Source organism: Mesorhizobium sp. WSM4849 (assembly GCF_055811385.1).
This window is the reverse complement of record NZ_JBVVPW010000016.1, coordinates 115,343-161,229: the sequence shown is the minus strand read 5'-3', so window position 1 is coordinate 161,229 and position 45,887 is coordinate 115,343. Positions and strand designations below refer to the sequence as shown.

The 45,887-nt window shown below is 58.7% G+C and carries 34 protein-coding genes and 6 pseudogenes (1 of these 40 cut by a window edge); 20 read left to right on the top strand and 20 right to left on the bottom strand.

Annotated elements, in window-relative coordinates; translation table 11 throughout:
* On the top strand, positions 1-778 hold a 778-nt coding region (locus AC0L3L_RS19860), incomplete at its 5' end, for a group II intron maturase-specific domain-containing protein (protein ID WP_473638823.1).
* A gap of 134 nt (positions 779-912) precedes the next feature.
* Positions 913-1,038: a hypothetical protein gene (locus tag AC0L3L_RS19855; RefSeq protein ID WP_473638822.1), complete on the top strand. Its 126-nt coding sequence runs from the start codon at positions 913-915 to the stop codon at positions 1,036-1,038.
* 111 nt (positions 1,039-1,149) lie between these two features.
* On the opposite strand, the gene AC0L3L_RS19850 is transcribed toward AC0L3L_RS19855, so the two are convergent.
* Complete coding sequence (locus AC0L3L_RS19850; protein WP_473638821.1) at positions 1,150-1,809, bottom strand: 4'-phosphopantetheinyl transferase family protein; 660 nt, start codon at positions 1,807-1,809, stop codon at positions 1,150-1,152.
* Positions 1,810-2,250: 441 nt separating this feature from the next.
* Here AC0L3L_RS19850 and AC0L3L_RS19845 point away from each other — a divergent pair, with 441 nt between their 5' ends.
* Together AC0L3L_RS19845 and AC0L3L_RS19840 are read left to right on the top strand one after the other, a co-directional pair.
* Complete coding sequence (locus AC0L3L_RS19845; RefSeq protein WP_473638820.1) at positions 2,251-9,315, top strand: hybrid non-ribosomal peptide synthetase/type I polyketide synthase; 7,065 nt, start codon at positions 2,251-2,253, stop codon at positions 9,313-9,315.
* Positions 9,316-9,696: 381 nt separating this feature from the next.
* Positions 9,697-10,719, top strand: coding sequence for an IS110 family RNA-guided transposase (locus AC0L3L_RS19840; protein WP_473638819.1), 1,023 nt, complete (start codon positions 9,697-9,699; stop codon positions 10,717-10,719).
* A gap of 270 nt (positions 10,720-10,989) precedes the next feature.
* Here AC0L3L_RS19840 and AC0L3L_RS19835 read toward each other — a convergent pair.
* Positions 10,990-11,751: pseudogene (locus tag AC0L3L_RS19835) on the bottom strand (IS3 family transposase); the annotation flags it as partial.
* Between AC0L3L_RS19835 and AC0L3L_RS19830 the strand changes: the two are divergent.
* Positions 11,751-12,578 (top strand): annotated as a pseudogene (locus tag AC0L3L_RS19830) (IS3 family transposase); the annotation flags it as partial. The pseudogenes AC0L3L_RS19835 and AC0L3L_RS19830 overlap by 1 nt on opposite strands.
* Before the next feature lie 155 nt (positions 12,579-12,733).
* Here AC0L3L_RS19830 and AC0L3L_RS19825 read toward each other — a convergent pair.
* Entirely contained in the window at positions 12,734-13,576 is an 843-nt protein-coding gene (locus AC0L3L_RS19825; RefSeq protein ID WP_473638818.1) for a 2OG-Fe(II)-dependent halogenase WelO5 family protein, read from the bottom strand.
* On the bottom strand, positions 13,566-14,825 hold the full coding sequence (gene ectB, locus AC0L3L_RS19820) for a diaminobutyrate--2-oxoglutarate transaminase (protein WP_473638817.1): 1,260 nt from the start codon (positions 14,823-14,825) through the stop codon (positions 13,566-13,568). The genes AC0L3L_RS19825 and ectB overlap by 11 nt, the downstream gene beginning before the upstream one ends.
* A 998-nt stretch (positions 14,826-15,823) precedes the next feature.
* Here ectB and AC0L3L_RS19815 point away from each other — a divergent pair.
* The 10 genes from AC0L3L_RS19815 (at position 15,824) to AC0L3L_RS19770 (ending at position 22,059) form a co-directional block, all read left to right on the top strand.
* Positions 15,824-16,144: a HesB/IscA family protein gene (locus AC0L3L_RS19815; RefSeq protein WP_473638816.1), complete on the top strand. Its 321-nt coding sequence runs from the start codon at positions 15,824-15,826 to the stop codon at positions 16,142-16,144.
* 26 nt (positions 16,145-16,170) lie between these two features.
* On the top strand, positions 16,171-16,308 hold the full coding sequence (locus AC0L3L_RS19810) for a hypothetical protein (protein WP_473638815.1): 138 nt from the start codon (positions 16,171-16,173) through the stop codon (positions 16,306-16,308).
* A 2-nt stretch (positions 16,309-16,310) separates the two neighbouring features.
* Complete coding sequence (locus AC0L3L_RS19805) at positions 16,311-16,640, top strand: iron-sulfur cluster assembly scaffold protein (RefSeq protein WP_473638834.1); 330 nt, start codon at positions 16,311-16,313, stop codon at positions 16,638-16,640.
* Between the two features lie 227 nt (positions 16,641-16,867).
* The gene (queE, locus tag AC0L3L_RS19800) at positions 16,868-17,503 is read left to right on the top strand and encodes a 7-carboxy-7-deazaguanine synthase (RefSeq protein ID WP_473638814.1); all 636 of its coding nucleotides are present in this window, start codon (positions 16,868-16,870) and stop codon (positions 17,501-17,503) included.
* On the top strand, positions 17,500-17,853 hold the full coding sequence (queD, locus tag AC0L3L_RS19795; RefSeq protein WP_473638813.1) for a 6-carboxytetrahydropterin synthase QueD: 354 nt from the start codon (positions 17,500-17,502) through the stop codon (positions 17,851-17,853). Before queE ends, queD begins: the two co-directional genes overlap by 4 nt.
* A 4-nt stretch (positions 17,854-17,857) precedes the next feature.
* A complete protein-coding gene (gene queC, locus AC0L3L_RS19790) occupies positions 17,858-18,595 on the top strand; it encodes a 7-cyano-7-deazaguanine synthase QueC (protein ID WP_473638812.1) in 738 nt (245 codons plus the stop codon).
* Positions 18,596-18,892: 297 nt separating this feature from the next.
* Positions 18,893-19,255 carry a hypothetical protein gene (locus AC0L3L_RS19785; protein WP_473638811.1) on the top strand — a complete coding sequence of 121 codons (363 nt, stop codon included), beginning with the start codon at positions 18,893-18,895 and terminating at the stop codon, positions 19,253-19,255.
* Between the two features lie 612 nt (positions 19,256-19,867).
* A complete protein-coding gene (locus tag AC0L3L_RS19780; protein WP_473638810.1) occupies positions 19,868-20,056 on the top strand; it encodes a hypothetical protein in 189 nt (62 codons plus the stop codon).
* A complete protein-coding gene (locus tag AC0L3L_RS19775; RefSeq protein WP_473638809.1) occupies positions 20,053-20,286 on the top strand; it encodes a hypothetical protein in 234 nt (77 codons plus the stop codon). The genes AC0L3L_RS19780 and AC0L3L_RS19775 overlap by 4 nt, the downstream gene beginning before the upstream one ends.
* A gap of 1,545 nt (positions 20,287-21,831) precedes the next feature.
* Complete coding sequence (locus tag AC0L3L_RS19770; protein WP_473638835.1) at positions 21,832-22,059, top strand: hypothetical protein; 228 nt, start codon at positions 21,832-21,834, stop codon at positions 22,057-22,059.
* An 892-nt stretch (positions 22,060-22,951) separates the two neighbouring features.
* Here AC0L3L_RS19770 and AC0L3L_RS19765 read toward each other — a convergent pair.
* The 6 genes from AC0L3L_RS19765 to AC0L3L_RS19740 all read right to left on the bottom strand — a co-directional run bounded on the left by AC0L3L_RS19765 (position 22,952) and on the right by AC0L3L_RS19740 (position 27,097).
* Entirely contained in the window at positions 22,952-23,965 is a 1,014-nt protein-coding gene (locus AC0L3L_RS19765; RefSeq protein ID WP_473638808.1) for a 1-aminocyclopropane-1-carboxylate deaminase, read from the bottom strand.
* Positions 23,966-24,292: 327 nt separating this feature from the next.
* A complete protein-coding gene (locus tag AC0L3L_RS19760; RefSeq protein ID WP_473638807.1) occupies positions 24,293-24,616 on the bottom strand; it encodes an exopolysaccharide production repressor protein in 324 nt (107 codons plus the stop codon).
* 38 nt (positions 24,617-24,654) lie between these two features.
* Positions 24,655-24,972, bottom strand: a complete 318-nt coding sequence (gene fdxB, locus AC0L3L_RS19755) for a ferredoxin III, nif-specific (protein ID WP_473638806.1) — start codon at positions 24,970-24,972, stop codon at positions 24,655-24,657.
* Entirely contained in the window at positions 24,969-25,172 is a 204-nt protein-coding gene (locus tag AC0L3L_RS19750; protein WP_473638805.1) for a CCE_0567 family metalloprotein, read from the bottom strand. Before AC0L3L_RS19750 ends, fdxB begins: the two co-directional genes overlap by 4 nt.
* Positions 25,173-25,196: 24 nt before the next feature.
* On the bottom strand, positions 25,197-25,514 hold the full coding sequence (locus AC0L3L_RS19745) for a DUF269 domain-containing protein (protein ID WP_473638804.1): 318 nt from the start codon (positions 25,512-25,514) through the stop codon (positions 25,197-25,199).
* A 1,046-nt stretch (positions 25,515-26,560) separates the two neighbouring features.
* Positions 26,561-27,097, bottom strand: coding sequence for a class I tRNA ligase family protein (locus AC0L3L_RS19740; protein ID WP_473638803.1), 537 nt, complete (start codon positions 27,095-27,097; stop codon positions 26,561-26,563).
* 785 nt (positions 27,098-27,882) lie between these two features.
* Between AC0L3L_RS19740 and AC0L3L_RS19735 the strand changes: the two genes are divergently transcribed.
* A protein-coding gene (locus AC0L3L_RS19735) for an IS5 family transposase (RefSeq protein WP_473638802.1) occupies positions 27,883-28,652 on the top strand; the annotation gives its coding sequence in 2 pieces (ribosomal slippage) (positions 27,883-28,203 and positions 28,206-28,652; 768 coding nt in all).
* A 6-nt stretch (positions 28,653-28,658) separates the two neighbouring features.
* On the opposite strand, the gene AC0L3L_RS19730 is transcribed toward AC0L3L_RS19735, so the two are convergent.
* The 3 genes from AC0L3L_RS19730 to AC0L3L_RS19720 form a co-directional block, all read right to left on the bottom strand.
* Positions 28,659-28,859, bottom strand: coding sequence for a hypothetical protein (locus AC0L3L_RS19730; RefSeq protein ID WP_473638833.1), 201 nt, complete (start codon positions 28,857-28,859; stop codon positions 28,659-28,661).
* A gap of 57 nt (positions 28,860-28,916) precedes the next feature.
* On the bottom strand, positions 28,917-29,213 hold the full coding sequence (locus AC0L3L_RS19725) for a hypothetical protein (RefSeq protein WP_473638801.1): 297 nt from the start codon (positions 29,211-29,213) through the stop codon (positions 28,917-28,919).
* A 211-nt stretch (positions 29,214-29,424) separates the two neighbouring features.
* Positions 29,425-30,732, bottom strand: a complete 1,308-nt coding sequence (locus AC0L3L_RS19720; protein WP_473638800.1) for a lysine N(6)-hydroxylase/L-ornithine N(5)-oxygenase family protein — start codon at positions 30,730-30,732, stop codon at positions 29,425-29,427.
* Positions 30,733-31,568: 836 nt separating this feature from the next.
* Here AC0L3L_RS19720 and AC0L3L_RS19715 point away from each other — a divergent pair.
* Positions 31,569-31,871 carry a GDP-mannose 4,6-dehydratase gene (locus AC0L3L_RS19715; RefSeq protein ID WP_473638799.1) on the top strand — a complete coding sequence of 101 codons (303 nt, stop codon included), beginning with the start codon at positions 31,569-31,571 and terminating at the stop codon, positions 31,869-31,871.
* Positions 31,872-31,936: 65 nt separating this feature from the next.
* Here the strand turns inward: AC0L3L_RS19715 and AC0L3L_RS19710 are convergent, their stop codons facing one another.
* Positions 31,937-32,803: a radical SAM/SPASM domain-containing protein gene (locus AC0L3L_RS19710; RefSeq protein ID WP_473638798.1), complete on the bottom strand. Its 867-nt coding sequence runs from the start codon at positions 32,801-32,803 to the stop codon at positions 31,937-31,939.
* 557 nt (positions 32,804-33,360) lie between these two features.
* Here AC0L3L_RS19710 and AC0L3L_RS19705 point away from each other — a divergent pair.
* Positions 33,361-33,653 (top strand): annotated as a pseudogene (locus tag AC0L3L_RS19705) (transposase); the annotation flags it as partial.
* Between the two features lie 396 nt (positions 33,654-34,049).
* On the opposite strand, the gene AC0L3L_RS19700 reads toward AC0L3L_RS19705, so the two are convergent.
* A complete protein-coding gene (locus AC0L3L_RS19700; RefSeq protein WP_473638797.1) occupies positions 34,050-36,374 on the bottom strand; it encodes a S9 family peptidase in 2,325 nt (774 codons plus the stop codon).
* Between the two features lie 3,106 nt (positions 36,375-39,480).
* Between AC0L3L_RS19700 and AC0L3L_RS19695 the strand changes: the two are divergent.
* Positions 39,481-39,864 (top strand): annotated as a pseudogene (locus AC0L3L_RS19695) (LysR family transcriptional regulator); the annotation flags it as partial.
* 696 nt (positions 39,865-40,560) lie between these two features.
* Here the strand turns inward: AC0L3L_RS19695 and AC0L3L_RS19690 are convergent.
* Together AC0L3L_RS19690 and AC0L3L_RS19685 are read right to left on the bottom strand one after the other, a co-directional pair.
* Positions 40,561-40,875 carry an SMC-Scp complex subunit ScpB gene (locus AC0L3L_RS19690; protein WP_348626653.1) on the bottom strand — a complete coding sequence of 105 codons (315 nt, stop codon included), beginning with the start codon at positions 40,873-40,875 and terminating at the stop codon, positions 40,561-40,563.
* A 293-nt stretch (positions 40,876-41,168) separates the two neighbouring features.
* Positions 41,169-41,528 (bottom strand): hypothetical protein, encoded by a 360-nt coding sequence (locus AC0L3L_RS19685; RefSeq protein WP_156768484.1) that lies wholly within the window; start codon positions 41,526-41,528, stop codon positions 41,169-41,171.
* A gap of 186 nt (positions 41,529-41,714) precedes the next feature.
* On the opposite strand from AC0L3L_RS19685, the gene AC0L3L_RS19680 reads away from it, so the two are divergent.
* Complete coding sequence (locus AC0L3L_RS19680) at positions 41,715-43,502, top strand: acetolactate synthase 3 large subunit (RefSeq protein ID WP_473480568.1); 1,788 nt, start codon at positions 41,715-41,717, stop codon at positions 43,500-43,502.
* Positions 43,503-43,904: 402 nt separating this feature from the next.
* On the opposite strand, the gene AC0L3L_RS19675 is transcribed toward AC0L3L_RS19680, so the two are convergent.
* The 3 genes and pseudogenes from AC0L3L_RS19675 to AC0L3L_RS19665 all read right to left on the bottom strand — a co-directional run.
* A complete protein-coding gene (locus tag AC0L3L_RS19675) occupies positions 43,905-45,071 on the bottom strand; it encodes an NAD(P)/FAD-dependent oxidoreductase (RefSeq protein ID WP_473480571.1) in 1,167 nt (388 codons plus the stop codon).
* Positions 45,072-45,132: 61 nt separating this feature from the next.
* Positions 45,133-45,312 (bottom strand): annotated as a pseudogene (locus AC0L3L_RS19670) (ATP-binding protein); the annotation flags it as partial.
* A gap of 443 nt (positions 45,313-45,755) precedes the next feature.
* A pseudogene (locus tag AC0L3L_RS19665) lies at positions 45,756-45,887 on the bottom strand (NAD(P)-binding domain-containing protein); it runs 855 nt beyond the window's last position.

Sequence of the window (45,887 nt, the reverse complement as noted above, 5' to 3'; positions counted from 1 at the left end):
AGGCCGGACGCTGCGAAACCCCGGCCATCTCCGCGCCCGGCCTCCTTCGCCCCAAGCCGGGATCAAAATGGATGAGGCAACGCTCGAATCTCGGGGAGCATCGTTACATGAGGCAATACGCCGTCTCATCCTGATCGCCGCGCCGCATCTCCGCTTCTGCCGCTACGCCGACGACTGCAACATCTATGTTCGCAGCCGCCGCGCCGGCGAACGGGTCATGGCTTCCCTAAGCCGCCTCCTGACCAAGAAGCTGCGGCTGAAGGTCAACGAGGCGAAGAGCGCGGTGGCGCGGCCGGAGGAGCGGAAGTTCCTGGGATTCAGCATCGCGAATGACGGGAGCGAGCGGCGCATCGCGCCGAGGGCCCTCGCCAAATTCAAGGCGCTGATCCGGGATATGACACGCCGGACCCGGGGCATAAGTCTGCCGCAGCTGGTCAAGAAGCTGAAGCGATACCTCATCGGATGGCGCGGCTACTTCGGTTTCTGCCAGACCCCGCGGGTGCTTACGAATTTGGAAGCGTGGACCCGCCAAAGACTACGCATGTATCTTTGGCGGCAATGGGGGAACGGGCACAACCGCTACAAGGAGCTGCGCGGTCGTGGCGTGCCAAAGCTCCGGGCCGCGGTTGCGGCCGGTTCACCGACGGGATTCTGGCGCATGTCAGGACACCCCGGCGGTCCAACAGGCCCTGCGCAACCATCACTTCGAGTCGCTCGGTCTTCCCCGTCTCTATGTCTCTGTCTAAGCGTAATCCGGTCGGACCGCCGTGGTACGTGATCCGTATGCCCGGTGGTGTGGGAGGGGCGGCGCCGCGAGGCGTCCCCCTATCCCGATCACTCGTGAATCCCTGAAGTCGCGACACGCTTCAGGAGCTTGTGGCGTTCCACCGTGGTGGGGGCAAGCCCGCTCTCATGCGTGAGATAAGCCGCGAACACATCAACAATGGCCGCTCGATAAAGTTCGGCAGTCGGCATAAACCTGCAAGCTCCAACGACGTCAGCCCCAACGCCTATATCGCCGAACAGGGCATCGGCTGAGCGCCCACGTGGGGGAAGCGGCTGTTTGCGAGATCCGGCTTTGCGATCGCAGGAGGAAACCGCCAGTGTGTGGCAGCCCAAATAGGGTGCCGGGCGGCTTTGCAGAAACGGTTAGCCTAGAATGGCAGCCGCAGGACGGCACATCGGCCAAGCGTCCAATTGTGATGGCAGGCTGCGCAGAATGATCTGTTGGGGATCATGCGAAGCTAGGTGCCCTATCAACTGCCCGCAGACTGGGAGCGGATTGAGGTAATATTGCACGCCGCCAAATTGCACGGCCGGCTCATCCCAGCCCGTATGAAGACCTCGAGGATCCTGGTGGAGACCGAAGCCTACACATTTCAGCACGGCCTCCTTCCTAGTCCACAGATCAAGTAACTTTCGCTCACATAGGGGGCGCGGAGTTGCTTCAAAGGCCCTTACCTCTTGGTCGGTCATAATACGGCAAGCCAACTGGCGGCAATTTGCCATAGGGCGCCAATGCTCAATATCTATCCCAACCAAGCCCGTTGCCGACACGGCGACAGCGGACCAATCGTGGCTATGAGACTGACTCACCTCAATCTCGTGCGCTGGCAGTCGAGGCTTGCCGAAACGTGAAACGGTCAACTGCAGATCACATGGCGAAACATGCAAGTGCGCAGCAAGAATGGTTCGAAAAGCGAATTTTGCCTGAAGATATGAAAGACGGAGGTCTAAGTATCGGATTTTTTCGGCCCGTTCCAACTCAGCCGGGCTCAGCACCTCACGCAAGCGCGATGTTGGGATCATCAGCTGGGAATGCCGGAAAATCCAAACGTCGATTGTTCCCGTCTGCCTGTTCGAATGCATGCGTCACGGCGTGTGAATCGCTCCACCACGCGCCCTTGCCTGATCAGCGCAACGGACGAGTCGCTGATGCTTTGCCCGTTTACACCCTGCAGCTGCCCTAGACGGGGAGCACTTCTACACCGCCGACGGGTCGCGATGTGTAAAGATGTTCGAAACCCACTTCAACGATCGTGAAATGACTTCATGCTCCTTTAGTCTTTTGTTGTAGTCTTCCTTTCACAATTCATATGAAGTATTCATCTGCAATTCAAATTCTAATAAAATATGTATTTCGGAAGAATGAACCTTCATCGGGAAGTCAGAATAAGTTCTTAGAATATTTAACCGATTTCCAAGAAAAATTGAGTAGCTTGCTCCGCATAACAAGTGGCGGAGAAAGCAATGGATTATGTCACGCGTCCGCTATCGCATGGCCAAATGGGCCTTTGGTTGCATCATCAAAAAAGACCAACCGGTAGCGAATACAATCTCCCAGTCGAGCTGCGGATAAAGGCACCGTTCGACATTGATGCCTTGCGGCGCGCGCTCCAGTCATTGATCGACCGCCATGAAATGCTGCGCACGACCTTTCACCAGGAGGGCGAGCACGTCGTTCAACGCATTCCTGAGACAGCCTCCCTCAGTTTTCATATCGTTCGGCTGCCAGGCGCCGACGAAGCAGACTTCCATCAAGCAATCGCGGTGGAGGCTCGCTCGCCTTTCGATCTGGAACATGGGCCGGTGTTTCGCGCGCACCTGTTCATCCGCAGCGCCACGGAAGAGATTCTCCTCCTTAGTTTCCATCACATCATTTCCGACGCATACAGCATTCGCACCTTCCTGCACGAATTCGGCAGGCTCTACCAGGCGTGCTGTGGCAACACGGATATGCCAGGTCTGACCACGGCAGCTTCTTACGAGGACTTCATAGCCTGGCAGGAGCGCCTCCTTGCCGGCGACGACGGACAGCGCATGTGGGCCTATTGGCGCAGCCAGTTTGTCGATCATGAGCCCGACCTGGCCGTTCCGACCGACAGACCACGAGCTGCGCTTGCCACGCATACTGGGTCAGTTTTCTCCCTAAGTATTGGGAAGCCGCTGGTCGCGCGCTTGGAGCGGCTGGCGCACAAGGAAAAGGTAACGCTCGCTACAGTGCTGCTTGCTGCCTATTACGTCCTGCTGCATCGTTATGGCGACCAGGACGACGTCACCCTCTACGTGCCACGTCTCGGTCGTCCTGCGGGAAATTTTTCGGGGACCTTCGGCTACTTTGTGACTATGGGGGCCCTACGGCAGGATCTTTCCGGAAATCCCATTTTCCTCGACCATTTGCAGCGGGTGCGTCAGCTCATGCGCGGCGCGCGCAGCCACGAGTATTTTCCTCTTCCCCTGTTGCTGGAGAAACTCAAGCTCCCCCCTGCACCTGATCGAAATCCACTCGCGCAAGCAGTTTTCAACTTCACTCCGGAGGCGGTGAGTTCTCTTGGCTTCACGCCATGCGAAGTCGACCTCTCCGGCTTGCGTTCGCAAATCCGATTTTGCGAGACCGATATCTGGAATGATCTTGATTTTCGAATCCTGGCCGGCAAAGAAAGTGTCCGCCTCGACGTGTTATACAATGCGGACTTGTGGGACAGCAGCACCATCGAGCGGCTGGCGAAGCACTATTGTTTGTTGCTTGAGGCGATTGCAGATGCGCCAGCGAGACGGATAGGCGACTATAGTTTTCTGACGCCAGATGAAGAGCACCAGCTCGTGCACGGTTTTAACGAGACAGCTGCACGTTTTCCGTCCGACATTTGCCTGCACAACCTGATCGAAGCGCAGGCTGCCACTTACCCGGACAATATCGCTGTCAGCTGCCCATTCGAGACTCTCAGCTATGCCGTGCTTGAGCAACGGACAAACAGGCTTGCCCGTCATCTGATTTCAAAGGGTATCCGCCTCGGAGACGTGGTCGGCGTTCTCGTTGAGCGTTCGTGCGATCTCATCGTCGGCTTTCTAGCGGTCTTGAAGGCGGGGGCCGTCTATCTTCCTCTGGATCCACGACTCCCACCCCAGCGCCTGCGCTTCATGGTTCGGGACGCTGGCGCCACTGCGATCATCAGCAATGCGGAGCTTAATGAACAGGCGTTCGGGAAAGTCCTGTCAGGACTAAACATTGAAGGTGCTGATGGATGCGCGGTGGTTCTCCTAGACAAGGACCGCACCGAAATTGCTCTGCATGAAGTCACGCCTCCGCACTGCCCCGCCGGCCCGTCCGATTTGGCTTACGTGATCTATACGTCCGGTTCCACGGGTCGGCCGAAAGGCGTGATGATTGAACATCGCAGCGCCTGCAACATGGCGGAGGATATAAGACGCACCTATCAGTTGGGGCCGGATAGCCGGGTGTTGCAGTTCGCTGCCTGCGGATTTGATGCATCGCTGTTTGATTTTATGCTGGCCTTATCTTCTGGTGGTCAATTGTGCTTGGCACCCCCATCAGCATCGCTGCCTGGAGCAGAGCTGGTCGAGTTCATGCGCCGGGAGCGCATTACCGCTGCCGGTCTTACGCCGACAGCGTGGACCTCCTTGCCGTCGACTGATCTTCCTGATCTAACCGTGATCAAGTCAGGTGGAGAGCCCTTGCGGTTGAGCCTCATTCAACGATGGGGTGAGAAACGCCGCATCTTAAATTCCTATGGGCCCACCGAAACGACCGTCTACTGCATAAGGACCGAGGTGAAAGCCGGGGGGCAAAAGCCGCCCATTGGGCGCCCGGCCATCAATACCAAGGCTTATATCCTCGATCGCTATGGCAATCCGGCACCGCTTGGCGCAATTGGCGAGCTCTACATCGGGGGCGTCGGCCTGGCTCGGGGTTACATCAATAACGATGAACTCACGCGCGAGGTTTTCCGGCCAAACCCGTTCGATGATGATCCGCAGTCCAGGCTCTACAGAACTGGAGATCGGGCCCGGTATCGGTCAGATGGCGCGATCGAGTTCATGGGCCGGAAGGACGGACAGATCAAGATCCGCGGCATGCGGGTTGAGCTCGCCGAAATCGAGCAGTGCCTGATGGAGCACGAAAACATCAAAGCATGCTGTGTCACGCTGACGGACCGTCTCGATGAAAATGCGAGCCTGATTGCCTATGTGGTGAGACGGCGGGAGAGTTCGGAGGATGCCGATGAACTTCAGTCTGTTCTGCGCGCCGCGCTGCCTGGCCACATGGTTCCCTCACAGTTCGTGTTCCTCCCTCAGCTACCGACCAATCGTAGCGGCAAGATCGATCGGCGCGCTCTTCCCGAGCCGAGAAACGCCTCGAAATTAAAGGCCGCAACTTTACCAACCGGTGGATTGCAGACGGAACTGGCTGAGATATGGAAGGACGTGCTGAAGCTGGACACCGTCAGCGTCGAAGACAATTTCTTCGATGTTGGCGGTCATTCCCTAGCCATCGTCCAGGTTCAGGCGCGCATCCACGATCGATTGGACATTGATTGCAAGATTCTGGATCTGTTCGAGCATCCCACCATAAGAACGCTTGCTACGCACTTGGCTGCAATTCCAGCCGTTCCTCGCCCCGCTCAGGATTTAACGAAAACAATTGGCTTGGCTGCAAGCGAAAACGAGCCCAAACACGACCGCAATGCCGTTGCGATCATCGGGATGGCGGGCAGGTTCCCGGGGGCCGAGAACGTAGATCAATTCTGGAGCAATCTGGTCGATGGCATAGAGTCTATCGCAGATCTGGATGAACAGACATTGCGAGAAGCTAGCGTCGATCCCGACACTTTGCGCACGCCCAATTATGTAAGGCGCGAAGCCGTTATCAGCGGAGTTGATCTGTTCGACGCGGCGTTTTTCGGCATCTCGCCTAAGGAAGCAGCGTGGATGGACCCGCAACAGCGGATCCTGCTGGAAACGGCGTATCAGGCGGTCGACCATGCGGGATACGGATCGCGCGAGACGGCAGGAAGCCGTGTCGGGGTCTTTGCTGGCGTGGGGGCCAACCACTATCTCGCTGACCGCGAAATAGGCCGCGACCTGCTGGATTCAGAGAAGTTGCAGATCCGCATCCTTAATGGCAGCGATTTCACGGCTACGCGCATCGCCTATAAGCTCAACTTGACCGGCCCCTGCGTGTCAGTTCAGACAGCCTGCTCCACTTCGCTAGTTGCTGTCCACTTTGCTTGCCAGAGCCTGCGCAGCAATGAGTGCGATATGGCACTAGCAGGCGGTGCATCGATATTCCTGCCTCACGGAAAAGGCTATCTCCATCAGCAAGGCCATATTTTGTCTCCTGACGGCCACTGCCGTGCGTTCGATGCTAAAGCACAAGGAACAGTGCGAGGCAGTGGAGCTGCGGTCGTCGTTCTCAAGCGGCTGAGCGATGCCTGTAGGGACGGCGACTATATCTGGGCAGTCATAAAGGGGACTGCCATTAACAATGATGGCGCTGGCAAGGTAGGCTTCACCGCCCCCAGCGTCGACGGACAGGCTGCGGTGATTCAAGCTGCCCTCACCAATGCTGACGTCTCTGCGAACACAATTGGTTATGTGGAGGCGCATGGTACGGGAACCTATCTTGGAGACCCCATCGAAATCTCCGGCCTGACCAAGGCCTTCCGTTCCCACACCGCGAGGAAACAATTCTGCGCAATAGGTTCGGTGAAAACCAATGTCGGCCATCTCGACGCCGCAGCAGGTGTAACGGGATTGATCAAGCTTGCCACAATGCTGAACACGGGCGTCATTCCCGCTAGTCTGCATTTCGACAAGCCCAACCCAAACATCGACTTTCAGGAGAGCCCGGTGTTCGTGAACAAGACCTGCACCGCTTGGCCCAAGGGTGGTGAGCCACGGCGCGGCGGTGTCAGCTCATTTGGCATTGGTGGCACGAATGCACACACGATTCTCGAGGAGGCTCCGCCGCGAAGCAGTGAGCAAGGTGGTCGCAGGCTGCACTTCTTTCCAGTATCGGGAGCGAGCAGGCCGGCACTGACCGAAATGCTCCGGCAACTGGCCGGCTTTATGCGCCGATGCGAGGTTCAGCACAGTGCAGCAAACATCGCGTACACCTTGCAAAAGGGGCGAGCCGCTCTCAAATATCGCGCAAGTTTTGTGGGAACCGATCTGGCGGAACTAGCCGATCAACTCGATCAGGCGGCACTGCAGGCGGGCGCGTCGCGAGAGGTATCAAGCAGTGAACACCGCATCGCGTTCATGTTCTCCGGCCAAGGCGGACAGCAAATTGGAATTGGTCGAGAGCTATATGAAGAGGAGCCGGTATACCGAAGCGCCGTTGACGAATGCGCAAAGTGGATTAACGAGTTCGCAAATACTGACTTCCGCCCCCTGCTCTACAGAGAAGGCAAAGCCGACGGCGAGCTTGAGCCTCAACTAGAAGCCGTCATACAGCCCGTCATCTTCGCTACGCAATATGCAATGGCGAAGCTCTTTATCTCGTGGGGCATTTTTCCTGCAGCTGTGGTCGGCCACAGCATCGGCGAATATGCAGCCGCTCATATCGCTGGCATCATCTCGCTACCTGACGCCATTCGCCTGACACTGAAAAGGGGACAGTTAACGTCCCGCGTACCTGCTGGCGGCACTGTCGCAGTCGGCTTGTCGCCCGAAGAGCTCCGGCCATATTGGAACGAAAACCTTTCATTGGCGGCAATAAACGGGCCGCGTCAGTGCGTCGTTTCGGGGGCGGCATCCGAGATCGCAGCATTTCATGAGCAATTGCAGGCGAAATCCATTGCGAGCAAACAAATACGAGCAAGCCATGCCGTGCATTCATCCCTGCTCGATCCAATCCTGTCGGAGTTCAGGATTCACGCCAAACCAATTGGGTTGCATGCGCCGCAAGTACCTTTCATGTCAACGGTGCTCGGTGACTGGCTGGAGGCGGACGTGCCGCTTGATAATAGCTACTGGGTCCGAAATCTCCGAGAGACGGTGCAGTTCCATCGGGCTTTCGATCGGCTGGTGCAATCGGGCCACGAGTTATTCATAGAGATAGGGCCTGGCGCAGCCCTGACCAGTCATTCCAGGCAGTTCAAGTCAAAGAGCAGGCGCAGCCCCGTCGCCTTTGCAGCCTTGCCAGGAGGCGATCATGGGCAAGGGGATCACCTGAGACTGTTACAGACACTGGGCAAGCTTTGGACCTTCGGCCTTCGCATTGATTGGTCTGGCCTGCACGATCATAAGCCTCCGCAGCGTACCCCCCTCCCGCCTTATCCTTTCGATCGCAAGCGCTACTGGCTCGATGCGGTCGCCACCAAGGAGCAGGGACAAAAAAAAGCGGATTTGAATCAACCTGACACTGCGACCACATCCGTGGATGCCCCGACTGGAAACGAAGAACCACGCAGCCCGATTGTGGTTCCTGGTGAGCCAGCTTTGGACCGCCAAATTGCAGCGATCTATCAGGACATTTTGGGCTTGGATGACGTTGCCCTTACCGACAGCTTCTTTGATCTTGGTGGCGATTCATTGAGCGCCTTGAGCGCAATCAATCGCATCGAGCAGCTTACGGGAGAAAGATTGGCCGTCTCTCGGCTGCTGGAACACCAGACACCAAGAGGGCTCGCGAGAGCCCTGTCGAAGACCCATGGAAGCGCGCGTCCGAGCACATTGGTGCCGATACAGACTGGCGGTTCGCGGGCGCCATTGTTTTGCCCCCACCCTTTTGGCGGACATGTGCTCTTCTATACGCCTCTTGCCAAAGCATTGGGCGCAGAGCAACCGCTCTTCGGCCTGCAGGCACGCGGTCTGAACGGTGAGGCAAGACCTCACCTGAGCATTGCGGAGATGGCACAGGATTATGTTGAGGCTATCAAGAGCGTACAGCCACGCGGGCCTTACCAGCTCGTTGGCTTGTCGATGGGCGGCAGCATTGCTTGGGAAATGGCCTGCCAATTGCGCGATGCTGGTGACGAGATAGCTATACTTGGGCTGCTCGATGCCAAAGCGCTTCACAAGTCTGAAGAATGCACAAGGGGCCGGTATCATCGCTTGCTCGGCAACAGTCCCATTCCTGACTGGCTGAGCGAGCAAGTGGTCATATTGACCGTCCTTTTTCCTGCGCTGAAGCAACATTGGCGAAGGCTGAAATCCATCAAACGTGAGTGCCAGGTCACGGCCTTGCTCGATTTCGGAACGCAAGCAGGTAATGTCCCTACCATGAGTGAAACACAGCTCAATAATATCCTGACAGTTGCCGAGGCAAATAGAATTGCGCTGCGTGATTACACGCCTCGGCCCAACGACAGCAGGTCCGTTCTTTTTGCAGCCAAGAAGGGGCTGCGCACGTCCACGAATGAATCCAATGGCGATCTCGGGTGGAAGCAATTCGCGCGAGGCCGCCTGGAAATTCATGAGGTGCCAGGTGACCATTACACGATGGTCGCTCCGCCGCATGTGAGCGTACTGGCAAAGAAGCTTAGTAACTATCTCAGTCGAAACGACTAAGCGACGGCACGGGCACTTGCATGAAGCATCTAACAACCCGGCTCCGCTCGACTGCTGAGCGCTAGCGGTCACGACGCCTACGCCAGGTATCGTCATCAATCGCGGGCAGGCGCTGGAGCTTTTGGGCCACGACGATAAGATCGCTGCCTCCGAGCGAGCTTGGCCTTAACCTCTCTCAGCTGCTCGACGAGATAGCGCAGCGCATGCCGTGCCACGGACGGAATGCGCATCTCCGTCTCATCTTCGATCGGAGCTGTCAGCAGGACGATATTGTGCGCCCGGTTCGGACCAACGTGACCTGATGAGGTGGACGGCCTCCGCTCTCGGCATCGCAATGTGCCAAAGTGTGGCTGTCGAAAGTCACATGAGGGAGAGCCGTCCATGGAGAAGGTTAGCACAATCGGTCTGGATGTCGCCAAGCACGTGTTTCAGGTGCACGGCGTTGACGCGCAGGGCGCAGTGGTTGTCCGCCGGAAGTTGCGTCGCGACGATGTAGTCGCATTCTTTACGTCCTTGCCGGCGTGCTTGATCGGCATCGAAGCCTGCGCAACGAGCCATCACTGGGCTCGTGTCCTCACGGCTCTGGGGCATGAGGTTCGCCTGATGCCTGCGTCATACGTCAAGCCATACGTGAAGCGGCAGAAGAATGATGCTTCGGATGCCGAGGCAATCTGCGAGGCGGTCACGCGACCGACGATGCGCTTTGTTCCGACAAAGAGCGAGGAGCAGCAGAGCGTGTTGATGCTGCATCGCGTCCGCGAGCTTTTGATCCGGCAGCGGACAATGCTGGTGAACGCCTTGCGCGGCCACTTGGCGGAGTTGGGCATCATCACTCGTCAGGGTGCTACAGGGCTGAGCATGCTCGTCACGTTGGTTGAGGACGAGGGGCACGACCTCATTCCCCCGCTTGCCCGATCGGCCCTCTTTCTTTTGGTACAGCAATTGCGTGAGGTGCACGAGAAGGTCGGTGAGCTGGACCGACAGATTCACATCTGGCATCGTTCGCACGAGTCGAGCCGTTGCCTCGAAACGATCCCCGGCATCGGTCCGATCACCGCCAGCGCAATCGTTGCGACCGTGACAGATGCTTCCCTGTTCAAATCCGGCCGGCAACTCGCGGCTTGGCTTGGCCTGGTGCCGCGACAGAACTCATCCGGAGGAAAGGATCGGCTTGGGCGGATCAGCAAGCAAGGCGATCCCTACATCCGTCGCCTTCTTGTTGTGGGAGCCCATGCCGTGCTTCGCTTCTGTCGTAAGGGCAAAGCGGCACCCACTCGCTGGGCTGCCGAGCTTCTGGCGAAAAAGCCGTACAACGTCGTTGCGGTGGCCTTGGCAAACAAGATGGCCCGGATCGTCTGGGCGCTGATGACTACGGGCAAGCGCTTCGCGGATTCACCGGCGTAGTGACGTAGTCGCAGAGGATGCACAGAGGTTGGTGAGGTGCTGATGGTGTGATGACGGACGGTCAAAACCGGGATCGGAAAAACCCGCTCAGTGGGTGCCGCTCAAAAAGCGCGTTGACCTGTCTGGGATCAGATCCGCGGACTTCATCAAGGCCAGCGGCATGAACAGGCCGCACTCAAAGGCCGAATACATGCCTGCACCCGACCAACCTGTCATCAATGTCAGAAAGCCCTTGCCACGCGGAGGCCGTCCATACATGCCACTGAACTGTCATCCGGCTGCAGTTAGAGCCTCGGCGAGTTTTACGCCGTATGGCGCGGGTTGAGCAACGGGTGATTGGCGGAGCTGGTCGGGGTTGCGCAGCCGATCGTCCGTTGCGGTGAGATTGGCGGCATAGGCCGCAGGCGTGATGTATCCGAGCGCCGAATGTGGGCGCGATCGGTTGTAGTCGTCTGCCCATTCGGCGATGGTTGTTCGGGCATGGTCGAGGCCGAGGAACAGGGTTTCGTTCAGCAACTCGTCCCGCATCCGCCCGTTGAAGCTTTCGCAGAAGCCGTTCTGCATCGGCTTGCCCGGCGCGATGAAGTGCCATTCCACCTGATGATCCTTCGACCAGGCGAGGATCGCGTTCGAGGTGAACTCGGTGCCGTGGTCAGAGACGATCATGCCCGGCTTGCCGCGCCGGGCGATCAGTTCCGTCAGTTCACGCGCCACCCGGCGGCCGGAGATCGAGGTGTCCGGGATCGCAGCCAAACATTCGCGCGTCACGTCGTCGACGATGTTGAGGACGCGGAAGCGCCGGCCGCAGCCGAACTGGTCATGGACGAAATCCAGCGACCAGCGCGCGTTCCGCTTCGCCTGAACCAGGATCGGTGCCCGCGTGCCGACGGCTCGTCGTCGCGCCCGTCGCTTGCGCACGGCCAATCCCTCCTCGCGGTATAGCCGGTAGATGCGGTTGATACCCGATGCCTCGCCTTCGCGCCTGAGCAGAATGAACAGCCGCCGATAGCCGAAGCGCCGGCGCTCGTTGGCCTGGTCGCAAACGCGAGCTGGTGGCGGAGACGTGCTGATTGGAACGTGTCGATCCGGCGGGCATACGGGTTCTGGAGTTCGACACCTCGACCTATCACTACAAGTCCCGCCGCCGCGATCAGGCCGGCATCGAGGCTCGGATCAAGGACATCTGCGCGAGGCGGGTCCGCTACGGATACCGGCGCGTGCACGTGATGCTCAAGCGCGAGGGCTGGGACGTCAACATGAAGCGAACCTACCGGATCTACAGGGATTTGGGCCTTCAGCTGAGAAACAAGACGCCGAAGCGTCGGGTGAAGGCGAAGCTGCGGGAGGACCGCTGTGAAGCCACGCAGCCGAACGAGACCTGGGCGATGGACTTCGTTCATGATCAGTTGGCGACGGGCAAGAAGATCCGCGTGCTGACGGTCGTCGACACCTTCTCGCGCTACGTGCCGGTGCTCGATCCGCGGTTCAGCTATCGCGCCGAAGATGTAGTCAGGACGTTGGAACACGTCTGCCCAGGATCGGCTATCCCAAGACTCCGCGTCGACCAGGGCTCCGAGTTCGTCTCTCGCGACCTCGACCTATGGGCTTACACCAGAGGCGTCTCGCTTGACTTCAGCCGGCCGGGAAAGCCGACCGACAATGCCTACATCGAAGCGTTCAACGGCCGTTTCCGGGCGGAGTGTCTGAACGCCCACTGGTTCCTCACGCTTGCAGACGCGGCTGAAAAGATGGAGGATTGGCGCAGATACTACAACGAAGAGCGCCCGCATGGGGCGATCGGGCACAAGATCCCGATCTCGTTGCTCAATCCCGATGGCGCCACCAGCCCGCCATCGTGAAAAAGCCGGGAAACTCCATCTTCCGGCGGTCCAAACAATGGGTTCAGAGCAAATCGAGGCAGACTCTAATCTCAGATGGAGGAAATTACCGTGGCAGATCAGATGTTGACGCTTGACTGGCGGCAGAACCTGGTCAGTTGCTGCGACATCCAACTTCAGGTCCACCAGAGAACTAGATCCGGCCGCGCAAACCCGAAAAAGCTGTTCAGCAGCACGCGACGCTTTCCGTTGCCTAATTGTCCGGTGACCCCATGAACGAAACCGCCGTCAAGTAAGGCGATATCCCCGGCCTTGAGCTGGATGTCGCGACAAGGGACGGGCTCGAGATAAGCTGCCGAATAGGGATATCCCGTGGTCTCCACCCCCTGCGACTTTCGGTCGTCAACTGTCGGCTTGTGGCTCCAGAGCCGCAGATTGCCACCTTCCTCGGACATGCTGGGGTAGAAATTGAGCGCGGCGACGGTATTGTGCGCCACCGCAGAGAGCTCGTAATCGTTCCCGGCACATAACACTTGAGCGACATCGTCGTGAGGGTCCAAGGAAAATGTGCCGCTGCCAGACCAACTGAGAGCGCGACAGACGTTAGCCTGACCATGTTCTGAACGGGCCAGCCGCAGTTCAACGCCCTGTTTGTGAAGCTCGCGCTTCAACGCGTCGAATAGGGCTCGGACTGGATCAACTAAATTGCCAAAAAGGGCGTCTACGTGCGGCCGCGCATTTTCCGCCTGCTTGAAGTAGGTGGCTGCAGCCTTACGATAGTGGGATGCGCCGACATATTGTCCGGGGACGCCATCTTTGCGCTCGTTGAGACTAGGACTGCCAAAAAAATTCGTGGTGATCTCCTCGGCTACTTCGGTGCTGAAAGCTTGCCTGATGTGCAGAGCGGTGATCTCACCTTTCAACACTGCGATAATCTCCGCTGTGCTGATTGATCCGGTTCGTTCTTTGATGTTAAGCGGCGAGATGGCCGGCGTTTGAGGTTCTTGGTTAGTCGCCATTGGTTTTCTCCTGTAGTGCCTGATCGAGGATGGCAATGCCGTGATCGAGCTCGTCATCTGAGATGGTTATCGGCGGTAGTAATTTGATGACGTCGCGATTTGGCCCTGAAGACTCGATCAGCAGGCCATTTTCGAACGCGACATCGTGCACACGACCAACAAGGGCCTGTGACCGGCACTTGAGGCCGGCCATCAGACCACGGCCGCGCTTTTGTTCGATGCACTTGGGGAATTTCGCAACGAGGCGATCAAGGTGCTCTTGCAGTTTGACGGCCGTCCCCTCGACGGCTTTAGTAAACCGCCTATCGGACCACATTTTGCACATGGCCGCGGAAGTCACAAAGGCGAGATTATTGCCTCTAAAAGTCCCGCTGTGTTCTCCCGGTTTCCATATGTCCATGTCGGGGCGAATCAGAACTATGGACAACGGATTACCTGAACCGCTTAGCGATTTCGAAAGACACACGATGTCGGGCTCGATTTTCGCAAACTCAAATGAGAAGAACTCGCCCGTTCGTCCCGAACCTGCCTGAATGTCATCGACGATGAAAACAACGTCGTGCTTACGGCAAATGCGCTGAATTTCTGCGAGCCATGGTGCGGATGCGGTGTTCATGCCGCCTTCTGCCTGGATGGGCTCCAGGATGATCGCGGCCGGCTTTTCTATGCCGCTGCCTGGATCGCCCAACACGTGATCAATGTAACTCGCGGAATCGAAAGTTTGGTTCGGATAGTTCTCGTAAGGGACACGGATCACATCGTGGCGAGCAACGCCGCCAAGCTGTCTGGTTGAAGCTGAACCCGACACCGCCAAGGAGCCGAGCGACATGCCATGGTACGAATTTGTGAAGGCCATGACACTCGAGCGGCCGGTATATTTTCGCGCCAGCGCCAACGCCGCTTCGTTAGCGTTTGTCCCGGTGGGCCCAGGAAACTGTATCTTGTAAAAAAGGCCCCGAGGCTTCAGGATCGACTCGACAAACACTTCGATGAAATCACGCTTTGCGGCTGTATACATATCAAGCGATAAGACGATATTTTTATCGGCGAGATATTGAATTGCCGGCGCAATAATATCCGGGTTGTTATGACCGTAGTTGAGCGCACCGGAGCCTACAAGGAAATCAATATATGGTTTGCCGGACTCGTCCCATATTGTCGCCCCAAGTGACTTTTTAAAGACTGTTGGAAACGATCGTCCATAGCGACGAACGTTAGACTCGTAAGCTTCGAAAATGTCGATATCCATTAAAGGGCCTCTCCGTATGCGGCTCGCGATCAACGCTGCAGGTTCTATGTTCACGCACTCCAAACCATTGATTTCGACGATTAGCTACGGCCAATCTCGGACTTAAAGCGAACGTATCATGGCCAGCGACTTGCATTCACAAAGAGTCTGTAAACTTGTTTGACGAATCTGTTGCAACGCTTTGGGTAGCGATAGCGTGGCAGTCAGTACCCGCCTTGCGGCAACGCTATCGGTGGCGTTGTTGGCGAGGGCGACTGACATAACGGCATCGGTTTTTCCAGCATGACTGCGACCATGCTTTGTATTTCTCTACGTTGGCCGTGACGGGGTCCTTGCCGACGAGTAGCTGTTGCAGATAGCGATTTCTCTCCTTCGATGTGACGGCGAGACCGGTGCTCGCTCGAGTTTCGTTTTGGGACACGGACGAGCCAGACCGCGATTGGCGACAGAACTGGAATCGCGAGGCCTCTAATCGTGGCCGTGGCCGCCGTGGCGGTGATTGCGCTGTTTCCCTGGGCGGCGCGTTGGCCCGCCTCCTGGCTTGACGGCATTTACAATGCCTCAGTCGGCCTCTCGCGAGGTGACGGCCGCATTGCAGGCCACGGGCCGAGCACGCGAGTGGTGTTCGGAACCCACGAGCTGACGCAGACGGCGCCTGCTTCGAGAAGGCGCGATCGACGCGGTTATCAACAACCCGGTGTTCGCCACCGCAGGTGTGGTGACGATGGCGCGACTTTTGGAGCGCAGCACGACTAGGAGTTCCCACCCTTACACCCGGTCCACATTCATATGATCGAAAACGCTGGCTCAGGCGACGACACTGGCGATGTGTGCGATGCCGCTTTTTGTACGCAAGGTTTCATTCTGTCCGACATCCGACAATTGTTGGATGTGAGACAAGGCGCCAAATCCACTAACCACTTGTTTTAATCGAATTTTCCTCTCTGGCACGTTCTGTGCAGCGTGGCTTGCAAACGCATCAGCGAAAAAATAGTCCCATGATCACACTCACTGAAAACGCCGTCGCCGCCGTCAAGGCCGCGCTTTCCCGCGCCGACGAACCGGCGGAAGGCTTTCGCATAATGGTCGAGGCGGGCGGCTGCGCCGGCCTCAAATACCTGATGGGTCTGGAAAGCGTCTCGCGCGAGGGCGATGCCATCATGGAGACGGACGGGGTCAAGGTGTTCGTCGACGCAAACTCCCAGCTCCATCTTGCCGGCATGACCGTTGACTTTGTCATGGACCTGGAGTCCTCGGGCTTTGTTTTCGACAATCCCAATGCGCGGGACAAATGCGCCTGCGGCAAGTCCTTTGGCTAGCCGCCATAACGACAAGGATCGGAGCCATGCGGGGTGACACCGACAACGTCTACCTCATCAGCGACAAGGTCTATTTCATCAACCCGAGCAATGTCGGTGCTTCGGATGCCCCAATGCGGCCGGCGAGGTCGGCGCCGTCGCCTGTGGCGGTGGGCTTAAATTGACGATGGGTTTCGACCGTAAGACGCAAACGATCACCGCCGCAACGTTCCAGACCTTCGGCCGCGGCTCGGCCATAACCGCTTCCTCGACGTTTACCGAATTCATCGTCGGCAAAACCATCGATGAAGCCCTTCAGATCACCAATCAGGACATAGCGGGTTTTTTCGGCGCCCTGCCGCCGCACATGACATACTCATCGCTCGACCGCCTCATCCTGGAGCGCGGCTTGCAGCTGATGAGCGAGTTCTTCCATGCTGTGAGGCAGGCTTTCGAGGAGACACCAGGATTCTCACGCCTCGTCCTCGTCAAGGCGTCATCGCCATGTGCGACGTGATCGAACCATTTCTCGTGATGATAGGCCTCGAGGAGCCAGAGACCCTTCCCCGCAGCCTCCACCCGCTGAAACCTAATTCTGCGTGGAGTTCGGGCGAGTGGGTTTTCGACAACGAGCCTCGACTGGCGAACGAGCTGCAAAACGTGCCGCATGGCCTTCCTCACCTTTTGCCGCGTCTCGTAATCCTGCAGAGATGCTCCCTTGCTCAGTCGAAGGCCGCGTAAGCAATGCCATATGCGGTCAAGGAAATTTTTTACACCCTTCAAGGTGAAGGACGAAATGCCGGGCGGGCTGCCGTATTTTGTCGTTTCGCCGGCTGTAACCTTTGGTCGGGGCGTGAAGGCGACCGGGAAAGAGCATTCTGCGGATTCTGCGACACCGATTTCGTTGGGGTAGATGGCCCCGGTGGCGGACGTTTTGACACCGCACGGGAGCTTGCGTTGGCGATCGAACAAGCCTGGCGCGGGTCGGGAACTGGGCAGCGTCTTGTCGTGCTCACCGGAGGGGAACCCCTCCTCCAGATCGATGAAGAACTCCTGGAAGCGCTGCATTCCTTGGCGTTTGAAATTGCCGTGGAAACCAACGGTACCATTCCCACACTCGCCGGCATCGACTGGCTGTGCGTCAGTCCGAAATGCAATCCACGCCTCGTTGTCATGGCAGGGGACGAGCTAAAGCTTGTATATCCTCAGATTGGCGCGGAGCCCGAACATTTCGAAGTTCTCGCGTTTGAGCACCTTTTGCTTCAGCCAATGGATGGGCCCGAGCGCGATGCGAATACAGCCGCCGCAGTGGCCTATTGTCTTGCCAACCCACGTTGGCGCTTGAGCCTGCAAACCCACAAGTTTCTCGGGATCCCATGAAAATTACGCAAGCTTTCACCTTCGAGGCAGCGCACCGTCTTCCGCGCGTGCCAGAGACCCACCGCTGTCACCGCATGCATGGCCACTCATACCGTGTGGAACTGCGTCTGGAAGGGCCCGTCGATCCAGACACGGGCTTTGTCATCGATTTCTTCGATGTCGAGGCTGTGTTCGGACCGCTTCTGCAACGTCTCGACCATCAGTATCTGAATGAGGTTGAGGGTCTCGACAATCCGACAGCGGAAAACATTGCGATCTGGATCTGGAACCAAACCAAGCCGCTTCTTGGCCAAATGTGCTCGGTAACAGTCTATGAGACACCGCTGTGCTGGGCTGAATACGAGGGTTGACCCGATGCAACGAGATCCGGGAACCGCACTCGTCCTTTTCTCCGGCGGCCAGGATTCGACAACCTGCCTGGCCTGGGCGCTGGAGAACTTCGAGCGCGTCGAGACAATCGGCTTCGACTATGGGCAGCGGCATCGGATCGAGCTCGATGTGCGGCCCTACCTGCTCGGGCGCATTCGAACAGACTTTCCGGCCTGGCGTGGGCGACTAGGCGAGGACCACATGATTGACATGGCCGTGCTCGGCCAAATCAGTGATCCCGCGCTCACGCGCGACGTCGAGATCGCACTGAACGCGAACGGTCTAACAAATACCTTCGTGCCTGGCCGCAACCTTCTGTTCCTCGGATTTGCGGCCGCGATAGCTTACCGGGTGGGCGCGAAACACCTCGTGATCGGCGTGTCCGAGACGGATCGTTTCAGCTACCCGGATTGTCGAGATGACGCAGTTAAAGCGATGCAACTTGCCCTGAACCTTGGAATGGAGACGCGTTTCGTCATTCACACACCCCTCATGCGGCTCGACAAGGCGCAGACCTGGGCGCTGGCGGATTGGCTGGGCGGCGAGGCGCTAGTGAAGCTCATCTGCGAAGGAAGCCACACCTGCTATAGCGGAGACCGCGAGCATAGACATAGCTGGGGTTTCGGTTGCGGGACCTGCGTCGAGTGTAATCTTCGAGCAGCAGGATGGGAGCAATTCCGATCCTGCAAAGAGGCACCCGTGGCCGCCCATGAAACGACGTGAGCGCCCAGATTTAGGCCGACGGTGGCAATCTGTTCCATAGATCGCTTCCTTCTCTTTGTGGTGTTCAGCACGACCAGGGTCAATGCCGTTTCGAAGGGGCTGTTCTATACCATCGACCTTGATGGTCTTCGCCGTTCGCGTGGTGCTGCTTTGTCAGCACCATGGCGAGCAGGCTACGGTTGTTATCCTTGATCCCGGTCGGATTGATCGTGGAGTGTACTGCCAAGAAAAAGGAGAGGTTGTGGTTTCGACGAGAGGCGGTTGATGCCCGAGCCTGCCCTTATGTGGAGATCGACCATGCACGTCCATAACCAGCATGGCCGCACCATCGCATCATTGAAGCGACGAATGACGACCTCATCTGCGATCGATGCCGGCGCCTGCGTAAGGCGGCACGGCGCAGGCGCCTGCGGCGAAGCGATGTTGCGGATATCCTCCCCTGGCCTGCCTCGGCCCAATCAAAGGATTCCTGATAAGCGCCTTCGATCTGGGAATGCTCGTGCGTCCAGTGAATGCCCGCGCCGCCTTGATGGCGATCGTCACAGCCTCAGTGTCGATGTTGACGAAATGGATCTGCTCGACCGCCGGAAGACAATCGAGCAGGTAATTCAGCAAGGTCGATCATGTGCCGTCGAATTGAAAAGGCGGCTGCCGTCATGAAGGATAGGCGGGACCGCATCAAGGGCCGGGGCAAAGCCATCGCTGTGAATCAGAAGGCGAAAGTGTTGTTGAGGTCCAGAAAGCACTGTCGTTGACGTCAGCGAGATTGGCGCCTTCGCGTTGCAGCGCGCCGCGCGGCTTGGGATCGCACCGCCGCAGCGCGCGTGGTGCCATCGGGAAAAACGGCCGCGGCCGAACAATCTTGCCGATTGGGCCTCAGGCGGCGCGGAGAATTTCGTGCAACATGTCAGGCCTCTCCTCGAAGGATCCGAAGACGTCCGTCCCTTTCGCCGCTGACATGGCATTTGTACTTGGAAAGACGTCATTCACGAATTGCATATGGGAGGCGGCTGATGAACAGGCCAACGATCGCCGATCTGGCGAAAGCCGCGGGCGTAAGTGTTTCCAAGGTCAATAGGCTCTTGCACGGAACTGGCACACTGCGACCGCAGACGGCCGACCTTATCTGGGGCGCAGCGCAGCAAATCGGCTTCCAAAGTTCAGGGCCGCTGCACGAACGCAGGCGGGACAATCTCCCGCATCGGCACTTGAGCTTTCTCATGCAGCAATCGCACCGGCCGCTCTGTCAGATCTGGGCCGAGGCGCTTCTAGGTGCCTCCGCGCGACGCGCAGATGCTGTTATTGAGCCAGACGTATTCTTTCGAGGAGGATCCTTCCCCCGAAGCGGTCGCTGCCAATCTGCTCAAGATAGGCGAAAGCGCCGATGCAATCGCGGTGATCTCGGCCGATCACCCGCTGGCCAAGCGATTGATGAGTTGCGAGTCAAAGGCGTTCCAATGATCGCCTACGTCAACCGACCTGTCCGCCGCCGCCGGGCCGGCTTTGTGGGAACCGACAACTGGAAGGCCGGCCGCACTGCCGCATGGTTTATCAGCCAGACGTCCGGTCAGCCCGGCAAGGTCTTTCCACTCATCGGCAGCAACCGTTATCAGTTCCAAGACATCTCGGATGCGAGCTTTCGCTCCTACATGCGCGAGCACGCGCCCGAGTTCCACGTCATATGCTCCTGACCCATGAGGGTCGAAGAACGCCTATGCAGTCGTTCGCAGGCTGATAGCGGAGGAACCGGAGGTCAGGGGCATCTTCGTCAAATGCGGCGGCATTTCCGGCGTCCTGCGGGCCATGCGCGAGCTCGCTATGGAGCATCAGTGTAAAATCCGGATCGTCTGCCGCGACATCGGGCCCGAGACACGCAAGGGATTGAGCGAAGGCTTGATTACTGCTTCCCTGTGCCATCCCGTCGACAGGATGCCTGAAGAACTCATCGATGGTGATGCTGCGCATGATCGAACGCACAGACACACGGTTAATCGAATAGCGGATTGTTCCGTTCGAGATCCTCACGCCGGAGAGCATTTGGACTTAAGAATTGGAAGAGCAAAAGTCATCCGTACCGCTGGGAACCGACGACCGCTTCCTGAAGGGAAACTGGGTGCAAAGGGCAGTTCGGCACTCACGATCCTGTGTCCACCGAAATAGGCCAGGGGACGGGGAGATGGAAATCTCCGAGGAAGACGATCCTGTCGAGAGCTGGACCCCGCGCTTGCACCAATGATTAGGCTGCTTCTGCGGCCGTCGGTGCCGATTTGCGCGGCTTGTGGCGCGCCACGACGTCCACCTTATAATCGAGTCGTTCGAGGCTGCGCACCAGGCGGTCTATAGAGAACTTGCCTGTTCGCCCCGTGACTATGCGCGTATGTCGGGCTGTTTCATAGCAAGCAATTGAGCTGATTTAGCATGAGTGAGGCGCTGACGCATAATGATGGCGCGGATCTCACGGGCGAGCTTGGCTTTCCGCAATTCTCGTCTCGTCAAAGCCCAAATCCGCAAACACGCTGCCGCTGGTCATTTCGCCGGTGATGTCTTCAGTCATGACTTTGTTCCTTTCCCATAGGTTTCGCGATAGTGCGTCTCGGCCGCCTTCAATCGCGCCGTAACGATCGATTTCACACTTGGGCGTCTCCCTGCCCTTCTTCTGGAAGCAAGAATGTAGATCACACCAGCGAAGCGATGGTATGGACGGCACGACAAGTAACCCCGTCTAAGTCGTCGACCACCGCAAGGATGCTTCGGCGGCCAAATCCCTTGAGGGCTTTGACCGCCGGATGCTGCTCGCCATTCTGTGGCATCGTTGATTGCAACACCCATCACGCACGGACATCGACCAATTCTGACGCCGCTCAGCCACTGAAAATAAAAGATGCGGGTCAAACAGCCGTTTTTGCCAAGCGATCATATTTTCGTATGAACGCATTTTGGACTGGACGGTCCGTTCCAGCTCGGCGCAAAACAATCTCAGATACTCGTCAATCGCGCTCTGCAAATCCACCCAGTAGAGCACTTGGGCGGTGCTACATCGATAATGAGCCCAGTTTTGCTTTTTTTGAGAAGATATCCCTCTTGCTTGGCCGCAGCGAATATCCGCTAAAAATTGGCTCAGTGCACCGCGCTTAGCGCTCGCTGGGCGGAGCTGGTCCGGGTTGCGAAGCCCGGCGAGCGCGGATCGTCTTGGGCGAATGTGGTGATCAGGCGCGGTTCTTGAAGCGTCAGGATTCATGTCCGATTTCGATGATCTCGCAACGGTGTATGTGATGATCGAGCAGTGCGGTCGTTGTTCTATTGAACAAGCGGCCGCGCCCGCCGTCGCGGATGAGCGCCCGGGCGATGGCAATGGCCAGATGCGACTTCCCGTTCCGGGCCACCATTGGACAAACGCTATCAAGGGCACCTCAACCGGCGGGCGGCGGCGAAGAAGGAGAAGAAGTGATGGAACGCAAGCTTGATGACGTGATCGCAGCCCTCCCTGAGTAGCGTCGGGAGCGTGTCGACGCACGTTTCGAAGAGCTAAGGACGGAGGTCGAGAGCCTCGGCGAGCTGCGCCGTGCGGCTGGCCCAGGCAGAGATTGCCTTGACCCTCAAGCTCAAGCAGCCCTCGGTCTCGAAGATCGAGAAGCGGGCCGATATGTATCTGCCGACACTCAAGAGCTACATAGAGGCGATCGGGGGAACAACTCGACCTCACCGTCGCCTCCCCTCGCGCGCCCCTCGGTATAGAGCGGGTCGGCGATGTATAGCACCCAACCCCTCTCCGCACGTAGTGCTCAAAGAGCGCAAGGTGGACGAACCACGCGGGCCGGCTGAACGCGCCGTTTCGGTCAAAGACTGCCGAAGGGACGACGGTCTGGTCGACGCTCGCAATAGGTATGAGCAAGCCCTCGTTAGCCGGATACCGACCTGCCCGCTGTCACGCTCGCGGACCGTTCGCGGGGGACGCCTCCTCCCTCGCCCATGCTGGCCCAGTTCACCGCCACGCTGGGGTGTCCGGCGATGTGCTCGCCGACGACGACCAGATCGAGCACGCTTGGTCACAGCTTCCATACCTGATCAAGTAGATATCTCCGCGCCTGCGCGACATCTTCGGTGGTTTACAATTTATCACATTTACGGCGATCATCGCCGCACCGCAAAATGACAACAAACGTTAAACGGCCATGTCTGCTGACTTCTTATGCGGCTCCAGGACACATTGAACACAGGCAAATACTGGCAAGCATGCCAGCACCACGACACACGTCGCGGCGGCAGTGACAGCCCACTGCGGTTTCCCAACGGCGTTCGGACAATCTTGGCGCAGCGCTGTCACGGCAGACACGGCACGTCGAGATCTGTCGAGCATCAGCCATTGCGAAAGGTGTAGCCATAACCGTTGATGGCCGGCGCGCCGCCGAGATGCACGTAGAGGATCCTCGAGCCCTCTGGAAAAAAGCCTTTTTGGACGAGGTCGATCATCCCTTGCATCGATTTGCCCTCATAGACGGGATCGGTAATCATACCCTCAAGCCGCGCACACAGGCGGATCGCCTTCTTGGTTTCCTCGGATGGAATGCCGTAACGCGGGTACGCGTAGTCCTCGAGTAACACCACGTCATCCTCGGCAAGTTCCGATCCGAGCTCGACGAGGGTCGCTGTATGTCGGGCAATGCTTAGCACCTGCGCCTTGGTCTTGGCCGGGGTAGCAGAGGCATCGATACCGATCACGTTGCGCTGTCGACCGTCCTCGGCGAATCCGACGAGCATGCCGGCATGCGTTGAACCGGTGACCGTGCAAACGACGATGCAATCGAAGGCAAACCCTAGCTGTACCTCCTGGGCGCGCACTTCCTCCGCGAACCCCACATAGCCGAGGCCTCCATTCGGATGGACAGACGCCCCGGCCGGTATCGCATAGGGCCGGCCGCCCCTTGCCTTGACCTCATAGAGCGCTTTTTCCCAACTGTGCCGGATACCGATGTCAAAGCCATCGTCGACCAGACGCACCTCCGCTCCCATGATGCGGCTCAAGAGAATGTTGCCGACCCGGTCATAGACGACATCCTCATGTGGAACCCAGCTCTCCTGAACCAGGAGACATTTCATGCCGATCTTGGCGGCAACGGCGGCGACCATGCGCGTGTGGTTGGACTGCACGCCACCGACGGTGACGAGGGTATCGGCATCTGACGCGATCGCGTCGGGGATGATGTATTCGAGCTTGCGCAGTTTGTTTCCGCCGAATGCGAGACCGGAGTTGCAGTCCTCGCGTTTGGCGTAGATCTCCACCTTGCCGCCCAGATGCTTGCCGAGGCGGTCGAGCTTCTCGATGGGCGTGGGTCCAAAGGTGAGCGGGTAGCGTTCAAACTTTTTCAGCATGTTTTCTCCAGCGGCACGGGATTGAGCTGAACGAGCGACGCAGAGCTGTTTTGCAAGAGGCCTATTTGACAGTGAGGTCGGCTGCGTTCGGATGTTCCATCAGAGCGCCACTGTTATGTTTTCCGGCGCTTCGTTCGCCTTCGAGACGAAGCAACCCGCGTGCCGTGCGCTGCGATCGACTACCATTGCCCGGAGAACCGAAACTGCATTCCTCTGGCGTTAGAATGATGAGAATGCCGTCGCCTTCGACCATACCAGGGAACCATGACCTCAATAATCAAACTTGAACAAAGTGATGAATCTGAGCTCTGATCTTGTGACGGCGCGTCAAGGGAGGAGCAGCGATATGCCGAGCGTTTGATTGCGCTGGGGCACATCTTGAGTTTCATTCCTATGCTCATCATCATCGCGCGACTGGTACCGAACTTCCTGGGACCTATCCAAAACAGCCCCTTGCCCGGCTTTGCCAGCGCAGCTGGATCGCCAAATCAGAAAGAGCACACTTGCGAAATAGCCCAGCTGAAGAAGTAGCGAACAGCCCAGCGTCGTGACGACTGCTAGACGGAACGAATAATGCGAGGCGAAGTAAACCGTCACAGCGTTGCCGCACAGGACCAGCCCGAGGAGCCGACAAAATGTGATGAAGCGCAATGCCGATCTCCTGATTTTGTCTCGTCAAACCATGCAACTCATGCTGCGATCTGGTCGGCCGCGACATGGGTCTGGCAGTTCTTTGGGCAGACGCGGCCGCAGGCTCCGCAGCCAATGCAGCGGCCGGCATGGTCGACGACCATGATCATGCGATTGAGCTCACCATCGAAGTCGTCGTCACCGCCGCCGCAGGCGCCGAGGATTTCGCCTGCGTCATCGACGCCGTAAAGGTGCATGACCTCGCGCGAGCAGACCTTGAAACAGCGGCCGCAGCCGATGCAGGTCGTGCCATCTATAGCGGTCAGATATTCCGGCACCCATATGGAGCCGTCGCGGCTGATGAATGTGCTGCTCATCGCAAAGTCTTCATTTTGGCGAGCTCTCTCCTGGCACCATCCAACTCGGCATAAACGGCATGCGTTTTCTCGGCGACTTCCTCTATCTCAATCCATTTGACCGGGAGACTCTCGGCAAGGTCGCGCAAGTTCGTCTTGGCAATTGCCGCGCGCAGTTGAAGCTTTCGGACTTTCTTCGCCATCTCATCCAGGTTTGACATGATCCTTCCCCGAATTCGGTTTCTTCACGCCCGCGCCACGTCGGGATAGGCAATAGCTGCAGTCGCATCGTCGACCAGTTTCGCGCCGGTATCCGCGAGTTTCCGGAGAGTCTCGAAGCCGAACCGGTAGACGCGTCGACAGACCGGCGAACGGCCCGACCGTGAAAAGCACGCGCCCGAAGCACCGGTTGGTGATGAGGAAATCGGCCAGCAGCCCGGTGTCCGATTTCCCTGGCATGAGCCGTCCTGAGCACGGATCAGCCGAAGGAGGCATTCGACGAACGGGCGGGCAAGGGCCTCTCCGTCCTTGTTGACGGCAGGGCCAAGCGCTGCGTGAGACATTTCGTTTCCTCAATTTCAGGTCTCGTCCTCGACGGAGGATTTCTGCTTTCGGTTACGCCGACTTCGGGCCCGCTTACGCAGCCACGTCGGCCCGGCCAGGCCGATTCCAATAAATGCTGTCCCTCTGGCCGATCTTGAACACGTCCTGGACTGTGACGTCTTCAACGACGGGCCAAATTCGCGTCGATCGCGGCCGCGGCGATTCGGTTGGAGGTCATGAAGGTCCGAGCCTTGACCTGCAGCAACCGATCGACCCTGTGCTCCATGGACATAGTTACTGCGGGCGCGCCGCAGAAAGTGGGCGAATTGACCAGGGGTCCATTCCACTTGTCATCCCTACACGTTGCCGGGCTGAAAGTTCGTAAGGGGTTCGCCACGCAGCCAGTCGTCCACTTTGATCGGAGGAGCCGGGACTCGCTACGCAACATGTTGCTCTCCATTCCCACACCTTTCCTGACGTTTATGCGCGAGCTGGTTCTTCTCTCAGAAACGGAACACACCGGTTAGGATCAATGTCTTGCGTGTTCTCATGCGATCAGCACTCACTCAGTATTGCCGATCTCAACCAGCAAACGTCGTGCCAGCGCGCTTAGCCCGCAGTAAATGGATGATTGGCCTCGAAAACCTCGCAAGCCCAAGACGGCCGGTTGTTTTGAACCCGACATGTTTTCTGCCGCTGTCAGCTTTTGGACACGCATCATGCGTCAGATGCTTGAGGGCGAGAACCGCTTGCCTGTCTGCCCTTGCGGTACAGTTGGCGTCGGCTCATCTAGCATCATTCGGCGCTGGCGATGCGCGGGCGATCGGCGTTGAGCGCCAACAACATGCAATGCTGCACCACGGTACGGTTGTTCTGCGCTGGCTCCCCTTCTCCAGCCAGGAATCGAGCGACACGATCGGCTCACGTTCGAGCGCGGCCATACTAAATCTGCGTCGTAGATGGCCCATCGTCCTTAGAAGCTCAATGGGTCGAATAGGCATTCGGCCAGCAAAAAGGAGCTGGTCATGCCTATAGACGAGAGGCGTTGTCGCGCCATCGGGCACTATCACGGGCGCCAGGCTGACCCAGCGCCCCGCTGGCAATAGGTCGGAAATTCCGCGATTCCGAAAAAGTTGGTCAGCGCAGTGGTGCGTAGACGCGCGAAGAGGTCCATGATCCGAACAGGGGCGCCCGACGCCCTTAAATGCCGGTCGATATTGACGTAGCACCGTTCCAGCGCAAGTTCGGGACGGCGCACGGAGCCGACCACCGGCGCCTCGGCCGAGTGCCGCGACCGGACTGCACCTAGGTCGTGGCATAGGTTCGGCGCGCCGCATTCCTCGCAGATGTTGCCACCAGCGGAGCCGCCGCAATCGGGGCAGAGGCCGCTTACATCCGGTTCGTAAAGGTAGTCGCCTGTCACAGCATCGAAGAGCGCAGGGCTCTGGCGCAGATCTACCGCCGTGCTGCTCAGAAGACTACGGAAACACGCGGCTTGAAACTCTGCATAAGCGCTATCGCCCAAAGTGGGGAGGAAGCTGTGGACCTCACAGTCGAGAAGCGCAAGCGTGGCTCGAATCTCGTCGGCGTAGTGGCGCGCCACCTTTGCGGGCGTCGATTAATCGGCATCGGCACGCGTGGCAACGTAGTTCTGGTAATGTCGCTTCCAGTCAGGTGATAGGCTTCGACCTCTTTCCTGCGCAGGAAACGCGTGTAGACATCGGCGCCAAAATAAGGGCTAGAAAGATGCCCCAGATGCAGATCGCCATTAGGCGTCGGCGGCGTGGAGAAGACGAAGATCGGCCGGCGGGGAGTCGCGACCCGTGCAGCAGCTTCGAGGGCGGCCTTGCCGTCGCGCCAGTAGACATCGACGAAATTTTAGGTCTTCGTCCCCATCGTTGTGCAGCACATGCGCTTCAAAAGGGTGGAACAGAACGACGTCGCCGGCCGCGACCGAGATTTCCCCAAGGTCGGTCCTGACTTGCCCGCTCCAGACATGACCACGAAGGCCTCGATTTCGTCGTGTCGATGGGGCTCGGATGTGGCGCCCGGTGCCACCTTGCCGAAGGAAAACCCAGTGCCCGCGCTTCCCGTTCCAAGCGTGGCCATCTCGATACCGAACGCCCGCGACAGCTCCGTTCGAGAAAACATGGATTTGCGCATGACGAACCTCAGCCGTTGAAGCAGTGGTATCTTCGGCTGCCAACACAACAGCCTCTGCTGCAAGTTGCGAAGAGAGGCGGCAGCCCGGACCCGTTGGCGGCCCCCCGCGAGAATAATCCGGCTCTAGCCACAGGCGGGCGAAGACGGGCGCGCTAGGCGGCAAACTCATAAACTGAGTTTCGTTTTGTGACGAGTTCTGATTCAAGGCTTCTTTTGGAGGCTTGAATGCGTCGTTACGAACTGAGCGACTTTGAATGGGGCGTGATCCAACCGCATTTGCCGAACAAGGTTCGCGGTGTGGCGCGTGTTGATGACCGCAAGGTTCTCAACGGCATCCTGTGGCGCTTCCGAACCGGCTCGCCATGGGCGGATGTGCCGGATCGCTATGGTCCCTATACCACATGCTACAACCGGTTCGTGCGATGGCGCAAAGCCGGGGTCTGGGATCGGCTGCTGGCGGCGGTTTCCAAGGCTTTTGACGGCGAGATCATCATGATCGACTCCTCCTGTGTCCGCGTTCACCAGCACGCGGCCACGGCAAAAAGGGGGGCGATGACGATGGTTGCATGGGACGTTCCCGCGGCGGGCTCACCACCAAGATCCATGCGCTTGTCGATGCCGAAGGGCGGCCAATCGATCTCGTCCTGACGGCCGGACAGGCGCATGACGGCAAGCCCGCTCTCGCCATGCTCGACGCCCTCCAGCCCGATGCGATCCTGCTCGCCGACCGTGCTTACGACAGCGACGCCATTCGCGGCCTCGCCGCAGAGAAAGGAGCCTGGGCCAACATCCCGCCGAAGAAAACCCGAACCGGCAGCTTCTCTTTCAGCGCATGGGTCTACAAACAGCGCAACCTCGTCGAGCGATACTTCAACAAGCTCAAACATTTCAGAGGCATAGCGACCCGATACGACCGCGATACGCGAAACTTTCTCGCAGCGATCAAACTCGCTTCAGTTCGCATATGGTTGCGGGCTTATGAGTCTGCGGCCTAGTAGGCTTCAGGCGTCAGGGAAGACCGCCCGGCGACTACCTCCATCCGACCTGCCGAAGCGTCGTAACGGGGCTGCGTCGATACTCCAGAAATATCCCTTCTTGTGGTTGCAAGGGCTGAAGAAAAGTCCGCCGTTGTCCGGGTCGGAGTCGTCAATGCCGATGGCAACGACCGCATGGACCATCCGGTCGGTTACTCTGTGTGGAATGTGATAAATGTCTTGATGCGGGCAATAGCCGCCGCTGTCGGGATAGTGGAAGATCAGCTATTCCTTGAGCCTGCGCGAGCATTCGCTGAGCAATTCATCGACCGCAGACTTTATGCGCTGATCTTGTAGTAGCAAATGACGTAACGGATCATGGAATTCGAGAAAATTCTCGACCTTGGAGGTGATCTTTCGATTGTCCGTCGTTTTCTCGAACCACATGAGCCATTTGTTATCGCTGACATCCCAACGGGATACATCTTCAACAAAGCTGGAGATGCGTTCCAGAGCTGCGGGATCAAAGAACCCTTTCGAGCCTGACATATCCGTCTTTCTGCCACTTTTCTCTTTGTGCATCAGTCAACATGCGAAAAGCCTCCTGTTGGAAAGACTGGTTGCTCGAACATTTCGGTTAGGGCAATCGGGCGCTGGTCAGGTTGTGGGTCGACGGAAACAGTACTCCACGGCATATGGGCGACGCTAAGTGCGTCTCGCTCTCCAGCCTCCCGCTGCAGTGAAGGCGGAATCATTCCTTGGATGCCTCCCCCAATGATCCGCAGTCGACCGGTCATATCCCGCTGCCCATTTCTTCTGCGATGGTGTCGGACCAGCTCTCGATGGAGGTAGGGCTGATGAAGCCTGGATGCTCGAGGTTAGCGCGCGGCGCGCGCCCCAGAAGGCTGTCGAGGATGCGACGCGCTCGCCAGGCGAGCAGGCTCAGATTCGGATCAGCCAGTCCACGCTGTCCTAGGCTCGCGTTCTGTACGAAGATGCGTCTGTCACGCGGCCCGTCCCAGCACACCGAAAAATCTTCTCGAATAGCCAGTTCGTTGTCGATCTTTTCCAGCCGGTCCGCCATCGGTTCCAAGAAGCCTGGCACCGCGTTCTCGTAACCGGTGGCCAGGATGACGATATCGGCCGTGACTTCTTCGACCTCCTCCATGCCGTGCTGCAGGGTGAGTCTGTGGCCCGCGCCGGCGTTGATGCAGTGCGAGACAGTGCAGCCCGGCCGCAGTGTGATATCGCATCGGTTTGGCTCTAGAAACGCGTGGCGGTATAGCGCCTGATAGATCGCTCGCAACGTGCTTTCCGAAATGCCGTCCGAAGCAAGCACGAATCGCCGTAAGAACAGCTTGCGCTGCGACTCGCTCATTGCCGCGAAACGATCCGAAAAGCAGGGCATGAACAACTCGTTTGTGAACGGGCTGTTGTCGATGGGCAGGTAGTTTTCGCGTTGCGAGGCCCAGGTGATCGAGGCAGGTCGCCGTTCTCTTGGCAGACCAACAAGGTGCAACAGCACCTCGGCTCCGGACTGTCCCCCGCCGACCACGCAGACATGCTTTTTGTGCACCTCAGGATGAATGTGCAGCAATTCAGATGAGTGGAACAGGTTGCGTCCAGTCCAGCCCTGAAACTGAGGCGGAATATGCGCCTGCTTGCCAATGCCGAGCACGATGTTTCTGGCGCCGAGAACCGCGTTATCGGTGTGCACCCGAAACTCGCCGTCAAAGCGGATTTGACGCACCGTTTCGCCGCCGCGGACAAGCGGGTTCCTGTGGAAGGCCCAGTTCAGGTATTGCTCGAACTCAGCTCTGAGCACGGCCTCGAAGAACTGTGCATTCAGGAAGTGGTACAGACGCCCGCTCTCGTGCAGGTAGTTTACGAAAGTGTAGGCTGATCGCGGATTCACCAGCGTGACCAGATCCTTGAAGTGGCTGACCTGGAGCTCCGAGGAATTGAATGCGATGCCTGGGTGCCAGCGGAAGTCGACTTGCCGATCCAGGAACAGTGCCCCTTGCCCGATTTGCTCGTGTATCTGACACGCAAGGCTCAAATTAGAAGGCCCAGCACCCACTCCAACGCAAGAGAGTTCCACTGCCTTGCTCCTTTAGGTGTTTCCCAATTAGGCGATGTTCGCGGCGAATATCGGCCATGGCCATTGGGCTTACTGTCCATGCGGGCATTCTCGACCTCGGTGCTGCTGGATTTGCTAGAGTTTGATCGCGCCTTCGTATTGTCGGGTATGAAGCCCATGGATCCCGACCAAGTGATGAGATTGACACTCATGTCCACGACTTGTGTGCATGGACGGGATCGACGTATCTCCGCCCGCTTCGATGATCGCGTCTCGGTCAGCGAGATGCCTTCCAACCTTATTCCGTGTTTTAATCGGGCGACGTCGCCCGCCTCCACTATGATGCGCCGACCTTTGACCGACTTGGCGGTCAGCGAGGGCGCGGTCTCGAATGCGGCGACAGCATTTTTCCCTGAGCCTGCTCATAGGAGGGCATCCGCTGATGTGTTCGCAAGATCCCCTGCATCAAACGTGCCAGAAGGAAAATTTCATGAAAGCAGCGGTTAGCGGGTTTGTGATCCTGTCGGGTATCCGACAATGAGGGGGAAACCTTGCACCGGTGGCCGATTTGCCGCCTCGCCGTCCTCTTGCCAGGAGCCGGTAGCTAATAGGGCAGCTCCGCATCGGGACGGCCAGCAACCCAGGTTCATAGACTGTGGCGCGGAAAAAGGCTCTTGCCACTCCTCGCGGCGGAAATCTGAAAAGACGCCTTCGGAAGCCGGGGGCCCCAGGAGGTCTCTCCCGTCTTGCGGAAGATGGAGGCGAGATCCGGATTTTGAGACGCAGAATCCAGCTAAGACGGTCACACAGCTATGTCGAGGCCGTGTGCCCCATCCTGCAGCACCACGAGCCTGACGGTGCCCGCGACCAGCGAGACGCATCGGTCCCGCAGCTTTGTCGAGGCTGCCTCCAGGCGGGTCGGGAAGGAGATATTCTGGGAAGGCGAAGGTGTTGACGAGTTGGGCCGCGAACGCAGGAATAACCAGGCACTGATCCAAATAGACAAACGTTGTTTCGGGCCAATCGAGGTTGACCTGCTGATCGGTGATGCCTCCAAGGCGGCCATCAAGCTCGATCGGAAGCCGACGACTACTTTCGATGAGCTCGCCTCGCAAATGATCGAGGCCGACTCCCGCGCGTACGGGATCACGCTCGCGTGACGCGAAAACGCAATGATTTCGCCGGGCATTTGCAGTCCAAAGCAGCATTCGCCGGCCCGCATCTCTCAGGCGGTCGGCCAGCACCCAGTCAGCACCCGGTCGTTTGGATCGGCAAATTCACACATCCTACAGAGCAGAAAACCATCCGCCCCGTTCATGCGATCGACGATTTCGCAAAAAACTGGGCTTTTAAAGAGATCGCCGTATTCGTCGCATAGAAGGTTGCCTAGTACGTGACGCCGCTCAAAATCCATGGAGCAGAGAGTAACCTCGCCGTTTGGAAGGAGAACATTCCGATACTGTCGTTCGTCCACGCATATCAGCGCTCCGACGACTGGCTGCCGTGGTTCTACAATCTTGGGATTTACGCTTCCACCCCTGCTGCTCACCGGTCGCGCGCGAACTAGGGCTTCGGCAGGGATAATGTCGGCGATATCGGGATGGGGCTCGCCCAAAACTACGAATCGAATTGATGGGATGTCGGCGTGGACGAGTTGACCAACCAAATCGCGATACTTGTCTCCGACAAGGCGGCTATTCATGTGGCCGCCATCATCAAAAACATGAACCACGAATACCCCCAACCGCAGCGCCTGCAAGCGTTGTAGATCCCGCCCCTTCATTCCCACAAGCGTCGTGAAAATCCTGATGCCGTGGCCTTTGGCGGAAGCGTGCTCGACCATTTCGGTGCAATCCGGATTGAGCCATGGCTCAGAATACCCGGCAAAACTAATGTCGACGGAGGTTGGTACGCGCGCCAGACAGCGCTTGAAATCTCCAAGACTAAGATGCTTCGTATCAGATACTTTTCTTTGCCGGTCAGCGAACTTGTCCTGCGGACAATATGAACATCCCACGATGCATCCTGTGGTCGTCGTTATCTCCAAAACTCTGCCGGCTGGGATAGCAGAGCGCAGTTCCGGTAAAATCATTTGCTACTGACTCCCACTCGTCTGGTCATGCATAACGTCCAGCATGGTGTCTTTGGCTTCATGACACCGACGGTCAATACGTTCCGAATGAACCCAGCCATCTCCGACTGGGCAGCAGTCAACGGCCGGCTTCCTCAATCTGCCGAGCGAACTATCAACGAACTTTGGGCACATCGGCGCGGCAGCGCGGCGCAACCGCAATGTCGCGCGTCAGCCATTGCCAAAGGTGTAGCAGTGACCGTTGAGCGGGCGCCCCGCCGAGATGGCGTAGCAGACCATCAATCGTCTCGCGCGTTCTCATGCGGTCAGCCCCCACTCAATGGTGCCGCATCTCCAGCAAAGGCCGTGCCAGCGCGGTTAGCCGCAGCAACTGCATGAGTAGGCTTCGAGAAACCTCTCGCCCAAGGCGGCCGGTTTTTTTGGACCAGACATGTTTTTTTGTCGCTGTCAGCTTTTGGACATGCCCTGCCGTTGGTTCCAGGATGCGCGCCTCAAACTTTCCACGACTGACCTCTCCGACCGCTGAAGATTGCGCGCTGATAGCGCACACCTGGCGCGTCGGCGCCTTGGTCGCACTGACCTATCGCGCGGCGGTGGACGACCGGATGCGCTTTGGAAAATTCAATACGGTCGGAGCCTACTTCGGGCTTACGCCCAAAATATCAATCCGGTGAAACCGATCGAGACGGTGGTGTAGCAAGGTCGGCGATACCATGGTGCGAACCGGGCGCTTTGAAGCGGCGCACATCATGCTAAAAGCGGGCAACCCGCTTCTCGAGCCTGAAAGACTGGGCGCTCTCCGTGGCGAAACGTCGGGCGCATGGAGCGCGCCAAGGTGGCCCTTGCCCGCTAGTTGGGCATCGTGCTCCATCGCATGTCGGTGGAAGCTACCGAATTCCGTTCAGCAAGGCTGCCAGTGATGGCATAGGAGATGAGGATTTGTGCGAGCCGAACGGCTCTCCTGAGGGTCCGCGTCGCCGGGACGAGAGCCTGGCAAAGTCGCGTGTAGTGCTGTGAATGCTTCGGCAAACCACGTGCTGTATTGCCCAGATAGATTGTGCTGCCGACCCAACGCGTCGATATTGTCGCGGCGAGCCTATCCTCGCTACGCAGCGCAAGTGTTAGACGCACACGCTCGTCGAGCGGGGACGATCTGCTCGCGCGTCCCCCTGATTACAGCCATGAAGGCGAGCGAACAATTGCAAGAGGCACAAGCTACCGGCGCCATCGATCGTAACGATTTGTCTTATTCGAGCTCGACTGGTGTGGCGTTCCAGTCGGGTGGGGTCTGCCTGAGAATGTTGCGAACGAAGAAGTCCAGGAGTTTGCGCTTAGTATAGATGCCTGGCGCGCCGTGATCGGCACCAGGCACATAGACCATGTCGAAATCTTTGCCCGCCTTGATGAGCCGGTCGGCAAGCTGGAACGTGGAGGACGGGTCGACATTGTGGTCCATTTCGCCGACGACGAGCATCAGCCTACCCTGCAGCCTGTAAGCATTGTCGATGGCGGAGGATTGGGAATATTCAATGCCGACTGGCCACCCCATCCACTGTTCGTTCCACCATATCTTGTCTATCCGGTTGTCGTAGCAGCCGCTGTTGGCGACCGCGACCTTATAGAATTCGGGATGGAAGAGCAGCGCGCCCACCGCGCTCTGGCCGCCTGCGGACCCGCCGAAAATGCCGACATTGGAGATATCGTACCACGGATACCTCGCGGCGGCCGCCTTGTGCCATAGGATGCGATCGGGAAAGCCTGCGTCATTCAGATTTTTCCAGGCAACGTCATGAAAGGCGCGCGAGCGGTTGTTGGTACCCATGCCATCGATCTGCACAACGACGAAGCCCAGCTGCGTGAGCGGCTCTGTCCGCCTTGAGAAGGATTTTGGGACAAAGGAGCCCTGGGGCCCGGCATAGATATTCTCCACCACCGGGTACTTCTTCTTCGGATCGAAATTGGCGGGCAGGTGGATGACGCCCCAGATATCAGTCTTGCCGTCGCGCCCCTTGGCTTGGAAGCTGAGTGGAGGCTGCCAGCCGGCGGCGACGAGCTCGGAGATGTCGGCGGTCTCCACCTGCATGAGTTTGGCATTGTCGCCGGCGCGGTAGAGCATCATGCGCGGCGGTAGATCGATGCGTGACCAGAGATCGACGTAATAGCGGCCGTCAGGAGAGAACTCGATATGGTGATTGGCCGGCTCGGGCGTGAGCTCAGTCAGCCCCTTCCCGTCGAAGCCGATGCGGTAGCCATGGACGAAGTAGGGATCCTCCCCCGGGTTCATCCCGCTCGCCTCGAACCAGATCTGGCGCTTGACCGGATCGACATGGTTGACCCCCCGGACCACCCACTCACCGAAGGTGATCTGGTTCTTGAGCGCGCCCGTCTGGCCGTCGAACAGATACAGGTGCTCATGCCCATTGCGCTCGGACGCCCAGATGATCTCCTTCCCGTCGTCGACATCGTAACGAAAGACTTTCCCGGTACCGTGCTGGTTCATCACCAGCAGCCGGTAATCAACGAAGGTCGTGCTGGTCTCTTCGATCAGCGAGCGTGCGCGCCCTGTGCGGGCGTCTACCTCGACCAGCCGATAGAGCTGATGGCCGCGCTGGTTATATTCGAAAGTGAAGCCGCGACCGTCTGCCCACCATTGGAGAGCGGAAAGTTTGAAGGGGTTGGAGAACAGGGCGTTGTCGATCACGATCTGGCGGCGGGCGGCAATGTCGAACAGGACCGGCTGGGGCAGCGGAAGGACATCGCCCGGCTTGGGATAGACCATTGCCGAATATTCGCGCTGCAACCGGTCCGTCGACGAATTGAGGTAGGGGACCACCCGGTTGAAGCCGGGGCGAACACGGTAAGCCGCGAGGTGGCGCGAGTCCGGCGACCAGCTCAGTGTCGAAAAGACGTAGTAATTGCCCTCGGATCCATCCCGGCTCAGCGCAACATCCTGCAATCCGTCATTGCTGCGCAGGAAAACATTGTGGTTCTTGATATAGGCGATCCATTTGCCGTCGGGCGACGCGCTGCAGTTGTCGGGGTCGTTCTGCGCCGGCGGCGTGTATAGGTGGCCGAGCGGCCAAAGTTCCGGGTCGTCCGAATCCAATGTGGTGCTGGTACAGTCATAGCTTACAAGGTCGCAGCTCCACCAGGTGTCTTCAATCTGGAAGTCGAGCCTGCGACCATCCTCGGTCAGGTCGAAACGCTCGAAGGGAAGATCGTCGGCCTGATACCGCTTATGGCTCGCCCCGTTTAGCGCCGCCGCCAGACGGGCCTGATCGAAGGGCGGCCGCTTCACGCCCGTGGCGACATCGACCAGCATGAACTGGCGCTTGCCGTGGCTAGTCAGGCGGTAGACGAAGGCTTCACCCCCCGTCAGCCAGAAAGGCATTTCTGAGAGATTGACAGTGAGTCCGCTATAGCGGTCGTTTATGTTAAGTGCCCGCTCAAAATCGGCCGGCGGTGGCGGGGAATGTGCACCGTTCGAACCGTTGGGCAGCGTCTGAGTGGTTGCCGATCCCGATGCCCGCTGAACCAGTAGCCCGAGGGTCAAAGCGCCAATCTCGTCCATGTCTCTTACTTCTTTCGGTTTTCGGAATACGCATTTTGGATTTGGCTTCTCACGCCGGTCCGCAGCACCGCCGAGAGTCGCCTTGGAGGAGAGCCTCCAGGCGGGTGCAGCAGGGCCGCAGTCATCATCACAGAGAGTTCCTTGAGAACATCCAGGAACTGGTCGGGTGACCGATTCCAGAGTCGGCGTCCGCGCCAATAAGGGATCTTCGATGCCTACAATCAGGGAATTCTCAACGCCCGATCACACGTGACGATCACGGCCTCTTTCTTCTTCTGCATCTGGAAAGTCATGCTGTAGGACGCCGGATGTCGCGGCGGCAGAAATCATTGTGCACATGTCGACGCTCTCCGCATGAAGTCGGTCGGATGACACGAAGCAATATGCGCGCCAAAGGAAAAACCCGTTTAGATACAAGGCAACCGATCGAACCGGCTATGTCGCATGTCCGACATTCGTCGGGCGTCGGACAATGCCACCCGACATGTCGCGGGGCGTCAAATTGCCCCTCTTCCTCGACTGTGTGGCTAGACTTCCTGACGGGCAACATGCGTGCTCTAGGGAGTACTGCCCTAAGGGGCTCCTTCATAACCGGAGCCCTTCTCGCGGAGAAGTCCTGATCGCTAACGTGCTCGAATGGGAGCCCCCAGCCAGCCAATCCTCGTCGACGAAAGACCCCTCCGTAATCCCGCCCGCACCGAGGAGGCCCTTGAGGAAAATGCCAGTCGGATTGTGGATGGCATTGAAGAATACTTCCTCCGAGTGCGCATCGAGATGGTCATAGGTGAGTCACGAGAGCAGCGACATGCCGCTGGAATCGTAAAGGTTCTTCGATGCTTCGCCGGTACTGTACCAGTAGCGTGAGTCCACCCTCGAACGAAAAGACTCAGGCCGCCCCGGCTACCGACGCAGACTCGGCGATCACCGGCACCTCGGCAGCGGTGGCGCCCGCCGTCAGGCCAAAAAGCGCCACCTATGTCAAAAACAGTCGCCGCATCTTACCGGCACATCGCATGCCGACGACCTACCTCGAGTCCGCGGCCGGTGGTATCGCGCCCCGGAATCGCACGTACTCCCGCGTATCAGGATGTCTCGGCACCATGCTGTCTCTCCTCTACTCATGCGTCTGCAGCTATTTGCGCATGTTCCGTGCCAAATCTGAAATTATTCGGTTTCAATAGGATAGCTGCAAACCGCCGTGGCCATACCCGACATTGTTAGACTGCAGAAAAAGCGGAATGCGGGGGCGTGCCTTGCTGAGTGGCGTAAGTCGGCGGTGACGAAGCCGCTCGCGAGCGCGCCTCAACAGCGCTGAAGCGAGCGAGCGGCGTGTCGGTGGTCATCGATGCTCCCCGGCAGGGTCGGGTTGCTGATCTTCAACCTGAGTCGAAGGAGCCACCGATGAGACCACATGATGGACCAACGCTCCTCGTGGAGAAGACCCCTACGCTAAATTCGAGCTTTCTGAACGGCACTGCACGGCGGCTCTTCGTTCAGCTCAAGCGGCTCCGGCCAATTGCCGAATACGGGGTGGGCGGTCATGCATCTGTTCGAGCGGGAATGCTCGATGCAGCACCGTTCCACTGCGAGTCGCCTGGCGGCCATCTCCCTTCCCGGCCAACCGAACCGCTCCTGACTCCTCTGCTCGTAGCGATCCTGGCCTGCCGATCGAGGAAGCCCACCTCGCCGATCACCATCGTCTCCAGGCCTTCACCAGCTCGCACTCAAATTCCAACGCTCTCAGGTGCTCGCGGCCAGTTCGAGGCACATCCTATCCCATTTGCGCGGCAGTAGCGCTCAATCCTCTTCCGCACGAGCAACATATCGTCTCACCGCGAGGGCTTTGCGTTCGGTCCTGTCCAATGTCCGACAATATCGGATACGCAACGTAGCTGAGGCGAATTCATCACCTTGCGTTTGAACGGTTTTCACACTTGGCACGGTACATGCGCCGTGAGCAGACACGTCGCGGACCAAGGAGAAATCGTTCCATGATCACCTCGCCGAAAGCTGCCGCCGCGGGTCTCCCGGATCCAGCCAACGATGACGCTCAACTGAGGCCCGGCAACATGAAAACGGTTGCTCATCCGGCTCGGCGCCGCCCGCCCATCCACCTTCTCCCACCATGGGGTAGACTGAGACGCAGCGCCTTCAAAGTGAGGAACAATCACTTTGCCGCGAACCTTTCCTCCCGTTCTGCCACCACCGCCACCGTCGATGAAACTTCGGCCTGGCTGGCTGCGCAGGATAGTTGCAGCGGCCGCGCTCCATGATCCAAAACCGAAGCTTTGGGAATTCAGTTCCTGCCCCGCTTAGTTCCTATTTGTGTGTGCTATTCTGCCATGCGCCTAATGAGATTGTCCCACCTGCTGACCGCTCCTAACGTGGTTGTGATCAAAGCCAAGAGCTAGCAGTCAACAGGAGTGACCATCAAGAACATTATGAGCTTATCCATCCCTATGACCCAGAGGCTGTGGCGGCCTCCACGGAAAAGGCATTTCGCATGTCGCCAGAGGAACGGAAAGACCGTTGGAGCGCAATGAAGAACAGTCTCCACGGCCACGATATCCTATCGATGGTGCCACGGCTTCTCGCAAAGCTCTAGGCGGCGGACTTGCCAGCATGAGGCTGATCGCGACCAAGTGAATCAGGGCAGCATTCCGGCCTCGCCGAGGCGTGGTTAATGTGCTGTGGTAACCCCGATGGCGAAGACCGCAGACCAACTACCCAGGTCGGTTGTAGCCGATTGTGCTGGCACGGGAGCGACGAACTTGCGGCTGCGGCCCCTCGTCAAATTAGTTGAGCCGATCCGCAATAAGGGCTCTCGTCGCCGGGTCCGTCGGTGTCGAGCATTCGACTGTCATCGCTTCGCTGATCGAGACCCCGTGTATTGAATATGTCGACCCACCCGGTTGGCGACATCGCTGATGTGCTAAGCAGCATCGACCTACACCGCACGCCAGATCTCAAGACGTTAGCTTGAGCACATTCCATATTAAAACAAGAGGAAAAAGACATGGGTGAGCTCTCTTGCAGTCGGCAGGTTCCTTCAAACGAGCGGCCACGACTGATTGTCGAGGGCGCTCACGCCGCACGGCAACATCAAATGCTGGCATCCATTGACCTGAATTTACTGTTGTCTCTTGAGGCGCTGCTGGAGCACCGCAACGTCACGCATGCGGCTCGGCACGTGCGCTTGAGCCAACCGTCGATGAGCCGAGCGTTGACAAGGCTGCGTGGCATTTTCAATGACGATCTTTTGGTTCGCGGCTCGAGCGGCTTGGTCCCGACGCCGCAGGCCGAACGGTTGGCCCGAATGCTGCCGCCGGTGTTGGATGCGCTCCGCGGGATGTTGAACCGCCAGGGGGGATGGCGATTAAAGACAATAATGCCGATACCCGACCATCAAGCCCTGATCTTGCTGCCGCCTCTCCTACCCCTGCTGCGCGAGCACGCGCCAAATCTCGACATCGTCACCGGCTCGTTTCTACGAATATTTAATACAATGAAGGCATGAACTGCATGGGCAAATGATCGATCAGATCGGGGTCAGGAAAACCAGAGTCAAGTTGAGAGCCCACGCAAGCTCGCTTTGCTGATTTGGACCTGATCCGCGCATCACCATACCGGCCCGCGGCACATGGAACGGCCGCAAATCAAGGCCTGACACATGACCGCACTCGATCACATGTCCAATGCTTCAGGTTCCTCCTTGCAAAATGGCTGGCATCCACACAAGAACTTGACGCACACAACTGCAGTTCGCGGCGGCGCTGTGGATCAACTACGCCCTTCAATTGTGTCGGCGGGCGCGTGGTCACGATGCAGTTCGCAACCGGGATGGCACATCGAAATTCGCCGCGTTTGGTGCGATGTAGGCTGCGGCCATCGCGACCAGTTCCTCTGCAGCCTTAAGATCAGCGCGATATTTTCAAGCGGTAGAGCAACTCGCCGACTTCGAAGCGCGTAGTGTCATAGACGTCGTGCCCGTCTCGTTCACGCCGAGATAGACACTTCCCGTCGTGTGGATGTCGAGCGCATGTCCGTCTACCCAACTGCCTCTAATCTGTCTCAAGCGTCCCGCATCGTTCTCCAACAGGTTGGCGATCAGATCGCGGCTGATCTCACGGCCAAAAGAAGCTCGACAGCTCACTGCGGGTGATCGGCTGGAAATAGGCGATCGTCATCAGCACCAGCGCCTCCGATTGCGACAGATCGCTGCTCTGTTCGCTCTCGCCTGACGCGACATGAATGGCATCGGCGTAGGCCGGCTACGGTGCTGCCAGCCGCCGGCGATCGCGACCAGATCGTAGGGCAGGCCGCGCAGCTCCTCGCGAATGTCGTCAATGAGCAGCTCGATGCCCCAATTCTTGCCGACGATGCGGGCGAGCGTCTCGCGGCCAACCGGCTCGCTCGCAGCAAAAATCATCGCTTCCACCCGGTGCATCCATTCGCGCCAGCGCGCCTCTGCCGGCAAGTGTTCCAGCTCGCGATCGAACAACTCTTCCTCCGCCGTCCGCCCTCTTCGTTTCGGGGGACGCGTCGCCTATCGCATGGCGCTTGACCATCCTGACGGTATCAACCGGCTCGCCGTGCTCGACGTCCTGCCGACGGAGACAACGTGGGAGAGGCCGACGCGAGGCTCGTATTGGCATTCTGGCCATGGTCGCTGCTGGCGCAGCCCGAGCCGTTGCCCGAGCGCATCGTGTCCGCAGCCGCCGATGCCATCATTGATAATGCGCTCGGAGAATGGGGCTCGTCGCCCGACGCATTTTCCGCTGAAGTCCAAGCAGCCTATGTCGACGCCTTCGCGATCCCTACCACGTCCATGCAATCTGCGAGAAACATCGAGCGGCAGCGACAATCGACCGCGAGCACGACAGGGCGGATTGGGCCGGCGGCCGCCGGATTCCCCTGCTCGCCGTTTGGAGCGCCAACGGACCAATCGATACCTGGTATGCCGCAGAAGGCGGACCGATCGCGCTCTGGCGGGCCTGGGCGGATGACGTTCAAGGCAAGAAGCTTGAAGGCGGCCACTTTTTCCCGGAAGGGATTCCCGAACAGACGGCCGACGCTCTCGGCCGCTTCTTTAGCAATTAAAGCCGATAGGCAGAGGTGTCGAATTTGCTCATTGACACCATGCCTTTCCCGCAATTAGTCTCCGCGCCCATGAAGATGACACTCATTCTCGTAGTAGGAAAGCGCGTGGGCAAGGCGGTGTAACCGCCGGGCGAAAACCTCCCATGCGCTACACACAGGCTCCCTCGGGGGCCTTTTTATTGCCTGAAACAAGACTAAACGACCAGCAATCGCCGCAGGCGACAAGAACGGGACAGACCGATGAGCAACCGACAGGACGAAACCGGACGGCGTGAAATGACCGGCGCCGAAATGGTCGTGCAGGCGCTGAAGGACAATGGCGTCAAGCATCTCTTCGGCTATCCCGGCGGCGCGGTTCTCCCGATTTATGACGAGCTCTTTCAGCAAGACGACGTCCAACACATTCTGGTGCGCCACGAGCAGGGCGCCGGCCATGCCGCCGAGGGCTATGCACGCTCGACCGGCAAGGCCGGCGTGATGCTGGTGACGTCTGGGCCCGGGGCGACCAATGCGGTGACGCCGCTGCAGGACGCGCTGATGGATTCGATCCCGCTGGTCTGCATCACCGGTCAGGTTCCGACCTCGCTGATCGGCTCGGACGCGTTCCAGGAATGTGACACGATCGGCATCACGCGGCCCTGCACCAAGCACAACTGGCTGGTGAAGGACGTCAACGAACTGGCGGGCATCCTGCACGAGGCGTTTCATGTCGCCACGACCGGCCGGCCCGGGCCGGTGGTCGTCGACGTGCCGAAAGACGTTCAGTTCGCCAGGGGCATGTACACGCCGCCGCAGACGGCGCCGCGCACCAGCTACCAGCCCAAGGTCCAGGGCGACCTCGACAAGATCAAGGCCGCGGTGGCGCTGATGATGGAGGCCAAGAGCCCGGTCATCTATTCCGGCGGCGGCGTCATCAATTCGGGCGCGGAAGCGAGCCCCCTGCTGCGCGAACTGGTCGACCTGACCGGCTTTCCCATCACCTCGACCCTGATGGGTCTCGGCGCTTATCCGGCCAGCGGCAAGAACTGGCTTGGCATGCTCGGCATGCACGGCACCTACGAAGCCAATATGGCGATGCACGATTGCGACGTGATGATCTGCATCGGCGCGCGCTTCGACGACCGCATTACCGGGCGGCTGAACGCGTTCTCGCCAAACTCGAAAAAGATCCACATCGACATCGATCCGTCGTCGATCAACAAGAACGTCCGCGCCGACGTGCCGATCATCGGCGATGTCGGCCGCGTGCTGGAAGACATGGTGCGGCTGTGGCGCGCGACGGCAAGGGCCGACAAGAAGCCGCTCCATCCGTGGTGGGAGCAGATCGCCCGCTGGCGCGCCCGCGATTCATTGGCCTACACGCCAAACGACGAGGTGATCATGCCACAATATGCGGTGCAGCGGCTCTCCGAGCTGACCAAACATCTCGACACCTACATCACCACCGAGGTCGGCCAGCACCAGATGTGGGCTGCGCAGTATTTCCATTTCGAGAAGCCGAACCGCTGGATGACTTCAGGTGGGCTGGGTACGATGGGTTACGGCCTTCCGGCGGCTTTGGGCGTGCAGATCGCGCATCCGGACTCGCTGGTCATCGACATTGCCGGCGACGCCTCGGTGCAGATGACGATCCAGGAGATGAGTTGCGCGGTTCAGTTCGAAGCGCCGATAAAAATCTTCATCCTGAACAATCAGTATATGGGCATGGTGCGGCAGTGGCAGCAGCTGCTGCACGGCAACCGGCTGTCGCACTCCTACACCGAGGCGATGCCGGACTTCGTCAAGCTGGCGGAGGCCTATGGCGGCCACGGCATTGGCTGCGAAAAGCCCGGCGATCTCGACGACGCGATCAGGGAGATGATCTCGGTCAAGAAGCCGGTGATCTTCGACTGCCGCGTCGCCGCGCTGGCAAACTGCTTCCCGATGATCCCGTCCGGCAAGGCGCATAACGAGATGCTGCTGCCCGACGAGGCCACGAACGAGGTGGTTGCCAACGCGATCGACGCGAAGGGCAGGGAGCTGGTGTAAGTTGGCGGACGCGAGTCCTGCTCGCCGTCGTGCGCCGTCACTGGGATGTCGAGAATGGCCTGCACTGGCAGCTCGACGAGGTCTTCTGCGAGGACGACTGCCGGACCAGAAAGGATCACGGCCCCGAAAACCTCGCTTGGCGCTTCTGCCTTAATACCTTTCGAACGGACAGCAAAAAGGACACCATGCGTGGCAAAATGATGCGTGCAGGCTGGAACGATGCTTATCTCTTCCAACTCATGACTCAAATGCGATAGCCCTGCCCCGTGTGGGGGGAGATTGGCCGTCATCGCTGCTTTCGCCAATCTCCAAGGCTGAAGTTTGGAGCCGCCAGTGAAGCTGCCGATCTCCCCTTGCGGGGAGATGGCCGGCATGCCAGAGGGGGGCGCTGTCACGCCAGCGTTAGATCACGTTCAATTCCCTGAATGCCCGCCCTTCAGCGACTCGGCTGTACCCAAACGCCGAGCAGTCCACCGTGCGGTAGCCGCCATGCACGATCAGCTCGGTCAGCGCCTTGCCGACCGCCGGCGCCTGCTGCAGGCCGTGGCCGGAAAAACCATTGGCGAAGAGAAAATTCTCCACCTGCGGATGCGGGCCGATCACCGCGTTCTGGTCGAGCGTGTTGTAGTCGTAGTGGCCGGCCCAGGCGCGCGTCGGCTTGATGGCTTCGAAGGCGGGAATGCGGGTCGCCAGCACCGGCCAGATCACCTCTTCGAACAGCGGCCAGTCGGGCTCGAAATCGTTGGGGTCGGCGGGGCCGTCGCCCTCTTCGGGTTCGGCCCCGCCGGTGATGTAGACCGAGCCTTCGGGTCGGACATAGATGCCTGAGGGATCGACCAGCATCGGCATGTCGTCATATTTCTCGCGCGCCTCGAAGATGAAGACATTGCGCTTGCGCGGTTCCACCGGCAGCACCAGTCCGGCCATTGCCGAAACATTGCCGGCATTCGGCCCGGCGGCGTTGACGACGATGCCGGCGTCGAGCCTTTCGCCATTGTCAAGGCTGACGCTGGTGACACGCTCGCCCTGCCGTTCGATGCCGGTCACATCGGCGGTGATGAAATCGATGTTTTTCTCGCGCAGCGCCTTGCGGAACAGCATCAGCATGGCATGCGCGTCGAACCAGCCCTCGCCCGTGCGGCCATAAGCGCCGGCGGTGATGCCGTCGGCCGACAGCCATGCAAACCGGCGGACGAGCGCCTCCGCATCTTCAAGCACGATGTCGGTGCCCTCGGCCAACTGCGTCTCGTGGTTGGCCTTGAGGATCGGCAACCCGTTCTCGCCGGCAAGGATAAGATAGCCGCCTTCGCGAAAGCCGATATCGGCGTCGGCCCCGAATTCTTCCGTCAGCCGCCGGAACAGTTTTAGCGTGAACTGCGACAGCCGGATGTTTTCCGGAATCGAAAACTGCTGGCGGATCGAAGCACAGGACAGCGTCGTCGCCGCATGGGCGAACTGCGGGTCGCGCTCGACCAGCGCGATCGAGCCCGAAAATCCTTCCTCGCGCAGATAATAGGCGATCGAGGAGCCGACGATGGCTCCGCCGATGATGACGACGTCGTAGCGCACTTTTCGCTTCTCCAGTTCCAGAGCATGATCCCGAAAGACGGTTTTCGGATCAGGCTCCAATTCATGCAGCCGGCAGGAAGATCTCGAAGCGCGTGCCGCGCTCGGAGTCAACCAGGCGGATCGTGCCATCATGCGCTATCAGGAGGGCCAGCACGATGCCGAGGCCCATGCCGGTGCCGCCGCAATCGCGGCGCGTGGTGAAGAATGGCTCAAAGATGCGTGCCCGGTTGCTCGGCGAGATGAGGAGGGCAAAAGCCTGTCCTCGTTGGGCTCAAGGTCGGCAACATCGACAGCGGACGCCAAACCCACGCCAAGGGCGAGAAGGACGCGTGTGATGCTGTCGCGCAGCTTTTCCGGATGTTACGGCGGCTTCTAGCGGCTACCTCCACCACAGGATTTGGCTTTTTCAAACGGGCGCGGCTCGTTCTTCGAGGGGCTAACATGGGATGACATCTCACAAATGCGTTCGAAAACTTCCCATGCATGAGGCGTGCCGGAAAAGAAGTCTGCCCAAGCAATGAGTTCTCGAATTCCAGCTCGTCCGGAACCCGACATTGTCGGATAACCGACGATCTGGGCAGATGGATGCTCGCGGCAGTGATCCTTCCACACCGCAGACCGGGCAGGGTCAGGTCAGGCATCCACGGGCTGGCCCTTCGCGGCAGCATGGTAGGCCAGATATTTTCACTGCGTCGAAATACGGTCGGCCACCTGTTTGGCATCATGCCAGGCGCCCCAGAAGAAGCTGGACCCTCTTTGCGACTGCCAAGGTAAACCCAGGCAATAGAGCCGGGCTGGCTCGAGACGCCACGGTGG

What these genes read in the sequence shown, in the direction of transcription:
- AC0L3L_RS19845 (WP_473638820.1), top strand. Translation starts at nt 2,251, where the DNA reads ATGGATTATGTCACGCGTCCGCTATCGCATGGCCAAATGGGCCTTTGG.
- AC0L3L_RS19750 (WP_473638805.1), bottom strand. Translation starts at nt 25,172, where the DNA reads ATGTCAAACCTGGATGAGATGGCGAAGAAAGTCCGAAAGCTTCAACTG.
- AC0L3L_RS19745 (WP_473638804.1), bottom strand. Translation starts at nt 25,514, where the DNA reads ATGTCTCACGCAGCGCTTGGCCCTGCCGTCAACAAGGACGGAGAGGCC.
- AC0L3L_RS19770 (WP_473638835.1), top strand. Translation starts at nt 21,832, where the DNA reads ATGTCCGATTTCGATGATCTCGCAACGGTGTATGTGATGATCGAGCAG.
- queE (WP_473638814.1), top strand. Translation starts at nt 16,868, where the DNA reads ATGCCATATGCGGTCAAGGAAATTTTTTACACCCTTCAAGGTGAAGGA.
- AC0L3L_RS19855 (WP_473638822.1), top strand. Translation starts at nt 913, where the DNA reads ATGCGTGAGATAAGCCGCGAACACATCAACAATGGCCGCTCGATAAAG.
- ectB (WP_473638817.1), bottom strand. Translation starts at nt 14,825, where the DNA reads ATGGATATCGACATTTTCGAAGCTTACGAGTCTAACGTTCGTCGCTAT.
- AC0L3L_RS19815 (WP_473638816.1), top strand. Translation starts at nt 15,824, where the DNA reads ATGATCACACTCACTGAAAACGCCGTCGCCGCCGTCAAGGCCGCGCTT.
- AC0L3L_RS19810 (WP_473638815.1), top strand. Translation starts at nt 16,171, where the DNA reads ATGCGGGGTGACACCGACAACGTCTACCTCATCAGCGACAAGGTCTAT.
- fdxB (WP_473638806.1), bottom strand. Translation starts at nt 24,972, where the DNA reads ATGAGCAGCACATTCATCAGCCGCGACGGCTCCATATGGGTGCCGGAA.
- AC0L3L_RS19850 (WP_473638821.1), bottom strand. Translation starts at nt 1,809, where the DNA reads ATGATCCCAACATCGCGCTTGCGTGAGGTGCTGAGCCCGGCTGAGTTG.
- AC0L3L_RS19775 (WP_473638809.1), top strand. Translation starts at nt 20,053, where the DNA reads ATGATCGCCTACGTCAACCGACCTGTCCGCCGCCGCCGGGCCGGCTTT.
- AC0L3L_RS19785 (WP_473638811.1), top strand. Translation starts at nt 18,893, where the DNA reads ATGCACGTCCATAACCAGCATGGCCGCACCATCGCATCATTGAAGCGA.
- AC0L3L_RS19805 (WP_473638834.1), top strand. Translation starts at nt 16,311, where the DNA reads ATGGGTTTCGACCGTAAGACGCAAACGATCACCGCCGCAACGTTCCAG.
- AC0L3L_RS19840 (WP_473638819.1), top strand. Translation starts at nt 9,697, where the DNA reads ATGGAGAAGGTTAGCACAATCGGTCTGGATGTCGCCAAGCACGTGTTT.
- AC0L3L_RS19765 (WP_473638808.1), bottom strand. Translation starts at nt 23,965, where the DNA reads ATGCTGAAAAAGTTTGAACGCTACCCGCTCACCTTTGGACCCACGCCC.
- AC0L3L_RS19725 (WP_473638801.1), bottom strand. Translation starts at nt 29,213, where the DNA reads ATGCACAAAGAGAAAAGTGGCAGAAAGACGGATATGTCAGGCTCGAAA.
- AC0L3L_RS19710 (WP_473638798.1), bottom strand. Translation starts at nt 32,803, where the DNA reads ATGATTTTACCGGAACTGCGCTCTGCTATCCCAGCCGGCAGAGTTTTG.
- AC0L3L_RS19825 (WP_473638818.1), bottom strand. Translation starts at nt 13,576, where the DNA reads ATGGCGACTAACCAAGAACCTCAAACGCCGGCCATCTCGCCGCTTAAC.
- AC0L3L_RS19680 (WP_473480568.1), top strand. Translation starts at nt 41,715, where the DNA reads ATGAGCAACCGACAGGACGAAACCGGACGGCGTGAAATGACCGGCGCC.
- queC (WP_473638812.1), top strand. Translation starts at nt 17,858, where the DNA reads ATGCAACGAGATCCGGGAACCGCACTCGTCCTTTTCTCCGGCGGCCAG.
- AC0L3L_RS19700 (WP_473638797.1), bottom strand. Translation starts at nt 36,374, where the DNA reads ATGGACGAGATTGGCGCTTTGACCCTCGGGCTACTGGTTCAGCGGGCA.
- queD (WP_473638813.1), top strand. Translation starts at nt 17,500, where the DNA reads ATGAAAATTACGCAAGCTTTCACCTTCGAGGCAGCGCACCGTCTTCCG.